Below are 51,718 nucleotides of genomic sequence, written 5' to 3' on the forward strand. Positions count from 1 at the left end.
CCCTCGTCGGCGCCTTTGCGGTGTTCCATGGCCATGCTCACGGGATGGAGATCCCGTCCGGGGCCAGCGTCGTGCTCTACAGCCTCGGCTTCACCCTGGCGACCGTCCTGCTGCTTGGAGCCGGCATGATGTTCGCAACGATCACAGCCCGTCAGATGCATGTTAGCCGATTGGCCGGCGCTGCGGTTGCGGTCGCAGGCTTTGTTCTCCTGATTGGATAGAATACGCAAGTTTGGGCTCAGGCGCTGTTCTGAACCGACCCGTTGAAACGAAGGCGTGATCGCACCATCCAGGTCCTTGGCTGAAGGCGTCAGCCAAGGACCTGTCGCATGGGGCTCACGCCGCGTCAGCGCTTGCCGCCGCCACTGCCACGTCCACCATTGCCGCCGCCATTCCCGGCAGGGCCGTCCTGATCGGTGCCGTCGCCGTTGTTGGAGCGGCCCGGATTGGACGAGTCGTTGCCGTCGTCGTCGTTCCCGTGGCCATTGTTGCCGTGGCCGCCGTTTCCGCGATTGTCACGTCCGGCGCGACCGTCGTGATCGGTCCCGCCGCCATTGTTGGAGCGGTCCGGATTCGAGGAACCGTTGCCGTGGCTGCCGACGCCGACATCAGCGTTCCCGCCTGCGCCGCCGCCGACGGACGAGCCAGCCGACCCACTCGCATTGCCACTGCTACGACCAGTGCCGGGGCTGGCCGTGCCGGGAGTGCCGCTGTCTGCCACAGCCCCGCCACGGCCCGGGCTCGCGCCGGCTCCGGCAGCACCCGTGTTGCCTGCACCATTTGTGCCGCTGCCAATCGTGCCGGAAGCACCGCGATCAGAGCCGGGAATAGCGGCAGGACCGCTGCCGATGGATCCGGTTACGGCATCGGACCGGTCCCCATCCACCGGGCGGTCCAACTGGCGCATCGCTTGAGGTCGAACGGCGCAGCGACAGGTTTCCTGACCGTGTATGATATGGAGCCGGCGGTTTCGGTACAGCGAGGCATCGGCAACGGCCGGCACGCATTGCCGGCCGGCTCCGACGCTCTGGGCATCGGACGGCGTTGCCAGGACGAGGAGGAGGGTGGTGCTGGACAAAGCAAGAGCGCATGAACGCTTCATAGGGTTCACCTGCATAGAACGAGTTTCGGTGATGAGCCGCATCGCGGCGGCCCGCTTGGCTAGAAGACGCGAATCACGAAATAACGTTCCGTTCTTTCAGCAGAATGATGTTCTTTTCGAAATGGGAGGTTCGTCGACACTTGAGACGGCTGAGCTAGGCAGCAGTGCTCAATGTGCGATACGGCTTAGTTTGATCAAGCTTGAACGGGACATTCTGCTCCGTAGGCCTCAGCCATGCCGCGGATCTCGGTGAGCTTCGACCTGAAAGCCGACCAGTCGTCCGCCGCGGCAATCGGCGCCCAGTGCGCCTCGACCTCATCGATCAGCATGGTGCAGGGCGTGGGACGGGCAAAATAGGGATGGTCGAGCCGCAGTCCCGGTGCCGGGTCGAAGGTGCCGAGCGCCGTGCGTACGGGCTCGAAGGAGGTCTGTGCGTAGAAGTTCGCGGACGGGCTTGCGGCGGCCCGCTCCGCACTTGCACGACCGCCGTGCCAATCGAAGAAGGTCTGCTCGAAGGGCGCCTTGGTCTCATGGAGAAAGGTCCACAACGCCTTGGCCAAGGCTCCATCCTGCTCGAAGCCTTTCGATTGGAGCCCGAGGCGCCGCATGACGGCACCGGTGAACTCCCGGTGCAGGGCGGGCTCGAAGGCGCCCAGCGCCTGCTCGAGGCTGCTCTGCTCGGCGAGCGGAAGCAGGCATTCCGCGAGGCGGAACAGGTTCCACAGCAGCGTGTCGGGCTGGCGCCCGAAGGCATAGAGACCGGTCTCGTCGAAGTAAGCGGCCGTGAAGCCGGGTTCATAGACGGGGAGGAAACGCCACGGACCATAATCGAAGCTTTCGCCCGTGACGTTGATGTTGTCGGTGTTGAGAACGCCGTGCACGAAACCGGCCGCCATCCACTGCGCTCCCATGCGGGCCACGCGCCGGCAGACCTCTTCCAGGAACGCCGATGCACGACCGGCTTCCTCGTCGCGCCATGCTTGCGGCATATAGGTCCGGATCGTGTAGTCGAGGAGCTTGCGGAGATTGGCGGTGTCGTCCAGGTACAGCAGCCGCTGGAACGTTCCGATGCGGATATGGGAATGGCTGAGGCGCACGAGAACCGACGAGCGTGTGGGTGAAGGTTCGTCGCCGCGCTCCAGTTCCTCGCCCGTTTCCACCAAGCTGAAGGTTTTCGAGGTCTCGACGCCGAGCGCCTCTAGCATTTCGGTCGCCAGCACTTCGCGCACGCCGCCCTTCAGGGTCAGGCGGCCATCCGCATGGCGCGACCACGGGGTCTGACCGCTGCCTTTCGTGCCGAGGTCGAGGAGCCTGCCATCCTGCCCGTCGTGGAACTGTGCGAAGAGGAACCCGCGTCCGTCGCCCAGATGCGGATTGTAGGTCCGGAATTGGTGTCCGTGGTAGCGCAGGGCAAGCGGCTGTTGCAAGCTGCCGGGAAGCGGCTCGAAGCGCCCGAAATGGTCGAGCCACTCTTCGTCAGCGAGCGATCCGAGCCCGACCCGCTCGGCCCAGCGCTGGTTGCGATAGCGCAGAACATGCTGCGGGAACCGCGCCGGCTGAACGATGTCGTAGAAGTCCGGACCGAGTTCCTGATGGAGCGTCGAGGCGCGGTATGCGGCGGAGGGCGGCATGCATCGTATCCCATGAACCTGTGTTCAATCCCACGGCGCTCGAAATGTTCAGATGTTCCGAGCGAGTTCAAGCGGGTGATCCGGCGAACGGCGATCGCAGCCCTAGGACAACCGCCTGACAGGATGCCGATCATCTCAGAAATCGGCAGTACAATATTACGATCCGTTGCGCTGTCCCGCTTTCGGAAGCCCGTGCGCAAAAATAATGCACAGGTTCGCGAGGGCGAAAAGCTTCGCATTTTCCTCACGTTCCGCCTTGTTTTTCATCTGCCCAGCTGGAGCCGTTTCGACAATCTGTGCGTTTGTCTCTTGGCTCCCAACGAGAGGTCCCTTAGGATTCTTTCAACAAAGCAGACGGGAGGAAGGTTTATGGCATACAAGGATGTGCTGAGCCTTTGCGGCCGAATTGGCCTGATCGTAGCTGCGTTCGCGTTCGTCGCTGGAATTATTGCAGGTCCCCTCCTTGAGAGAGTGTGGTCGTCCCGCCTGACGGTCACCCAGAACAGCGGTGCGCCGGTCCCGGCACCACCCAAGGTCCCTGTCGAATCGCAGGCGGGGCAACCGGGCTAACAACTTTTTAGAGGTCTCTGGGCCATACCCCATCGTCGCCGGTCCCGGCGCGAATGCGGCTCCTTTTCGGATAAGGATGCGATGAGCAGCGAGACACTTTTGCGGCAGGAGATCCGTGACTCTCTCGGGTACGTCCGCAGCATGATCGATCATTATTCGGGACTCTACACGGGTGAGAATCTTACCCAGGACGTGCTCCGATTTTGCGACGAATTGGCGAGGTCTACAGCCCCGAATCCCCGTCTGAGGGAAGCGCGTCGCGTCGTTGAGGAACGGTGCCGTCAGCTGGCTCATGCGACGGACCGGTTTTCGCCGCGCGATCCGGCTTGGATTGCGGCCGTGCGGGCACAGGCCGTCGCCGCGATCGACGTGTTCCAGGATGCCGCCTTCGAGTCGCACAAGGCCCGCGCAGTCGTTCCATCATCCGGACGGCTGCTGCGCCGGAAAAGCCTCTAGCCAAGGCGCATCAGAGACGCTTGGGCTTGATGGACGCCGTCGCGGGCACATCGACGATCTGAGGCTCCAGAACGGGATCGCTCTTCGCCATGTCGAGTCCATAGACGTCGTCTCGGAAATGCACGGCGCCGTCTGCCGTCGCATAGCCGGTCAGATAGATCCAGGCGACGGGAACCGGCTTCTCGAGCCGGATGTCCTGACGGGTCGTGTTCGATATGGCCGTATTGATCGCGTCCCTTGTCCACCCGCCAGCCTGACCGTTTGTGCCGCGCAAGAGCCACTCGGCGAAATCGGCGACTTCGGCCACGCGGACGCAGCCTGAGGAATGGAAGCGGGCATCCTGCGCGAAGAGCTGCTTCTTGGGCGTGTCATGCATGTAGACGGCATGCTTGTTGGGCATGTCGATGCGGATCTGCCCGAGCGAGTTGATCGCGCCGGGATCCTGGCGGAGCGTATAGTTCACCGCATTGTCCGTCGACCAGTCGAGGGTCTTGGGGTCGACTTCCTGGCCCTTCGCATCGAGAATGCGGATCTTCATCTTCTCCAGATATCCGGGATCCTTCCGAACGTGGGGGATGATGTCCTTCTTGATCAGGGAGACCGGCACGGTCCATGTCGGATTGACGTTGACGGCCGTCACGCGGGTCTCGACGGTCGGCGAGGGACGGTCGACCTTTCCGGCGATGGCCACGTAGCGCCGGGCGACCTGTCCGCGCTCCACGGCTTCGACGGCGGCCGATGGAATGTTCACTACGACGTAGCGGTCGCCGAACGAAAACGTGGATCCCGCGAGCCTTTGTGCGGAGGCGGTCAGCTGGCGGTGCCGCACGAGCGCCGGGACGTTCAGCGCATCCAAGGTCCGTGCCCGGACCGCTCCGGATTCCGGTAGGCCGTGACGGGCCTGGAAGCGCTTCACCGCCCCGGTCAGATCGGAGTCGAAGATCGCGCCCGAACTCAGATCGGCCGGAAGATCGCCCTCCGCGGCGAGCCGCTGCCGCAGGGTCGCGACGAGCGGGCCCTTGTCGCCCGCCTTGAGAACCGTGCCCGCAGGCAGATTTGGCCACCCTCCCGCTTCGGCGATGCGCTTGTAGGTCCAAGCCGCTCGCATCGTATTGATGAACGTGCTCCCGTCCAGGGTCGGACGGGGATCCTGCGAGATCGAGATCACCGGCGTGGGCACGGTCTTCTCCGCGGGCTTGACCGGTGCCGCAGGTGCTGCTTTCGGCCGCAGATCGGTTCCTGCCACGGGAGGAGCCGGGTTGCTTTGCGATGCCTGAATTGGACCGGAAGGGTTTGGATTTTCAGCGGCCGCAAAGGCATCCGCATGGCTCCCGAAGGTGGAGCACGAGAGCAGAGCCAGTCCAAGGCAGAGACGTTTTGCATTCCCATAGGTCATGTTCCGACTATGGACAAGGATGGTTTACAAAATGCTGTCGGGGCCACTCGCCGGAGGCGTGCCTGCAACTGGGACGGCGCCTGAACGTTGTCTTCGGTCCCGAGCCCCGTCACATGAGTGCCCCATGCGTGCCAAGCCTGCCCCCTCTGAGGACATCAGGCGGATCGACCTTACCTTGCCATCTCTCCTCGGACTCCATGCCGTCCGCCTGCTCGAGCAGGTCAGGGAGGCCGGGCCGGCGGGAGCGATCTATGTCGCAGGTGGGGAGCGCTGGGCCGAGCTGTTGGTGCAGGCCATGAGGGGCCTGGCTCCCGATCTCGACATCGATCTCTTGCCGCCCTGGGATTGTCTCCCCTACGACCGCGCTTCGCCTTCGCGCGAAATCATGGGTCGGCGCATGGCCGTGCTCCGGCGCATGAGCGGATCGAGCACGAAGCCACGTCTCCTGGTGACGAGTGCGGCCGCCGCCCTTCAGCGCGTGCCGCAGCGCGGCATCGTGGATGAGGCCGCCTTCGGCCTCACGGCCGGCGAGGAGCTGTCGTCGGACGCCCTCAAGGACTATCTTCATCGCGCCGGCTACATCCTCGACGAGCGCGTGGACGAGCCGGGCGAGGCGGCTTTCCGAGGACAGGTGATCGATCTGTTCCCGGCCGACCGCTCCTCGCCGTACCGGATCGAGCACGACGGACAAAGCGTCGTGGCCATCCGCTCCTATGATCCGATTTCCCAACTCACCGAAACGGAGGTCGGCCATCTCATGATCGGGCCCGCTTCCGAACTCGTGCTGCCGCAGACAGAGGGGAGCGATCCATCCGTCGAGCGTTTCGACGGGATCGAGCATCTCCTGCCGGAATATTGCCCGCATCTGGAGACGGTCTTCGACTACTGGCCGGATGCGACCGTCATCGTGGACGGAAAGGCCGAGGAGAGGCGACCGCTCGTGATGGAGCAGGTCGCCGATGCTTACGACAATCGGACGAGCATGCGTGGACAGGGAGGCGCCAAAGGATCGGCTGTCTCGCCTGAACGACTTTTTGTCCAGGACGACGAATGGGCGGACCTGCTGTCGCGGCGACGGGTCACGTACATTCATGCCGCATCCGAGGACGATACGCGGCGGGTCGCGGTGCCGAACTTCGCGATCGCGTCGCGGCCCTCCAAGGATCTGGCCGACTTCATGCGTGCGCAGATGGATGCCGGTCGCAAGATCATTCTTGCTGCGGCCGCACGTTCGGATCTTGGCCGGATCAAGCGCCGTGTTCAATCCATCGGACGTGCCGAGGCTGCCGAGAGTTGGGACGATGTCGTCGACGGACCTCCCGCGGGATGGTTCGCCCTGCAGGTCGAGATCAGGAAGGGCTTCATCGATGAGCGCGACGACATCGTGCTGATCACGGCCGGCGATATCCTGGGCAGCCGCATCAGCAGCGGGATCGAGAGAGACGCCAGCACCACGGCTTCGAGCCTCATGGACAACGGTTTTCAGATCGGCGACGCCGTCATCCACATCGATCATGGCATGGGAGTGCTCGAGGGGATGGAAACCATTCCGGCCGGCGATGCCGGCATGAGCGACGCCGTCAGACTGAAATACGCGGCCGACACGACGCTCCTGATGCCGGCAAAGGAGATGGATCGCATCTGGCGCTATGGCACAATGGCGGATTCGATCTCCCTGGACAAGCTGAACAGCGATGCATGGTCGCGCAGACGCGAGACGATCGAAGCGGAGATTAAGGAAACGGCCGAACGGATCATGGGGCTGGTCGACGCCCGCAAGGGTATGAAACTGGAGCCGCTCGTGCCACCAAGCCGTGATTATGAACGGTTTGTCGCCCGCTTTCCATTCTCAGAGACAGCCGATCAGGTCCGCGCTATCGAGGAAGTTCTCGAAGATCTGTCATCGGGTCGGCCGATGGACCGCCTGGTCTGCGGTGATGTCGGTTTCGGCAAGACAGAGGTCGCCCTGCGCGCCGCCGCGGCCGTTGCGCTCGCCGGTAAGCAGGTCGCCGTTGTCGCGCCCACGACCGTGCTTGCACGCCAGCATGTGCGCAGCTTCCAAAAGCGCTTTGCCGGCCTGGGGATCGAGGTCGCCCATCTCTCCCGCCTCGTGGCACCGGCCGAGGCCCGGGCTGTGAAGAAGGGATTGGCGGATGGATCGATCCGCGTCGTCATCGGCACTCATGCGCTTGCTGCGAAAGGTGTCACTTTCAAGGACCTCGGCCTTGTGATCATCGACGAGGAGCAGCGTTTCGGCGCAGCCCAGAAGGCGAAACTCAGAACGCTCGCGGCAGACGGGCACGTACTCACCCTGACGGCCACGCCGATACCCCGGACGTTGCAATCCGCCTTGGTCGGCTTGCAGGAACTGAGCATCATCGCGACACCTCCCGCGCGTCGGCAACCGATCCGCACATTCCTCACCCCGTTCGATCCCGCTAGCGTCCGGGAAGCCCTCATGCGCGAGCGCCGCCGCCGTGGCCAGAGCTTCGTCGTCTGCTCCCGGGTCGAGGACATCGATCCGATGTGCGAGCGGCTGACGAAGCTCGTTCCCGAACTGCAGATCATGGTTGCCCATGGACAGATGAATCCGTCTGAGACGGATGACGTGATGGTCAGGTTCGCCGATGGCGAGGGCGACGTCCTTCTCGCCACCAACATCATCGAAAGCGGCCTGGATGTTCCCCGCGCCAATACGATGCTGGTGTGGCGCGCGGACCGCTTCGGCCTGGCGCAGCTCCATCAGCTCCGCGGTCGCGTCGGGCGAGGGCGCATCAGGGGCGTGGCCTATCTGCTGACCGAGCCTGGTGAGGATCTTCCGAAAGCGACGGAGAAGCGATTGCGGACCCTGACTGCCCTCGATCGCCTCGGGGCGGGATTCGCCATCAGCGCGCAGGATCTCGACCAGCGCGGAGCCGGAGCGCTTCTCGGCGAGGAGCAGTCGGGTCACGTCAAGCTCATCGGCACCGATCTCTACCAGCACATGCTCAAACACGCTCTGCGCGGCGAGACCTTGAACGACGACTGGACGCCTGAATTGAACATCGGAATGACCGGCACGGTTCCCGACGAATACGTGAACGATCCCGAGATGAGGATCAGTCTCTATGCACGTCTTGCGCGTCTCGACTCATCGGATACGATCGACGAGATCGAAGCGGAGATCGAGGACAGGTTCGGTCCCATCCCCGATCCGGTCGAGAGCCTCCTGAGGCTGGCGAACATCCGGCAGCTCTGCCGGCGCATGGGGATCGCCCGCATCGATGCGGGACCTCAGGCGATTGCATTGACGTTTCGGCCCGGCTCGTCGCAGAAGCCTTCCCTGCAGAGAGCGATCGACGAGTCTCGAGGGACGCTGCACTGGAGCAAGGAACGCCTCATCTTGTCGGCGTCGAGCGAGTATACGGACGAGCGTCACAAGCGGATTCTGGATCTCCTCGACACCATTGAAGAATGAATGATCTTCTGCAATCCCGGAACGCCGAGACGGCGATGCCGTGAACGGATCCGGCCCGGCCGACTTTATAATGAAGACAGTCTCGAACGTGAGGAAGCTATGACGTCCGAAGAAATCAGCGAGCTCAATGCTGCACGCGAAAACCTCGTGAAGCGGCGCAGGGAGATGGCGCGTCAGATCTCCGAGGCGCCGCTGCCCTCCATCGAGATGGCCGAGGAACTCACGAAAATCCTCGTCGCCATCGAGGCTCTGGATCGGGCGCTCAACGAGGCGGGCCACCCCTACATGAGCCAGGGTGTGGTCGAGCAGTTGAGGGCGGACACATAGCGTCTAAAGCTTCACCCTTCCAACGACGTCGAATCCGGCGCCGGGCTTCGGCCTGAGGACGAGCATTTCTCCCTCGCCGGGAAAGATCCCGGTGAGGGCTGTGATGTTGACCTGATGCGTGACGAGCACCAGGACGCCATTGGAGCGCCATTCCTGGACGGTGCGACGCACGGCCCGAGTCCTTGCCGGCTCTTGGTCCTGTCCCGCGAAAAACGAATCCAGCGGCTGGAAAGGCTCCGCCAGGGTACCGAAAGCCAGGCGGGCGGTATCGAGCGCTCGGCACCAGCGGCTCGAGAGAACCCGCTCGACAGGAACCTGCTGTGACCGGAACGCCGCACCGATCGCCTGTGCCTGGGCGCGCCCCTCTGCCGAGAGATTGCGCTGGGTCGTGCAATCCTCAAGCCGGAAGTTGGGCGGGTCACCGGTTCCCGGCGCGCGAGCGTGTCGAAAGAGCGCGATAGTGCCGCCTTGCCGCAGTGCCTGCCAGACGTCCTCCGACGCCCGAAGCGCCTGCGGCCAAGCCATCGCGAGAAGAAAAAGAAATGCCAGCGCGACAGGCATGCGTCACCAGCCGATCCGTGTCAGCCTCACTGAGAAACGCAACGTCGGACGTCGGTGCGGGTTCCTGTTTCCACCGGCAGGTCGATCAAGCGTCGGTTGCAAGCTCCAGGAGCAGATCCACGAGCGGGTCGCCTGGGTTGGCGAGCCCGGCGATGACGTCGAAATGGTTTGCGCCCGGCACCTCGTGATAATGGGTCGCAACGCCCGCTTTACTCCAGCGATCCACGATGGCGCGGGACTGGCGCAGGAACTCGCCGCTTTCTGCCCCGCCGACCACCGCGATGAGACGGCCGCCCGCGGGCGGGTCCCATTCCAATGGGCTCAGGCGGTGCGCTTCCTCGACACTCAGCCCGAGCGCCCTGTTGATCGACGTCGGGACCAACGGCGGCAGGTCGAACAGACCGGAAATGGGCATCGCGGCCCGGACCGGGAACCGGAGCCCGCCGGAGCGCGCCATGAGGCACGCCGTCAGGTGCCCTCCGGCGGAATGGCCGCTGACGACGAGAGGGCGCCCTGTGCGCCGCATGACGAAATCGGCCGCGGCCTCGATCTCGGACACGATCTCGGCGAGGCTTGCGGCTGGCGCGAGGGTGTAGCTCGGGATCGCGACCGTCAGCCCGCGTTCGTTGGCTCCGCGCGCCAGGTGGCTCGATGTGGTTCTGTCGAGCGCCTGCCAGTAGCCGCCATGAATGTACAGAACGACCGGCCCTCCCGCGTCCCCGCCCGGTGGGTGGAAGAAGTCGAGACGGTGGCGAGCCCCGGGGCCGTAGGCGAGATCGAGCTCGCAATGGGCGCTGTCGCGATAGGCCGCCGAATCCCGCTGCCAGCCGGCGATGTGGACGGGGTGCTCGGGAACGCGCGCCCGGTTGTTGTACTCGGCTTCGAGGTCGAGATCGTCGGCCGCCATGAATGGGTCCTCAAACGTGGAGATACCGGTCCTTGAGGCTCGGATCGGTCATGAGCTCATCGCTCGTTCCGGTCCAGACCGAGCGGCCCTTCTCGATGATCACGTGGCGGTCGGCGAAGCTCGCCAGGGCGCCGATGTTCTTGTCGATCACCAGGATCGACTGGCGTTCGCCCTTGAGGCGCTTGAGGCACGTCCAGATCTCGGCGCGGATCAAAGGCGCGAGCCCTTCGGTGGCTTCGTCGAGAATGAGCAGCTTGGGGTTCGTCATGAGCGCTCGGCCGACGGCCAGCATCTGCTGCTCGCCGCCGGAGAGCTGCGTGCCCAGATTGCTCCGGCGCTCCTTCAGGCGCGGGAAGAGATCATACACCGCATCGAGGGTCCATCGCCGCTCACCGCGCCGGGCTGACGCGGTTGCAACGAGGTTCTCCTCCACCGTGAGTGTCGGAAAGATCTGCCGACCCTCCGGCACAAGGCCGATGCCGGTCTTCGCGATGCGATAGGGCGCGAGGCCCGTTACCGCAGCGCCGTCGAAGTGCACCTCGCCGCCCCGGGGGCGGAGCAGGCCCATGATGGACCGGATGGTGGTGGTCTTGCCCATGCCGTTGCGGCCGAGAAGCGTCACCACCTCGCCGGCCTTCACCTCGAGAGAAATGTCGAAGAGCACCTGCGCGGCGCCGTAGGACGCCTGAAGCTGTCGGACGGAGAGCATCAGACCATCTCCTCCTCACCGAGATAGGCCGCTCGAACCTCAGGATTCGCCCTGATCCGCTCCGGCGTGTCGGTGGCGATCACACGGCCGTAGACGAGCACGGAGACGCGGTCGGCCAGGGAGAAGACCGCATCCATGTCGTGCTCGATCAGCACGATGGTGAGGCGGCTCTTCAGGCGGCGCAGGGTCTCGACCACGCGCTGGGATTCATCATGGCCCGTACCGGCGAGCGGCTCGTCGAGGAGCAGCAGCCTCGGCTCGGTGGCGAGCCCGATGGCGAGTTCAAGCTGGCGCTTCTCGCCATGGGACAACAGGCCCGCGGGAATGTGAGCGCGAGCGGCCAGCCCGACCTGAGCGAGACAATCCATGGCAGGTTCGTTCAAGGCCTTCTCCTGCGACGCGTTGCCGAAGAAGCGGAAGCTTGATCCGACGCGCGCCTGAACGGCCAACGCCACATTCTCGAGAGCGGAGAAGCCCGGCAGGATCGACGTGATCTGGAATGAGCGCGCGAGCCCGCGCCCGACCCGCTGCGGCATCGAAAGACCCGTTACGTCCTCGCCGGCGAACAGAACGGATCCGGAATCGGATGACAACGTTCCCGTAATTTGATGGATCAGCGTCGTCTTGCCCGCGCCGTTGGGCCCGATGATGGCATGCAGCTCGCCGGGCTGAACGGAGAGGCTGACGTCGTCCGTGACGACGAGAGCGCCATAGGCTTTGCGAAGGTGGCGCATTTCGAGCAGGGGATCAGCCATGGCGAGGCCTCCGCAGCAGGCCCATGATCCCGCCTCTGGCGAACAGCACGATCAGGATGAGAAGGGGACCGAAGACCATCTTCCAGTTCTCGGCGAGATGAGCGCGCGCCTCTTCGCTCAGGAAGAAGCTGAGACCATGCAGGAGTTCCGGCAGGAATTCCTCCAGCAGCAGGAACGCGGCCGCACCGACGATGGCGCCATGCAGGGAGCCGAGACCGCCGAGCACGACCATGAAGATCAGTTCGCCGGAGCGCTGCCACGTCATGAAGGCGGGGCTGACGAACTCCGCCTGGTTCGCCAAGAGGCAGCCGGCGAGCCCCGCCAGCATGCCGCTGATCACATAGGCCATGAGCTGAAACCGGAAGGGCTGAAAGCCGATCGCTTCCATGCGCACGGCATTCTCCCGCGTGCCGCGCAGGACGCGGCCGAACCGCGACGCGACGACCGAGCGCGAGAACGCATAGGCGCCGAGAAGGCAGAGCAGGCACACCCAGTAGAAGGCGAAATCGCTCTCCAAGATGCTCGACCCGGCCAAGAGGCTGCGTGACGACAGGGTCATGCCGTCGTCGCCGCCGTAAGCTGCCAGCGACGTGGCGAGGAAGTACAGCATCTGCCCGAAGGCCAGGGTGATCATGATGAAATAGACACCCTTGGTCCTCAGCGAAATCGCCCCTGTGACCAGGGCGAAGAGCGCGGAGGCCGCAAGCGCGACGGGAACCTGCACGAGGGCATCCTCAATGCCGTGGCTGGCGAGGATCCCGACCGCATAGCCGCCGATGCCGAGGAAGGCCGCGTGGCCGAAGCTCACGAGCGCCCCGTACCCGAGGATGAGGTCGAGCGCCATGGCGGCGATGCCGAAGATCATCACGCGCGTGAGCAGAGACAGGACATAGCCCTCTGCCCCGGACGCCATGGCCAGCAGCGGCGCGGCCGCGAAGGCGGCAAAGAGCAGGATGGGAACGATCTCGAGCCGTGGCCTGAGGGACGGCATGGGAGCGGCGTGCGTTTCGGCGAGTTCGGTCATGGACGCACCCTAGCGCTTCACGGGAAACAGGCCGGACGGGCGGAAGAACAGCACCGCAGCCATGAAGATGTAGATCAGCATCGGGGCGATGGCCCGGCCGGTCTGGCTTGCGGCCGCGGGATCGAGCACGAGGCGCAGCAGGTTCGGGGCGAAGCTGCGCCCGACCGTATCCACCAGGCCGATCAGGAGGGCTGCGAGGAACGCACCGCGGATCGACCCGATTCCGCCGATCACGATGACCACGAAGGCGAGGATCAGAATGTTGTCGCCCATGCCAGGCTCGACCGACAGGATCGGCGCCACCATCGCGCCGGCAAAGCCCGCCAGCATGGCGCCGAAGCCGAACACGATCATGAACAGCCGCTGGATGTTGATGCCCAGCGCCGACACCATGGCGGCATTGCTGGCGCCGGCGCGCACGAGCATGCCGACCCGCGTGTGGTTGACGAGGGCGTAGAGCAGGGCCGCGACCACGAGGCCTGCTGCGATGATCGCGAGGCGATAGACAGGATAGAGAAGGCCGCTCGCGATCTCGATGGAGCCGGACAAGAGTTCGGGAACGGGGACGCTCAGGGGGGCTGCGCCCCAGACGAACTTCACGCCCTGGTTCAGGAACAGGATCACCCCGAAGGTCGCGAGCACCTGGTCGAGATGATCGCGATCGTAGAGATGCCTGAAGACCAGCACTTCGAGCAGAAGGCCGAAGGCTAGCGCGGAGGGCAGGGCGAGGAGCAGCGCCCAGCCGAAGCTCCCGGTCCAGGCGCTAAACGCCGCCACCAGATAGGCGCCGACCATGTACTGCACGCCATGGGCGAGATTGATAAAGTCCATCACGCCGAACACCAGGGTCAGTCCGGCCGCGATGAGAAAGAGGATGAGGCCGAATTGGAGGCCGTTCAGAGCCTGGACGAAGAGAAGTGTTGCGTTCATCGGCACGTCACCGGCTAGTGGCCTGCATCGACCAAGCTCCGATCGGGCGCTTCCATGCGGAAGCACCGGGATAGTTTGCGTCAAAGACCAACGAGCGATCCGCTCCGCGAGGACGGACCGCTCGCTGTTGCGATGCGTGTCAGTTCGTGGCGGCACATTCCTTGGCATAGGCGTCGGTGTAGTCGTCGAACACCTTCTCGACGATCTCCGTCTCCAGCTTGCCGTCGGAACGCTTCGCGGCCTTGACGAGATAGAAGTCCTGGATCGGGAAGCCGTTCGCGCCGAACTTGAAGTCACCGCGCAGGGACTTGAACTCCGCCTTCTTGATGGCGGCGCGCAGCGCCTCCTTGTCGTCGGTCTTGCCGCCGGTCGCCTTGAGGGCGGAGTCGATCAGCAGGGCCGCGTCGTAGGAATGCATGGCGTAGGAGGCCGGCACCGTGTTGTAGGCGGCCTCGAAGGCTGCGACGAACTTCTTGTTCTCCGGGGTGTCCATGTTCGGAGCCCAGTTCGAGCCGCTCAGCATGCCGATGGCGGCATCCTGCTGCGCCGGCAGGTTGGTCTCGTCCACGGTGAAGGCGGAGAGGAACGGGATGCGGTCGGCAAGACCAGCCGCACGGTACTGCTTGACCAGGTTCACGCCCATGCCGCCCGGCATGAAGGTGAAGATCGCGTCCGGCTGCATGGAGGCGATCTTGGCAAGCTCTGACTGGAAGTCGAGGGTGTTCAGCGGGGTGTAGGATTCCTCGACGATCTCGCCCTTGTAGTGGCGCTTGAACCCGGCGAGCGCGTCCTTGCCGGCTTGGTAGTTCGGCGCGAGCAGGTAGACCTTCTTGTAGCCGCGGTCCTGTGCGACCTTGCCGAGAACCTCGTGGTTCTGGTCGTTCTGGTACGACGTGGCGAAGAAGTACGGGCTGCAGCTCTTGCCGGCGAGGTTCGAGGGGCCGGCATTCACGCTAATGTAGAAGGTCTTGGCGTCGACGATGGGCTTCTGCGTCGCGACCGCCACGTTGGAGAAGATCGGTCCGACCACGAAATCGACCTTGTCGCGCTCCAGAAGGCCCTTCACCTTGGTCACCGCCACGTCGGGCTTCAATTCGTCGTCGACGACGATCACCTCGACATCGCGACCGCCGAGCTTGCCGCCGAGGTCCTTCACCGCGAGCTGGAAGCCGTCGCGGGCGTGCTGGCCGAGCACGGCCGAAGGGCCGGACAGGGTCAGCAGCAGGCCGACCTTCAGCTTCTCCTGCGCCATGGCCGGCACCGCCGCCAATCCGACGGCGGCTGCGAGGCCAAGGGTTTTGATCGTCACGTTCATCATTGTCTCCCGAGTGGCTGTTCCCTGCGCACATTTGCTGTGCTGCGTGATTGTTTCCGGCGGGACGCGAGGCGTCTCGACGGACAAGGCGGCGCTACTCTGCCGCAAATCGTTTCTGCCGAACACTCCCTTTGTCGGAGCTCTTCCCCCGGCATCCCCAGTCTTTGCCCAATCTTTGGGATTGCCAAGGATTGTTTTAAGATTAAAATATTTCTCCGGTTCTTCAAGCGGATTATTTCGCACACGAAGGCAGGCGGAATGACGAGCGCGTGATTGGCCGCGGACGGGCAGCGACACGGGGTTCGCCATGCAGCGCGATCCCCCGGCGTGCCGCCTGGGCCTGGCCAAGCTGAACGCGCCGCGTCCTCCCGGCTCACAATAAGACAGAGGAGCGGACGATGGCCGACACGGCGCATGTGGATACCTTCGCGAGGGACAATCTTCCGCCTCGGGACCAGTGGCCGGAATTCCGGTTCTCCCGGCCGGAGCTCCAATATCCCGAGCGCCTGAACTGCGCCGTCGCGTTTCTCGATCGGTGGGTCGAGGAGGGCCGGGGGGACGAACCCTGTCTGATCTGCCCGACCGAGACCCTGACCTACCGGGCACTGCAGGAGCGAGTGAACCGCATCTGCAACGTCCTGGTCCACCGGCTCGGCTTCGTGGCCGGCAACCGCGTCCTGCTGCGGTCCGCCAACAATCCGATGATGGTGGCCGCCTATATGGCGGTCCTGAAGGCCGGCGGCATCGTGGTGGCCACCATGCCGCTCCTGCGCGCCAAGGAAATCGCTTATCCGCTGAAAAAGGCGAAGATCACCATCGCATTCTGCGACCATCGGCTGGCGGACGAGATGGAGCGAGCCCGGACGCTGGCCCCGGATCTGCAGCACGTGGTGTACTGGGGCTCGGGACAATCCGACAGTCTCGAAGCCCTGATGGCGGAGGTGTCGCCGGAATTCGAAGCGGTCGATACGGCGGCGGACGACGTCTGCCTGATCGGGTTCACCTCCGGCACGACGGGCGAGCCCAAGGGCACCATGCATTTCCACCGGGACATGCTGGCGATCTGCGACGGCTATGCTGGGAACGTTCTGCGGCCGGAGGCGAGCGACCGCTTCATCGGCTCACCGCCGCTTGCCTTCACCTTCGGGCTCGGCGGGATCGTGCTGTTCCCCATGCGGGTCGGCGCCTCCACCGTGCTGCTGGAGAAGGCGGGTCCCGACGATCTTCTGCCCGCCATCATGCAGTACCGGGCGACCATCTGCTTCACGGCGCCGACCGCGTATCGCGCCATGCTGTCGAAGCTCGAGGGCTACGACATCTCGTCCCTGCGCAAATGCGTCTCGGCCGGCGAGCCGCTGCCGAAGGGCACGTTCGAGGCTTGGAAGGCCGCCACGAACATCCGGCTCATGGACGGGATCGGCGCGACGGAAATGCTGCACATCTTCATCGCCGCCACCGAGGACGAGATCCGCCCCGGCGCGACCGGCAAGCCGGTCCCGGGCTACGAGGCGAAGGTGATCGACGAAGAAGGGCGCGACCTGCCGCCCGGCAGCATCGGCCGTCTGGCGGTGCGCGGGCCGACCGGGTGCCGCTATCTCGCCGACGATCGGCAGGGCAAATACGTGCTGGACGGCTGGAACGTCACCGGTGACACCTACCTCATGGATGAGGATGGGTACTTCTGGTACCAGGCCCGCTCCGACGACATGATCATCTCGGCCGGCTACAACATCGCCGGCCCGGAGGTCGAGGCCGCGCTCCTCACCCATCCGGCCGTGGCGGAATGCGGCGTGGTGGGAGCGCCCGACGACGGGCGCGGCACTGTGGTCAAGGCCTATGTGGTTCTGCGCCCCGGCCAGACGCCCGGGCCCGATCTGACGAAGGTGCTCCAGGATCACGTGAAGGCCGAGATCGCGCCCTACAAGTACCCGCGACTCATCGAGTTCGTGGACGCCCTCCCGCGCACCCAGACCGGCAAGCTGCAGCGCTTCGCCCTGCGCCAGATCGCCCAGGAGGCCGACAAACACCAGGCGGCGATGAGCGCCTGACTGTCCCGCTTGCAGGATCCGGCGGAGGATCGGCGGCGGCAGGTTGATCCGCAATTATTTTAAGCTTAAAACAATAAGCGCAATCGTTGGGTAGGATTCTCATGAAGACGGCGATCATCGGCGGTGGCCCGGCGGGGCTCTATTTCGCGATCCTGCTGAAGAAGCTTCGGCCGGATTCCGACATCACGGTGTATGAGCGCAACCGCGCCGACGAGACGTTCGGCTTCGGAGTCGTGTTCTCCGACGCGACCCTGGACAATTTCGAGAAGTACGACCTACCCAGCTACCGGCGGATCGTGCGGGAATTCGCCTATTGGGACGACATCGCCATCCATTTCCGCGGCACCGTGCACCGGATCGGCGGCAACGGCTTCTGCGGCTGCTCGCGCCGCACGCTGCTCCTGATCCTGCAGGATCGCGCGGAGGAGCTCGGCGTGGACCTGCGCTACGAGGCCGACGTGGACGACGAGAGCCTGTTCGCCGACGCGGACCTCGTGGTCGTGGCGGACGGCATCAACAGCCGCTTCCGCGAGCGCTATGCGGGCCACTTCCAGCCGGAGGTGGACCTGCGGCCCAACAAGTTCACCTGGATGGGCTCGACGAAGCCGCTCGACGCCTTCACGTTCATCTTCCAGGAAACGGAGTGGGGGCCGTTCATCGCCCATGCTTACCAATATGAGGCGAATCGCTCGACCTGGGTGTTCGAGACCGATCCGGAGACTTTCGAGCGGGCCGGGCTGAAGGACAGGAGCGAGGCCGAGTCGGCCGCGCTCATGGAGAAGATCTTCGGCTGGTTCCTGGGCGGGCACCGCATTCTCACCAACCGGTCGATCTGGCGCAACTTCCCGATGATCCGCAGCAAGCGCTGGGTGATGGGCAACAAGGTGCTGCTCGGCGATGCCAAGGCGTCGGCGCATTTCTCGATCGGGTCGGGCACGAAGCTCGCCATGGAGGATGCGATCGCGCTCTACGAGGCCTTCCGCCGCGAGCCCGGCGTCGAGGGTGCGCTGTCCCTCTACGAGACCGGGCGTCGCGAGGAGGTCGAGAAGACGCAGCACGCGGCCGACGTGTCCCTGGTCTGGTTCGAGCACGTGGCGCGCTTCTGGGATTTCGACCCGGTGCAGTTCGCGTTCGGGGTGATGACCCGCGCCAAGGCGATCACCTACGACAACCTGCGCCTGCGCGCACCCGACTTCGTGGCGGCGGTCGACCGGACCTTCGCCAAGCAGGTGCGGCAGCAGGGCTTCGAGGTCTCGGTGGAGAGGCCGAACACCCCCATGTTCCAGCCCTTCCGCCTGCGCGAGATGATCGTTCCGAACCGGGTCGTGGTCTCGCCGATGGATATGTATTCGGCCAAGGACGGCGTGCCGGGGGATTTCCACCTCGTGCATTACGGCGCGCGCGCCACCGGCGGCGCGGGACTGGTCTTCACGGAAATGACCTGCGTGTCCCCGGAGGCGCGCATCACGCTCGGATGCACCGGCTTGTGGAACGACGAGCAGGAGGCCGCCTGGAAGCGGATCGTCGATTTCATTCACGCCAATTCCGGTGCGAAGTTCTGCCTCCAGCTCGGCCATTCCGGCCGCAAGGGTGCCACCAAGCTCATGTGGGAGGGCATCGACCGGCCGCTTGAGGAGGGCGCCTGGGACATCTGCTCGGCGTCTCCGATTCCCTATTTCGAGGACAGCAAGGTGCCGCGTGAGGCAACCCGCGCCGACATGGACCTCATCACGTCGCAGTTCGTCGAGGCCGCAAGGCGCGGCGAACGGGCCGGGTTCGACATGCTCGAGCTGCACTGCGCCCACGGCTACCTGCTGGCGAGCTTCCTGTCGCCGCTCACGAACCGGCGCACGGACGATTATGGCGGCTCTCTCGAGAACCGGCTGCGGTTTCCGCTCGAGGTGTTCGACGCCATGCGCGAGGTCTGGCCCGCGCACAAGCCCATGTCGGTGCGCATCTCGGCGACCGACTGGGCCGAGGGCGGCATCACGGGCGACGATGCGGTCGGGATCGCCCGTGCCTTCGCGGAGCACGGCGTTGATCTCGTCGACGTCTCGACGGGACAGACCGTCCGCCAGGCGCGGCCGATCTACGGGCGCATGTTCCAGACGCCGTTCTCCGATCAGGTGCGCAACGAGGCACGGGTCGCCACCATGTGCGTCGGCAACATCACGGCGGCCGATCAGGTGAACACGATCCTGGCCGCCGGCCGCGCGGATCTCGTCGCTCTCGGCCGGCCGCATCTCGTCGATCCGTTCTTCACCATGAAGGCCGCGGCCTGGTACGGCGCCAAGGACATCCATTGCCCACCGCAATATCTCGCCGGCAAGGACCAGATCTTCCGCAACTCCGTTCGCGACCGTCAGGATCTGGAAGAGCTCAAGGTGAAAGCGAAGCCCAAGACCCGGGCGGAGCTGAAGATGGAGGCCGGCGAGAAGCCTCTCGCGGCGGAGTGAGATGATCATGACTCCTCTCAAGGGGCGGCATGCCCTGGTGACCGGTGGCGGCCGCGGGATCGGCCGCGCCATCGCGGCATCGCTCGTGAAGGCCGGTGCGACGGTCACCGTCGTCGGAAGGTCTGCCGCGTCGCTCGAACAGGCGGCCGCGCTGGGCGACGCTCATGCGGCGACCGTGGCCGACGTGACGGATCTGCAGGCGGTTCAGCGCGCCGTGCAGGCCGCGGTCGACCGTCATGGTCCGGTCGATCTCATGATTGCCAATGCGGGTTCGGCCGCGTCCGCGCCGTTCCTGAAATCGGACCCCGACATGTTCCGGCGGATGCTTGACGTGAACCTGCTCGGCGTCACCACCATGGCGCAGGCTGTCCTCGGCTCTATGACGGAGCGCGGCTTCGGGCGCATCGTCGCGGTGGCGTCCACCGCGGGCCTCAAGGGCTATCCCTATGTGAGCGCCTATTGCGCCGCCAAGCACGCGGTCATCGGCTTCGTGCGTGCGCTTGCGCTCGAGACCGCGAAGACCGGCGTCACCGTCAATGCGGTCTGCCCGGGATTTACCGACACCGATCTGGTGGCCGAGAGCCTCGACCGGATCATGGCGAAAACCAACAGGACCCGCGACGAGGCGCTCGCCGAATTCGTGAAGCACAATCCGCAGGGTCGACTGATCGATCCCGCGGAGATCGCCGATGCGGTCGTCTGGCTGTGCGGCGAGAGCGCGCGCTCCGTGACCGGACAGGCGATCGTGGTGGCCGGGGGAGAACTGTGACGATGGACGACCAGGCCATTCCTCTCGACGCCGAGACCAAGGCCGTCGAGCAGCCCGAGGATCACCGGGAGGAGCTGCGCCTGTGGCTGCGGCTTCTCACCTGCTCAACCCTGATCGAGGGCGAGGTGCGCCGCCGCCTGCGCGAGCGCTTCGACGTCACGCTCCCCCGCTTCGACCTGATGGCGCAGCTCGACAAGGCTCCGGACGGCATGATGCTGTCCGATCTCTCGAAGCGCATGATGGTGTCGAACGGCAACCTCACGGGCCTCGTCGATCGGCTCGTGGCGTCGGGCCATGTGGTCCGGACCGTATCGCCGACGGACCGGCGCGCCATGGTGATCAGTCTGACCGACGAAGGCCGCGCCGAGTTCCGGACCATGGCGGGCGAGCATGAACATTGGATCGCCGACCTTTTCGGCGATCTCAACGCCAAGGATCGTACGGATCTCATGCGGCTTCTCGCGAAGACCAAGCTGTCCGCCCGGCGTGCCATCATGGGAGACGATCAGTGACCCGGTTTGCCAATTCCGTCACCCTGCCGCTCGCGTCCTACGAGCCGCGTCATTTCCTCCTGACCGTCGACGGTCCTGTGGCGAACGTCACCCTGAACCGTCCGGACCGAAAAAATCCGCTCACCTTCGAGAGCTACCGCGAGCTGACCGATTTCTTCCACGCCTGCGCCAAGGACGAGGACGTCAAGGCCGTGGTCATCAGCGGAGCCGGCGGCAATTTCTCGTCCGGCGGCGACGTGTTCGAGATCATCGGTCCGCTCGTCGAGATGGACACCAAGGGCCTCACCGCCTTCACGCGCATGACGGGCGAACTGGTCAAGGCCATGCGCGCCGCGCCGCAGCCGATCGTGGCGGCGGTCGAGGGTATCTGCGCGGGAGCCGGCGCCATCATCGCCATGGCGTCCGACATCCGCCTCGCGGCGCCCGGCGCCAAGGTGGCGTTCCTGTTCAACAAGGTCGGACTCGCCGGCTGCGACATGGGCGCCTGCGCGATTCTCCCGCGCATCATCGGCCAGGGCCGCGCGTCCGAACTCCTCTACACGGGACGGTTCATGAGCGCCGAGGAGGGCGAGCGCTGGGGCTTCTTCAGCCGCCTCGTCGCGGCCGCCGATCTTCCCACGGAAGCAGGCATCCTCGCGGGCGCGATCGGCACCGGACCGACCTATGCCACCACCATGACCAAGCGCATGCTCGCCATGGAATGGGCCATGTCGGTGGAGGAGGCCATCGAGGCGGAGGCCGTCGCGCAGGCCCTGTGCATGACGACGGAGGATTTCGCCCGCGCCTACCGCGCTTTCGCGGCGAAAGAGAAACCGGTCTTCAAGGGAGATTGACGTGATCGATGCGAGCTTTCTCTCCTGGCCGTTCTTCGAGGGCCGGCACCGGGAATTCGCCGCCGGGCTTAACGCCTGGGCGGCCCGGGAGGTCCGACCTCTCGTCGATCACCACGACGTGGATGCCTCCTGCCGCCGCCTCGTGCGGCGCCTCGGCGAAGGCGGATGGCTGAGGGCGGTGGTGCCGCAGGCTCATGGCGGCCTCTTCCCGTCCTTCGACGTACGCACCCTGTGCCTTGCGCGGGAAACGCTGGCCGCGCACGAGGGCCTGGCGGATTTCGCCTTCGCCATGCAGGGCCTCGGCACGGGGCCGATCACCTTGTTCGGTTCGGATGCGCTCAAGGACCGTTACCTGCCGCCGGTCGCGCGGGGCGAGGCCATCGCGGCCTTCGCGCTCTCGGAGCCCGAGGCGGGGTCGGACGTGGCGGCCATGAGCACCACGGCGACACCGGATGGATCGGACCACGTGCGGATCGACGGAGTGAAGACCTGGATCTCGAACGGGGGGATCGCGGATCATTACGTGGTCTTCGCGCGCTCGGGCGAAGCGCCCGGCGCAAAGGGCCTGTCCGCCTACGTGGTCGATGCGCAGACGCCCGGGTTGAGCATCGAGAACCGCATCGACGTGATCGCGCCGCATCCTCTCGCGACCCTGCGCTTCGAAGGCTGCCGGGTTCCGGTGGCAAACCGGATCGGCGGTCCCGGCGAAGGCTTCAAGGTCGCCATGGCGACCCTCGACGTGTTCCGCTCCACGGTCGGAGCCGCCGCGCTTGGGCTCGCCCGCCGCGCGCTCGCCGAGGCACTGCAGCACGCCGCCTCGCGCAAACTCTTCGGTGCGCCGCTCGGTGATCTGCAGATGACCCAGGGCGCACTGGCCGACATGGCGACCGGCGTGGACGGCGCGGCGCTTCTCGTCTATCGGGCGGCCTGGACCAAGGATCAGGGTGCGTCCCGGGTCACGCGCGAGGCGGCGATGGCCAAGATGTACGCGACGGAAGCGGCGCAGAGCGTCATCGACAAGGCGGTTCAGATCTTCGGCGGCCTTGGCGTCACCAAGGGCGTCAAGGTCGAGGAGCTTTACCGCGAAATCCGCGCATTGCGCATCTACGAGGGCGCCACCGAGGTTCAGAAAGTCGTGATCGCACGAGAGCTTCTGAAGATGCTGGAGAGCCAACGCTCCGGTGAGCTCGGTTCCGTCGCCAATCGTCAAGGGGGGAAACCACAATGACAGCCGCACTGGAAGGCGCTCCCATGCTGGGCATCGATGATGGGCCGGAGGTTCTCAACCCGAAGCACTGGCGCACACCCAAGGGCTACGCCAACGGCATGGCGGCCGAGGGCCGAGTCGTGGTGACGGGCGGCATCGTGGGCTGGGACGAGAGCGAGACCTTCGCCGACGGTTTCGTCGCCCAGGCTCGCCAGATCTTCGAGAACATCCGTGCCATCCTGGCCGAGGGAGGGGCCGAGCCCCGGCACCTCGTGCGCCTGACCTGGTACGTGGTCGATATCGACGAGTATCTCGTCAATCTCCGCGAGCTGGGCCGCGCCTACCGGGATGTGTTCGGCGCGCATTATCCGGCCATGGCTCTGGTTCAGGTCGTGCGGCTCGTGGAAAAGGCCGCCCGGCTCGAGGTCGAAGCGACGGCGATCGTTCCGAGCAAGCGATAGCAGGTGGCGGATCTGGGATTCATCGAGGAGGAGGCGTAGCCTTACCCGGTCATGGCCGGCCTTGTGCCGGCCATCCCGATCGGAATGGCGCGCGCTTCAGACAAGCGGGATCACCGGCACAAGGCCGGTGGTGACAGGAAGACTACAGCTCGATCTCGACGATTTCCGCCGTGGTCTGCCCGATGGGCACCACGTCGCCGATCTCCTTGCCCATGAGCGCCTGCGCCAGCGGTGACACGTAGGACAGGCTGCCCTTGGCCGGGTCGGCCTCGTCCTCGCCGACGATCCGGTAGGTCTGGCGCCGTCCGTCCTCCCGTTCGAAGGTGACGCGGGCGCCGAAGCGCACATGAGCCGTGTCGGTCGGAGGCGGCACCACCTCGGAGGAGGCGCGCCGCGCCGACCAATAGCGCAGGTCGCGGTTGAGACGGGCCACTTCGGCCTTGTCGTCGGCCAACTGGGCCTGGGCAAGGCGCTTGTGCAGGGACTCGATTTCCGAATCCATCTGGGCCAGCCCCGAGGGCGTCACCAGATGATGCGGGCTGATCATCCGGTCCGGAAGGTCCTCGAAGGCTTCTCCACCCTCGGTTTCACGAACAAAGGCGCGGCTCATTACGTCTCCTCCGCTCTTTGGGAGAAAACGGTTCGGGGCTCGCGAAGGTTTCCGGATCTAACCTTTATTGCCCGGCTTGCCGCAGCCGTCCGACGATGCCGCCCGGGAACGCGTAGACGCTGATCACGAACAGGGCCCCGAGCCACAGGAGCCAGCGATCCGGATGGACGAGGCTCGGCAGGAGCGGAAGACCCGCCAGGGCGGAGCTGCCGGCGGCCATCAGCACCTGCAGGTAGCTCTGCGCCAGGACGAACAGGGCGGCGCCGATCACTGCCCCGTAGAGGGTGCCCATGCCGCCGATCACCACCATGAGCAGGATGTCGATCATGATCGAGAACGACAGGGTGGTGTCGGGTCCGTTATAACGCAGCCACAGGGCCATCAGCGCGCCGGCGATCGTCGCCGCGAGGGCCGAGATCACCGAGGCGGCCGTGCGGTAGGCGACGACCCGGTACCCCAGGGCCTCGGCCCGGAACTCGTTCTCACGGATCGCCTGCAGCACCCGTCCGAAGGGCGAGTTCACGATGCGCAGGAGGACGAGGAACACGGCGAGCGAGACGAAGAAGACGAGGTAATAGGCGAGGAGCCGCCCGTTGACGGCGGTGCCGAAGAGGGGCTCCGACAGGAGCCGGAAGGCGGGGCGCAGGGCCGCGGGCAGCTGGAACGACAAGCCGTCCTCGCCGCCGGTCACATCCGACAGTTGCGACGCCAGCACGGCCGCCGCCGAGGCCACCGCCAGGGTGATCATCGAGAAGAAGATGGCGCGCACCCTCAGCGACAGGAGGCCGATCGCGACGGCGAGCGTCGCGGACAGCGCGAGCGCCGCGACCAGGCCGATGGCAGCCGATCCCCAGGTCGGGGCCAGGCGCTCGAGCGCGATCGCGATGCCGTAGCCGCCGATGCCGAAGAACATGGTGTGGGCGAAGGACACGATGCCGGAATAGCCGAGGAGAAGGTCGTAGCTCGCGACCAGCACGACGAACACGCAGATCTTCGCGGCGGTGCCCAGCGGCTGGCTGCCGGAGAACAGGAACGGGGTCGCGGCGAGGAGCAGCAGGATCGCCAGCAGGATCGCGCTCAGCACCTTGGAGCGCGGCAGGTCCGAGGATAGGATCGCGTTCAGGAAGCCGCCGCGCGGGCGGGTCTCGTCGAAGGGAAGCGCGAGGGCGGAGGCGGGAGACGTGCTCATCGGCGGGCCACCGGAAACAGGCCCTGCGGACGCCAGATCAGCACCAGGGCCATGACGAGGATGTTGGAGATCAGGGCGAGCTTGGGCTCGATGAAGCCGACGTAATTGGCTACCAGGGCGACCAGGATCGAGCCGACGAAGCAGCCGCCCACGGAACCGAGTCCGCCGATGATGATGACGATGAAGACCAGCACCATCACCTCCATGCCCATGCCGGCGGTGAGGGTCTGGCGGTAAAAGGCCCACATGACGCCGCCGAGGCCTGCCAGCGCCGACCCGGCGACGAAGACGCTGACGAAGAGGCGGCGGATCCGGTAGCCGAGCGCCTCGACCATCTCGGGGTTCTCGACGCCGGCCCGGATCAGCAGGCCGAGGCGGGTGCGGTTGAGCAGGAGCTGCATCGCGATGAAGACCAGGAGCCCGATGGCGACCGCCACGACGCGGTAGCGCTCCATGACGATGTCGCCGAACACGAAGGCGCCGCGCAGGGATTGCGGCAGCGGGATCGGGATCGGCGAGGCGCCCCAGATGGCATGGATCAGCTGCTCGGCGACGATCAGCCCGCCCATGGTGACGAGGATCTGCTTCAGGTGGCTGCCATAGACGGGACGCACGATGACGCGCTCGAACACCGCCCCGACCACGCCCGTCACCGCCATGGCGACGAGGATGCAGAGCAGAAGGAGCGCGAGATTGAGCCCGACGGAATCCGCCGTCGCCCAGCCGGCGAGCGGCCCGAGCACGAGGAGCGTCGCGTAGGCGCCGAGCGAGATGAACACGCCGTGTCCGAAATTGATGATGTCCATCAGGCCGAACACGAGGGTGAGGCCCGAGGCCATGAGGAAGATCATCATGCCCATGGCGAGCCCCGCCACGGTGAGCGTCACCCAGGTCGAGGGGCTGCCGACGAAGGGCAGCGCCAGGAGAGCGAGGGCGGGAACGAGAAGAAGCGGGAGCCAGTCTGTCCGGGCGCGCGGCAGCTCGACGGCGGTGTCGGCGGTCATGTCGCTCATTGGTGCGCATCCAGGGAAAGGCCGAGCAGGCGCTGCTGCAGGTCCGCGTCCGCGACGAGGTCGCTCATGGCGCCGGCATGCACGATGCGCCCGTCGTCCATCACGACCACATTGTCACCGAGCGCCGAGGCGGCATAGAAGTTCTGCTCCACCAGCAGGATCGTCTCGCCGGACGCTTTCAGCGCCTTGAAGGCTTCGATCATGGAGCGCACCATCACGGGCGCGAGACCTTTCGTCGGCTCGTCGATGAGGAGCAGGCGGCGCGGCTCCGCGATGGCGCGCGCGATGGCGAGCATCTGCTTCTGGCCCCCGGAGAGGTTGCCGGCCGGCAGGTTCCAGAAGCGCTTGAGGGCGGGGAAGAGGCCGAGGATCCAGTCGAGCCTGCTCCTGTCGACCGGCCCGTTGCGGGCCGCGAGCACAATGTTCTCGCGCACGGTCAGATCCGTGAAGATGCCCATGGCCTCGGGCACGTAGGCGATGCCCGAGCGCGCGATATCCGGCGTGGCGGCTTTCGTGATGTCGCGGCCGTCGAAGCGGATGCTGCCCGACGAGGCCTGCCACAGGCCCATTATGGTGCGCAGCGTCGTGGTCTTGCCCGCGCCGTTGCGGCCGAGCAGCATGGTCAACCCGCCGGCCGGGACGACGAAGTCGACACCGTGCAGGATGTGGTAGGGGCCGATATGCGTGTGCACGTCGGCGAGCTGGAGAAGGGGCTCAGCCACGGGCGGCCTCCACGCCGAGATAGGCCTCCTGCACCACCGGCGAGGCGATGACCGCGGCGGGCTCGCCGTCGGCCACGAGCGTTCCGTTGTGCAGCACGATGATCCGATCGGAGAGCGAGCGCACCACATCCATCTTGTGCTCCACGAGAAGCACCGTGGCGTCGCCGCGCTCCTTGATGTCGTGGATGAGTTCGAGCACGGTCGGCACCTCGTCGACGCTCATGCCGGCGGTCGGCTCGTCGAACATGAAGACCTTCGGCTCCATGGCGATCAGGAGCGCCACCTCGAGCTTGCGCTGGTCGCCATGCGACAGGGCCTTCGGGGCCACGTGCCGCCTGTCTGCGAGCCGCACCCGTTCCAGAATGCTCTCCGCCTTCTCGATGAGATCGCGGCGCGCGTTCCACACCCTGAACATCGACCAGCCCGCGTCCGCCCGGCTCTGCACCGCGAGGCGGACATTCTCGAGCGCCGTGAGCTGCGGAAACAGGTTGGTGAGCTGAAACGCGCGACCCAGGCCGCGCCGCGTGCGCGCCGAGGCGGGCAGCCGCGTGATGTCCTCGCCCGCGACGACGACCTGTCCGGACGTGGCGCGGAGCTGCCCGGAGATCAGGTTGAAGTAGGTCGTCTTGCCGGCGCCGTTGGGGCCGACGATCGCCGTGAGCGTGCCCGGCGTGAACCGGCACGACACGTCGTTGACCGCTACATGGCCGCCGAAGCGAACGGTCAGCCCGCGCGTTTCGAGCGCGGGCGTCGCTGTCGTGGATGGTATCACGTCGGCTCAGCGCTTGTTGCGAACCGGGATCGGCATCTTGTCGGCCGGGATGACGCCGACGAGGTCGAGCAGGTCGTTCGCGTCCTTGCCGTCGGCCTTGACCTTGAAATGGTACATGTCCTGCAGGGCCTGATGGTCCTCCTTGCGGAAGGTCATCGGTCCCTTGGGCGTCTCGAAGGTCATGCCCTCCATGGCGGCGATCAGCTTTTCCGGATCGGTGCCGCCCGCCTTCTGGATCGCCGTGACGGCCGCGGACGCGGCCGCGAAGCCGCCCGCGGTGAAGAAGTCCGGCGGCGCGTTGAAGCGCTTCTGGTGCTCCGTCACGAGCCAGTCGTTCATGGCGTTCTTCGGGAAGGCATAATAATAGTACACGGCGCCTTCCATGCCGGGATAGTTCTTGTAGATCTGCATGGCCGGCAGGATATTGCCGCCGGGCGCGATCTCGATGCCGAAGCGCTCGGGCTTCAGGTCGGCGATCTTGGGCAAGGGATGCTGGCCGGCCCAGATGATGTTGATGATCTTCTTGCCGGGCTTGTCCTTGAGCGCGTCGAAGATGCGCTGGGCGGAGGCCGTGAAGTCCGTTGCGTTCTGCGGCGCATATTCCTCGAACACCACCTTGGCGTTCGGCCGGATCTGTGCGAGCGCGTTCTTGAGCGCCGCGACCCCGTCTTTGCCGAAGGCGTAATCCTGCGCGAGCGTCGCGATCGAGACGTCGCCGCTCGCCGGGACGGCGGCCGCGGCCCCGTAAGCATCCTGGGTCGAGTTGCGCGCGGTGCGGAAGATGAAGCGGTTCCACTTCTCACCCGTGATCGCATCGGCCACGGCTGGCTCCACGATCAGCACCTTGCCGTTCTCCTCGGCCACCGGCAGCATCGCGAGCGCCGCGGCCGACGACGTGGTGCCGACCGCGAGGTCGACGTTGTCGTCGTTGTAGGCCTGTTCGAGCAGGGTCTTGGCGAGATCGGCCTTGAGCTGGTCGTCCTTCACGATGACGCTGATCTTGCGGCCGTTCACCGCCATCGTGCCTTTCGTGAGATATTCGAGACCCATCATGAAGCCGGCTTCGGTCTGCTTGGCATAGGCCTCGAGCGGCCCGGTCTTGCCCGCGATGAGGGCGATCTTGATGTCCTGGGCGAAGGCCGCGGATGCAAAGAGAATGCCAGCCGCAGCGGCGGCAAGTGTAAGCTTCAGGCGCATCGAACTCCCCGTGTTTTATAGGTTCATTGACGGCTTCGCAGTGCAGCATGTCAAGTTCGACTCTCGGACCATCCCTTTGAGAAACGGATGGCCCGAGCGTGGATATCACGCCTCCGGCAGCACCGGCGTCTCGATGTCCTTCGCCACGCGGCCGCGCCGCGCGGCCTCGCGTTCGAGCAGGATCAGGGCAAGACCCGCGCCGCAGATGACGGCGGCGCCGACCAGGGTCCAGAATCCCACGACGTCGCCGAAGAACAGGTAGCCCAGCACGATGGCCCACACGATGAGGGTGTATTGGTACGGTGCGACCACGGAGGCCGGCGCGATCTTGAGCGAACGGTTCACGCAGACATGAGCCGCCATGGACACGATGCCGAGCAGGAACAGACCCGCCAGCTCGACGGGCCCGGGCGTCACCCAGGCGAGGGGCGCGGTGACAAGGCCGAAGATGAGCGCACCGAGAATCTGGCCGAACACGAGCGTCGCGTCGTCGGTCTCGCGCAGCTTGCGGGTCGTGATCATCAGGAGCGAATAGAAGAGGCTTCCGGCGAGCGCGATGAGGGCCGGCAGCGACAGCGTGGCGGGCGACGGACGCAGGGCGATCAGCACGCCCACGAAGCCGACCCCGATGGCGAGGATGCGCGGCTTGTCGATCCTCTCGCCGAGCCAGAACGCCGCGAAGGCCGCCACATAAATCGGCCCGGCCAGATAATAGGTCATCACGTCGGCGAGCGGCAGATAGGTGACGGCCCAGTAGAAGCAGGCGACCTCGAGGGTCGAGAGGGTGATCCGCACCGCGTGCAGCCCAGGCCTCGGCGGGATGGCGAAGGGAACCTTCTGCCGGCGCATGACGGGCAGCAGGACCGCCAGGGCCGCGACGCTGCGCAGGAGCAGGACCTGGCCGACCGAATAGGTGGCGACGAGCCATTTCCCCATGACGTCGTTCATGGCGAACATGAACACGCCCAGCAGCATCAGGCCGATGCCGACGAGGATGCCCGAGCGGATTTTTGGGGCGGAAGACGAACCGGTATGCCTCATGGGGCGGATCAATGCGGGAAAAGCGGCTTGATTCCAAGGCTTTTGATCGCCGATTCTGGATGAACCCCGGGGAGACCTCCATGAACGATACGGCACCGAAAGATCCAGGCGGCGAGGCACGCGTCCGGGCGAGCTTTGCGGCTCAAGGCCTGATGGAAACCCTGGGCGCATCCCTGGTCAGCGTCTCGCCGGGCCTGGTGGAGATCGCCTTGCCGGCATCCCGGGCGGTGTCTCAGCAGCACGGCTTCGTCCACGCGGGAGCCATCGCGAGCATCGCGGATTCCGCTGCCGGCTATGCGGCCCTGACCCTGATGCCGCCCGGCGCGGGCGTCCTGACGGCCGAGTTCAAGATCAACCTCCTGGCGCCCGGGATCGGCGAGCGCATCGTCGCGCGGGGCCGGGTCGTCAAGGCGGGCCGGACGCTCACCCTGGCCCAGACCGACGTGTTCGCGGTCCGAGACGGGACGGAAAAGCAGATCGCCCTGCTCACCGCCACCCTCATGACGGTCGCGGGGCGCGACCGCGTGAGCGATTAGCCGGGAGCCACGCCCGGGTCGTCATCACCGGCCTTGTGCCGGGGATCCCGACCCGTAAGGCACACCGCTCATCCGATCGGGATGGCCGGCACAAGACCGGCCATGACGTTGCGGGCGCTAGCGTCGAGCGCAAACCGATGACAGGGGCCAACCTCCCGCCACCCTTGAATCATTCCGCCCAGGCGGCAAACTTCGTCTCATATATCCGCGAACACGGAGCCATCGCCGTGACCGAATCCGATCTTTCCAATGCTTACCGGGCCTACATCGCCTGCCTGAACGAGCGGGACTGGCCAGGGCTGGAGCGGTTCGTCCATGACGATGTCGTTTATAACGGCCGGCGGATCGGGCTCGACGGCTATCGCGCGATGCTGGAGAGGGACGTCCGCGACATCCCCGACCTTCATTTCGTCATCGACCTGCTGGTGTCGGATTCGCCGCGCATCGCAAGCCGCCTGCGCTTCGACTGCACCCCGAAGGGGGAGTTTCTCGGCGTTCCCGTCGATGGTAGGCGCGTCACCTTCGCGGAAAACGTCTTCTACGAGTTCCGGGAGGGCAGGATCGTGCAGGTCTGGTCGGTGATCGACAAGGCGGCCGTCGAGGCCCAGATTCAGGGCGCCCGCTGATCTCGCCGAACCCGGAGCTAGAACGTCCGGGCCCCGTTCACCGGCAGCATGATCGCGTAGAGCGACGTGGTGGCGCAGATGTAGAGCCGGTTGCGTTTCGGTCCGCCGAACACCAGGTTGGCGACCCCTTCCGGCACCAGGATCTTGCCGATCAGCGTGCCGTCGGGGTCGTAGCAATGGACCCCGTCGCCGGCGCTGGTCCAGATCCGCCCGGCCTCGTCGAGCCGGAAGCCGTCGAACAGGCCCGCCGTACAGGTGGCGAAGACCTTCCCGTTCGTCAAATTGCCGTCGGCATCGACGTCGAAGACCCGGATATGGCGCGGGCCGTCCTTGACATGGGTCGCGCCCGTATCGGCCACGTAGAGGCGCGTCTCGTCGGGCGAGAAGGCGATCCCGTTCGGGCGGACGAAATCGTCGGCCACGACACGCAGGTCGCCGGAATGCGGATCGACCCGGTAGACGTGGCAGGCGCCGATCTCGCTGTCCGCCTTGTGGCCCTCATAGTCGGAATCGATGCCGTAGGCCGGATCCGTGAACCAGATCGAGCCGTCGGATTTCACCACTACGTCGTTGGGAGAGTTGAGGCGCCTGCCTTCATGGTGGCTCGCCAGCACCGTGATGGAACCGTCGTGCTCCGTGCGGGTCACCCGCCGGTGGCCGTGCTCGCAGGTGACGAGGCGGCCCTGACGGTCCACACTGTTGCCGTTGGAATAGCCTGCCGGATGGCGGAAGACGCTGACCGAGCCCGAGGTCTCGTCGAAGCGCATCATCCGGTCGTTGGGGATGTCGCTCCAGACCAGATAGCGGCCCGCCGGGAAATAGGCCGGGCCCTCCGCCCAGCGGCAGCCCTCGTAGAGCTTCTCCAGACGCGCCGATCCCTTGAACAGGTGCTGGAAGCGATCGTCGAGGACGACGGCGACGTCTCTGAACATGGCGAATGGCATTTCCTGTCAGTGAGCCATCAGGACGGGAATCGTCGTGTTGCTCAGGATATGGCTGGTGGCGCCGCCGAAGAACATCTGCCTCAGACGGCTCTGGGTATAGGCGCCCTTCACGAGCAGGTCGCAGCCCAGAGCGCCGGCTTCGGACAGGATGGTCTCGCCGGGCCTGTTCGAAGGATCCGCCGCCGTGACGGCTTCCGCGGGCAGATCGTGCATCCTCAGATGCCGGGCGAGCTCCGATCCCGACGGGCCGGGAACGCCCCAATCCTCGAGTTCGAGCACGACGATGCGCCGGGCCTTCTTGAGCAGGGGCATCGATCCCAGCACGGCGCGGGCGGTTTCCGTGCTCCGGTTCCAGGCAATCACGGCGGTCTCTGCGAAGGTCTTGGGCGGGTTGGGAGGCGCGATGAGAACGGGGCGGCCCGTCTCGAACAGGGCCGCCTCCACGGTGGACAGGCGGGTCTGGCCGTTCGAGCCGTCCGGCCGGCCCACCACGACGAGATCGAACACGCGGCCATAGGCGCCCAGGAAGGCGTCCTCCATCAGGCCGTCCTGCCGCCAACCCGAGCTCAGGCCCGGCAGGCCCGCGGAGGCGCGCGCGATCTGCTGCGTCGTCATGAAAGCCTCAAACCGCTCGCGGCAGGCGCGGGCCATTTCCAGGCGGTTCTCCGGCGTGATCGGGGAGGGCACGCCGATGGCGATGTCCACCGGCAGGACGACCGGGTAATCGGGGGTGATGGCGATCCCCTCGATATAGCTGTCGAACAGGCGGCCGAGATGCAGGGCCGCCTGCAGCTGCGGCTCGACGATGCCGTGGTCTTCGATCGGAACGAGAATGCTCTTCATAAGGATTATTGTCGCGCTTAAACCCAGCCTCGGCAAGACCATCCGAAAGTTCAGCACGGGCTGTGGATGGAAATCGGTTTGACATCCGATCGTCGTCGGATCCAGCTTGAATGGCCCGGCACAATCAAGGAGCCTTCCATGCGTAAGATCGCGCCCCTCGCGGCAGCCGCTCTCCTCACGTTCTCCACCTCGTTCGCAGCGCTCGCGTTCGACCCGGGCAACACGGGCCGCATCAAGACGCTCGTGGATACAGGGATGCAATATTACTGGTCGGGCGGGGACGTGAAGAAGGCCGAGGCGGAGGTCTTCAAGGGCATCACCCTGCACGGCCGCTACGACGTGGTGGAGAAGGCCTTCGCGGAGGCCTCCACCCTGGCGCCGGAGCGCCTCGATTTCCGATTCGCCGTCGCGTCGTCCCAGATCCTGCAGAAGAACCTGGCCGGCGCCCGCGCGACCTATGAGGACATCCTGGCCAAGGATCCGGCCTCCTTCGAGGCCCAGGCCTGGCTCGCGGCGCTCGCCCGCATCGAGGGCAAGGCCGACGAGGCCGCCCTGACGGATCAGGCGCTGGCGGCACTCGATCGGGCGCGATCGGACGCCTACCGCCAGCGCTTCGCCCGCGCGGAGGCCATCATGGCCGAGCGCCCTAACATGGACGTGCCGACGATTTCGGGCCGCGTGATGATCGTGGCCCTCGGCTATGCGCTGGCCAAGGACGGCACGGCGGAGAAGCCGCTCCTCGACCGTCTCGACGTGGCCCTGAAGGCCGCGAACGCGAATCCCACGGCCCGGATCATGGTCACCGGCGGCCAGCCTCAGGCGGGCGTCACCGAGGGCGACGTCATGACCAAGTGGCTGGTGGAAAGGGGCGTCGACCGGGACCGCATCCTGATCGAGGACAAGTCCAAGGACACGGTCGGCAACGTGCTCAACGTCGCCAATCTCCTGAAGCGCCACACGGCCGACGCGGTGATCCTGGTGACGAGTTCCAGCCACATGCGCCGGGCCCGCACGCTTCTGGAGGACGCCTTCCGGCAATACGGCATCGACGCGCCGATCCTGCCTGTCGTCGCTCTCGATGCGCCGTCCCTCGAGGAGGCGGCCAAGGTCTCGAAGGATGAGCGCATGGTGATCTACCGCGATCTCATGCGCGTTTCGGGCCTGTGGGCCTATCCGGGCATCCAGCAGTAGAGCCGAGGTGCCCTTCGACGAGTGGAGCATCGGATCAAATCCCAAGAGTGGATTCCACTTTTGGGTCCGATACTCTAGAAAACCTTGAAGTCGCCCGGCTTCCAGGAGACTTCCGGGTATTGCGGATCCATTTCTTCAAGGGTTGCCTTGACGATGGTCGCGATGGCCGCGTTGCGGACCCATTTGCGGTCGGCCGGGATGATGTGCCAGGGCGCCCACGGGGTCGAGCAGCGGTTGAGCATGATCTCGTAAGCCTCCTGGTAGTCGTCCCAATGCTCCCGGTCCTCCAAGTCGCCCGGGTTGAACTTCCAGTGCTTCGTCGGGTCGTCGAGCCGCTCCTGCAACCGTTCCTTCTGCTCATCCTTCGAGATGTGCAGCATGAATTTGAGGATGGTCGTGCCATTCTCCGCGAGCATCTTCTCGAACGCGTTGATCTGCTCGTAGCGCTGTTCGATCACATCCTCCGGCGCCAGCTTGCGCACCTTGCCAACGAGCACGTCCTCGTAATGGGAGCGGTTGAAGATTCCGATGGTGCCACGCCGCGGGCAGGCGCCATGCACACGCCAGAGAAAGTCGTGCTCCAGTTCGAGCCGCGAGGGCGGACCGAAGGCATGGACCGAGACGCCCAGGGGCCCGGTCGCGTTGAACACGCCGCGGATCGTGCCGTCCTTGCCCGACGTGTCCGTGCCTTGAAGGATGACGAGCAGGGCGCGGGAGCCCTCCGCATAGAGTCGGTCCTGTAGGATGTCGATGTCCTTCGCGAGAGCAGCCGTCGCGGCCTTCGTCTCGTCGCTGTCCTCGAAGATCGTCTTGTCCCGCGGGTCGCGGTCCTTCAGCCGGGCCTTCTCGCCGGGCTCGACCCGAAGCGTCTTCCGCAAGTCCTGTTCCTGATCCGCCATCCCCGATCCTCCACGTGTTGAGGACGATAGGGCGGAACCGCGTGAAAGGAAGGTTGGGATCGCGGCCGGCGCGCTCTTTACGGGCTTTGCGGCAGGACGTACCAGAGACCTGCCAGTCAAATTGGAAGGGGCTGCCACGATGCTTTCACTCTACTACTATCCCGGCAATGCCAGCCTGCTGCCGCACATGATGCTCCGGGAAATCGGCGCCGAGTTCGAGCTGCGCCTCGTGGATCGCGGGCAGGACGCCCAGAAGAGCCCGGATTATCTCAAGCTCAACCCGAGCGGGCGCATCCCGGTTCTCATCGATGGCGACCTTGTGCTGTTCGAGACCGCCGCCATCGTGCTGCATCTCGCCGACAGGTTTCCCGAGTCGGGCCTTGCTCCCGCGCTCGGAACCGCGGAACGGTCCGAGTTCTACAAGTGGATCATCCACCTCACGAACACGCCGCAGACGGAGTTTCGCGCCTGGTTCTATCCGCACGAGCACGTGACCGACGAGGCCGCCGCGCCGACCGTCAAGGACGCGGCGCGCGAGCGCCTGGACCGCATGTTCGACGTGATTTCCGCGCAGCTCGGAGACAAGACGTGGCTTCTCGGCGAGCGCTTCTCCGCCGCCGACCTCTTCCTGTTCATGCTGATCCGCTGGGGACGCGGCATGCCGCGTCCGCCGCGCAGCATCCCGAACCTGAACGCGCTGGCCGAGCGCGTGCTGGCCCGACCTGCCGTTCAGAAAGCGCTCGAGGCGGAGGGGCTCAAGGCTCCGATTTTCTGACGCTACTTCTTCGGCGGGGCGCGCTTCGACCGTGCGCGCTCCGGCAGTACCTGATCGGCCTTGCCCATGTCGGCCCAGGGATCCCGCTTGAGCGCTTTGAGACGATTGCTCAGGTTTTCGACCGTGAACCCGTTGGGCTTGAGATCCGACGACAGCTCCTCCCAGGTCACCGGCGTGGCGACCGGAGCGCCGGGCCGCGAGCGGGTGGAGTAGGGCGCGACCGCCGAGGCCTCGCGATTGTTGCGCAGATAATCGATGAAGATGCGTCCCTCGCGCTCCTGCTTGGCGGACGTGGTCGTGTAGCGGTCCGGCTCGTCGGCCGCCATGGCTTCGGCGATGTCCCGCGTGAACGCGAGAGCATCCTTCCACGGCGCCCGCGGCTTGAGCGGCACGACCACGTGAAGGCCCTTGCCGCCGGTCGTCTTGACGAAGCTTTCGAGCCCCAGCGCCTTCAGGCGCTCGCGGACGGCGCGCGCTCCCGCGATCACCGCGGGCCAGTCCACGCCTTCACCGGGATCGAAATCGAAGACGAGGCGGTCGGGCCGTTCCAGATCGGCCAGGGTCGCGCCCCACACGTGCATCTCCAGCACGCCCGATTGCACGAGAGCCACGACGCCCCGGATGTCGCGGACCGTCAGAATCTCCTGCTTGGTCGTCCCGTCCTCCACCGTGTCCGAATGAATGAAGGGACTCATGCCGGCCCAGGAGTGACGCTGGATGAAGCACTTCTTCTCCGCCCCTCCCGGGCACCGGATGAGCGTCAGCGGTCGGTCGACCAGATGCGGCAGCAGCCAATCGGAGATGCCGGCATAGAAGGCCGCCAGTTCCTGCTTCGTCACTCCCTGGTCTTCCCACAACACGCGGTCGGGATGGGTGAGGGTCACGCCCGCCACTTCGATCGAACGGTCGGATGGCTTGGCTTTCGCAGAGGATCGCTTCGTGGTCTTTTCAGCATTCGGCGATACCGCCTTTGTCGCCGGTGCTTTTCTCGTCGTGGAACGCTTGGCCGGGCGGTCGGGCGCGATCTGCTCCAGCGAGCGGCCCGATTTCACCGACAGCGGCTTCTCGTCGAGGACATCCGGATCATCCTCGGTCCGTGCATAGGCGTCCTCGGCTTTGATCAGCAGCCAGGATTCCTGTCGTTCGCGTGGGCGTTTGGCCATGCGGACGAGGTGCCACGTCCCGTGCAGCTTCTCTCCCTCGAGGCGGAAGGTGAGGCGGCCCTTGTGGTAGCCCTCGTGCGGATCGCCGTCCGGCTCCCAGGTCCCGCGATCCCACAGCAGGACGGTGCCGCCGCCGTACTGGCCCTCCGGGATGGTGCCCTCGAAGTCGCCGTAATCGAGCGGGTGATCCTCCACATGGACCGCAAGGCGCTTCTCGCCCGTGACCAGGCTCGGTCCCTTGGCCACAGCCCAGCTCTTCAGGACGCCGTCGAGCTCCAGGCGGAAATCGTAGTGCAGACGGGAGGCGTCGTGCTTCTGGACGACGAAGGACGCCCCCCGGCGCCGGGAGGCCTTGCCCGCCGGCTCGGAGGTCCTGGTGAAGTCGCGCTTGGCGCGATAGGCTGCGAGCTTTGCCATGGCGCGGAGTCAAATCCGCGCCCGGCGATCTGGTTCCCGCTTTCAGTGGTCCACGCGAGGTGACACCCTGCCCGTCATGGCCGGGCTTGTCCCGGCCATCCCGATTGGAAAAGCGCCGCGCTTCAGGCAATCGGGATCACCGGCACAAGGCCGGCGATCCCGTGCGGAGACAAAGGCTCGCCTCTCAAGAGGCCAGGGGACGGGCAGCCGCTTCGGCCTTGTCGCGCTCCGTCAGGAAGGCCGCCGCGATTAGGTCGCGGGTATAGTCCTCGTGCGGCCTGTCGAAGATCTCCTCCGCGGTGCCGCGCTCCACCACCTTGCCGCTCTTCATCACCATGATCTCGTCCGAGAGCGCGCGCACGACCGCGAGGTCGTGGCTGATGAAGATATAGGCGAGGCCGTGGGCCTTCTGCAGATTGCGCAGCAGATCGACGATCTCCTTCTGGACCGAGCGGTCGAGCGCGGAGGTCGGCTCGTCGAGCACCACGAGCTTCGGGTGCAGGATCATGGCGCGCGCGATGGCGATGCGCTGGCGCTGCCCGCCAGAGAACTCGTGCGGGAATCGGTTGCGCCAGGCCGGGTCGAGCTGCACCTCCTCGAACGCCTGGGCGGCCCGTCGGTCGCGCTCCTTGCGGGAGATGCTGGGCTCGTGGACGAGGAGGCCCTCGGTCACGATCTCCCCCGCCGTCATGCGTGGCGAGAGGGAGCCGAACGGATCCTGGAAGACAAGCTGCAGATGGCGCCGAAGGGGCCTCATGCCGCCCCGGTCGAGGGGCATGAGGTTCCGGTCCTCGAAGCGCACGAGGCCGGAGGCCGGCTGCAGGCGCAGGATGGCGCGGCCGAGTGTCGACTTGCCCGAGCCGGATTCGCCCACCACGCCCACCGTCTCGCCGGCGCGCACCCGCAGGCTCACGTCGTCGACGGCCTTGAGGACGTGAGTGGCCTTGCCGAAGAAGCTCTTCTCCAGCGTGAACTGAACCCCGATGTTGCGCGCATCGAGCACCAGCGGCGCCGTGGACGCGACCGGCTCCTTGCGGCCGGTCGGCTCGGCGTCGATGAGCATCTGCGTATAGGGGTGCTTGGGGGCGGCGAAGATCGCCTCGGTATCGCCGCTCTCCACCACCTCGCCGCGCTTCATCACGTAGGTGCGGTCGGCGAAGCGGCGCACCACGCCGAGATCGTGGGTGATGAACACGATCGACATGCCGAGCCGCTTCTGCAGATCCGCCAGGAGTTCCAGGATGCGGGCCTGCACGGTCACGTCGAGGGCGGTGGTCGGCTCGTCGGCGATCAGCACGTCCGGGTTGTTGGCGAGCGCCATGGCGATCATCACGCGCTGGCGCTGGCCGCCGGACATCTCGTGCGGGTAGGCGTCGATGCGCCGGGCCGGGTCCGGAATGCGCACGAGCTCCAGGAGCTCGATGGCGCGCTTGCGGGCCTGCGCCTTGCTCAGGCCCCCATGGGTGGTGAGCGGGAGGCTCAGCTGATCGCCGATCCGGTAGAGCGGATCGAGGGAGGTCATCGGCTCCTGGAAGATCATGGTGAGCTTGGAACCCCGATAGGCGTTGAGCCTGTCGGGGGAGAGGCCCACCAACTCGTCTCCGCGATACTTCACCGAGCCTTCGGCCCAGCCGTTCGAGGCGAGCAGCCCCATCACGGACATCATGGTCTGGCTCTTGCCCGAGCCGGATTCGCCCACGATGGCGACGGTCTCGCCCGGGTTGATGTCGAGGTCGATACCCTTCACCGCATGGAGGATGCCGTCGCCGGTGCGGAAACGGACGTGAAGGTTGCGGACGGAAACAACGGGTTCAACCATGTCAGCGATCCTTCGGGTCGAGAGCATCGCGCAGGCCGTCGCCGATGAAGTTCAGGCAGAAGAGGATCGCGACGAGCGTGACGGAGGGATAGATGAGCATCCAGGTGGCGCCCTGGATGTTCTTGGCGCCTTCCGAGATCAGAACGCCCAGGCTGGTGTTCGGCTCCTGGACGCCGAGGCCGAGGAAGGACAGGAAGCTCTCCAGCAGGATGACCTTCGGGACGAGCAACGTCATGTAGACGACCACGGGCCCCAGCGTGTTGGGGATCACGTGGCGGCGGATGATGCCCTTCGTCTCGACGCCCAGGGCCTCGGCAGCCTGGACGTATTCCTGCCGTTTGATGGACAGCGTCTGCCCGCGGACGATGCGGGCCATGTCGAGCCACTCGACGGCGCCGACCGCGATGAACATCAGCACGAAGTTGCGGCCGAAGAACACGACCAGCATGATCACGAAGAAGATGAAAGGCAGCGAGTAGAGGATGTCGACGACGCGCATCATCACGAGGTCAACGCGCCCGCCGAGATAGCCCGACGTGGCGCCGTAGATCACCCCGATCAGGATCGCCACGAAGGTGGCGAGCAGGCCGATGGCGAGCGAGACCTGACCCGCCTTCATGGTGCGGGTGAGAAGGTCGCGCCCGTTGGTGTCGGTGCCGAAGAAGAAGTACTGGCGCTTCAGCGGCACGTCGACGACGAGACGCTGGCCCTCCTGCTGCTTCTCGACGACGCGCGCCGGCCCGAACAGGTCCGAGCGTTCGAAATAGGCGAGAAGCCGCTCGTCGATCGGCCGGCTGCTGGAGCTCACGAGCGTCATGTGGACAACATCGTTGTCGATGGTGATGTTCTCGGCCCTGGCGCGAACACGGGCGCCGATGCGCTCGATGTTCGGCTCGATCTGGTCGGCCTTGGGATAGGCCTCCAGGCTCGCCGGCACCTTCACGTAATCCGGATAGACCCGGTCGAAGGGATGGCCCGTGAAGAACGGCCCGAAGATGCAGGCGAGCGCGATCAGGCTCAGCACGATGATGCTGGTGAGCGCCGCGCGGTTGCGGATGAGACGCCCCCGGGCCTCGGCCCAGAGGGAGCGTCCAGTGATGGGGCCCGTCATGGTCTCGACGGGAAGAACGGCGCCTTCGGCCATGGGAGATCTCACTCGTAGCGAATGCGCGGATCGATAAGGGCGTAGAGGATATCGACCACGAGATTGAAGAGCAGAACGAACACGGCCACGACGACGACCGTGCCCATGACGAGGGTGTAGTCGCGGTTGAGCGCGCCTTCGACGAAGTAGCGTCCGATCCCCGGCAGCCCGAAGATGGTCTCGACCACCACGGAGCCGGTGAGCAGAGCGGCTGCGGCGGGGCCGAGATAGGACACCACGGGCAGGGCGGCTCCGCGCAGGGCGTGGGCCACGATCACCCGGGTGGGCAGGCCCAGCGACCGCAAGGTGCGGATGTGATTGGAACGCAGGTTCTCGATCATGGCCGCGCGGGTCATGCGCGCGACGACCGCGATCTGCGGCAGAGACAGCACGAGGACCGGCAGGACGAGGTTGCGGATGTTGCCATTGGCCCAACCGGCCACCGGAAGCCACGCGAGCGCCAGGCCGAACACGATCTGAAGGATCGGCGCCACCACGAAGTTCGGGATGGTGAGGCCGAGTGCGCCCATGCCGGTGACCAGATAGTCGACGGTGCTGTTCTGGCGCAGAGCCGCGATGGACCCGAGGGTGCCGCCGACGATGACCGCGAAGGAAAGGGCGAGCGCGCCCAGGGTCATCGAGATGGGCAGGCCGCGCGCGAAAAGCTCACCCACGGAGAAATCGCGCAGGATGAACGAGGGGCCGAAATCGCCCCGCACCACCGCGCCGAGGTAGAGCAGGTACTGCTCGAAGAGCGGCTTGTCGAGCTGATAGATCCGGTTGAGGTTCTCCATCACCTTGGCCTCCAGAGGCCGCTCCAGATCGAACGGCCCGCCGGGGGCGAGCCGGATCAGGAAGAACGAGATGGTGACGATGATGAAAAGGGTAGGGATGGCCGACAAGAAGCGGCGAAAGATGAAGGAGAGCACGGGAAGCTCCTCCTGCTGCTACAGCATAACAATAAAAGAATAGGGCGGCCTGACGAGCAGACCGCCCCCCTTATCAGATTTATTTTTACTGCGTCTTCGACAGGAACCGCGTCGGGTAGACGCCCCGGGTGTTCTGCACGAAGCCCTTGATCTTCGGCGAGATCAGGTTGCTCTTGCCGTAGTACATAATCGGGATCCAGGGCATGTCCTTCATGAGGATCGCCTCGGCCTGCTTGAGCATGTCGGCACGCTTCTTCAGATCCAGTTCCTTGGCGGCGTTGTCGAGCAGCTTGTCGAACTCCGGATTGTTGTACTTGCCGTAGTTGAAGCCCTTGTTGTCGCTCTTGAGCAGGAACAGGAAGTTGTTCGGATCCGAGTAGTCGGCGATCCAGCCGTAGCGGGCGATGTCGAAGTCGCCGCCGTCACGCAGGTGGGCGAAGTGGGTCTTGCCGTCCGTGTTGATGAAGGAGGTCTCGATGCCGGCCTGCTTCCACTGCTCCGAGATCGCGATGACCGTGTTCCGGTTGTTGTCCGTGGTGTTGTAACGGATCTCGACCTTCAGCGGCTTGCCCGGACCGAAGCCAGCTTCCGTCAGGAGCTTCTTGGCGGCGTCCTCGCGGTCGATCGGAGACTGGTCCTTGTAGGACATGTAGGCCGGATCGCCGTAATTGCCCACGCCCGGAGGCATGAACGAGTAGCCCGGCTGCATGGTCTGGCCCCAGATCTGCTCGGCGATGAACTCGCGGTCGACCAGCATGGAGAGAGCCTGACGCACCTTCACGTCGTTGAACGGAGCCTTGGAGGAGTTCACCACCATGTACCAGGTGCCGAGATACGGGCCGAGGCGGACCTGATCCTTGAAGCGCTCCTTGAGCGACTTCATCTGGTCGGCGGGAACGTCGTCCGTCGTGTCGAGCTCGCCGGCCTCATAACGGCGCACCATGGCGGCGAAGTCCGGCGTCGGGAAGTAGTTGACCGTATCGATCTGGACGTCCTTGGCGCCGTAGTAGTTCTCGTTCTTGGCGAGCTTGATGTGGGAGTTCGGCACGAACTCGACCAGCTTGTAGGCGCCGTTCGTCACCATGTTGCCCGGCTTCACGAAGTCCTTGCCGAACTTCTCGACCGAGCCCTTGTGCACGGGCAGGCTGGTCTGGTGGGTCAAAAGCTCGATGAAATAGGGGGTCGGCGACTCGAGGGTGATCTCGACGGTCTTGGCGTCGACCGCCTTCACGCCCAGTTCCTCGGGCTTGCCCTGGCCCTTGTTGATCTTCTCGGCATTCTTGATGGGATAGAGGATGTTGGCGTATTTCGCGCCGGTCGCCGGATCCATGATGCGGCGGTAGGAATAGACGAAATCCTCTGCTGTCACCGGATCGCCGTTCGACCACTTCAGGCCGTTGCGGAGCGTAAAGCGATAGGTCTTGCCGTCGTCGGTGACTTCCCACTTCTCGGCTTGGCCGGGGATGGCTTCGCCCTTGGCGCTGTAGGTCACGAGGCCCTCGAGCATGTCGCGCAGGATGTGGGATTCCTGGACGGTCGAGGTCTTGTGGGTGTCGAGCGTTTCCGGCTCGCCCGAATTGGCGCGGTTGTAGACGACTTCAGCCGACGCGGCGCCCATGAGGGCGGCCGTGGCGACGGCGGCAAGAGCCGTGCGTTTGATCCATGATGACATCGGACGCGTTCCCTTTCTGATTTTATTTCAGGGTTCTGGATTGTCTCGGTCAGAGCCTTTAGGGCAGTAACCTTGCCCTATTTGTTGATCAATCAACTGTTTATGTCCAGTACTATCCCAAAACGCCTATAAAAACCAGACATATCAACAACTTGACGTTTGGTAAGAGGCTCAGGCGCCGGTGTCGAACACCAGTCCGGCAGCCTTGATCCCGCCCGCTGCGGCGATCTCGTCGTTGTCCGAGGTGTCGCCGGAGACCCCCACCGAACCCAGGGTTTGCCCCTGTCCGTCCTTGATCAGGACGCCGCCCGGAACGGGCACGAGCTGCCCGCCGACCGCATGGGTGGCCGAGGCGACGAAATAGGGGCGGTCGGTCGCCATCTTGTGGAGGGCGCGCGAGCCCACCCCCAGGGCCAGGGCGCCATAGGCCTTGCCCATGGCGATCTCGGCCCGCTTGAGGCTCGTGCCGTCCTCGGACAGGAGGGCCTTGAGGGCGCCGCGGGCGTCGTAGACGACAACGGACAGCGGCTTGAAGGATTTTTCCCGCGCGGTCTTGAGGGTTTCGGTGGCGATTTTCTGGGCCGTCTCGAGGGTGAGTTCGGTCACGGGATCCTCCATGGGTTGTCGTTGTCGTTACAGGATTGTGCTTCAGCGCGTGGCGGTGTCCCTGGCGGCGAGCCAGGCTGCCACGGCCTTCCGCTCGTCCAGGGTCATCTCGGTCACGTTGTTGGGCGGCATGGCGTGGGTCAGCACGCTCTGGACCCGGATGATCTCCGCGTGCCGGGCGATCTCCTCCGGCGTATCGAGGCGCACGCCCTTCGGGGCGATCCTGATCCCGTCCCAGACCGGCTCGGCCGCGTGGCACATGGAGCAGCGCGACTGGATCGTGAGCACAGCCTCGTCGAAGGCGGCCGTGACGGTCGCGGGTGTCGCATCCGCGGGAGCGGCCGCCAGGTTGGCGTTCCCGGGCTTGCCGATGATCGACAGCCAGATCGCCGCCCAGACGCAGAGAGCCGCCACCGCCCAGGTCCACCACGGCGAGCCCTTGCCCGCATGCTGCGAGTTGAAGAAATGCCGGATGACCGCTCCGGCGATCACGATCAGCCCGATGATGGCGACCGCGTAGCGCGACGACCAGGCGAGCGGGTAGTGGTTCGACAGCATCAGGAAGATGACGGGCAGCGTCAGATAGTTGTTGTGCGTCGAACGCAGCTTGGCTTCCTTGCCGAGCTTCGGGTCGGGCGTGCCGCCGGCGAGCAGGGTCGCAACCACCTTCTTCTGGTTCGGGATGATGATGAAGAAGACGCTCGCGGACATCCAGGTGGCGATCATCGCGCCCGTGTGGAGAAACGCGGCGCGGCCGTTGAACACCTGCGTGAAGGCGAAGGCCGCCGCCAGGATGTAGGCGAAGAGCGCGACGCCCAGGACGACGCCGTTCTTGCCGAGGGGCGAGCGGCAGAGCCCCTCGTAGACGAACCAGCTCAGGGCGATGCCGCCGATCCCGATGGCCGGCGCCTGCCAGGCCTCGAGGGCGCGAATGGCCGGGTCGATGGTGTAGAGATCCGCGTGCAGATAATACACCCACACGATGAGGAAGAAGCCGCTGATCCAGGTGGAATAGCTCTCCCATTTGAACCAGGTCAGTTCCCTGGGCAGTTCGGGCGGCGCAACGAGATATTTGCGCATGTTGTAGAACCCGCCGCCATGGACCTGCCATGCCTCGCCGCCGACGCCCTCAGGCAGCCCATCGCGCTTCTTGAGGCTGAGGTCCAGATGGATGAAATAGAAGGACGAGCCGATCCAGGCGATGGCCGTGATGACATGGACCCAGCGGATGAGCTGGCTGATCCATTCGGAGATTTGCGGGTCGATCATGCAGCCACTTGGTCAGAGAAGGACGTCACAGCCTAGGGCCCGGCCTCCCTCGGCGGAAGGCCCATTCGGCCGGTTTTTCAACAGGATCCCTGTCGCGGAAGCCCAAGACTTGTGCAACTAGACTTATGGATGCGCTTGACGGCGGACCATGGCGTCGAAAGAGTCCACACCCCGAAGGACACCAGACCTGTCGCGAGGTTTCATGGGACGCCTGTCCACACACGTTCTGGATACCGCCAACGGCAAGCCCGCCAGGGGCGTCGCCATCGAGCTCTTCGCCCTCGAAGGGGCTCAACGCCGCTCGGTCGTTCGCACGACCACCAATGCGGATGGGCGCACGGATGCGCCGTTGCTGATCGGCGAGGCATTTCGCACCGGGACCTATGAGATCGTTTTCGCCATCGGGGCGTATTTCAAAGCCCTGGGCACCGCCACGGCCGATCCGCCGTTCCTGGACGTCGTGCCGATCCGCTTCACCATCGCGGAGCCCGACGGGCATTATCACGTCCCGTTGCTCGTCTCGCCCTGGAGCTATTCCACCTATCGAGGAAGCTGACCTTGCCTGACACCTCCTATCCGCGCGACCTCGTCGGCTACGGCCGAAACCCGCCCCATCCCGGCTGGCCCAACGGAGCCCGGATCTGCGTCCAGTTCGTGATCAACTACGAGGAGGGCGGAGAGAACAGCATCCTGCACGGCGACCGCGCCTCCGAGGCGTTCCTGTCGGAGATCGTGGGCGCTCAACCCTGGCTCGGCCAGCGGCACCTGAGCATGGAGTCGATCTACGAATACGGCTCCCGCGCGGGCTTCTGGCGCCTGTGGCGCATGTTCACCGAACGCGGCCTTCAAGTGACCGTCTATGGGGTCGCGACGGCGCTCATGCGCAACCCCGAGGCGGTCGCCGCCATGAAGGACGCGAACTGGGAGATCGCCAGCCACGGGCTGAAATGGATCGACTACCGGGACTTCTCGGCCGAGGAGGAGCGGGCGCACCTCAAGGAGGCGATCCGCATCCACACCGAGGTGACGGGCGAGCGCCCCCTCGGCTGGTACACGGGCCGCACCTCGGAGCACACCAACCGTCTGGTGGCCGAGGAGGGCGGGTTCCTCTACAGCGCCGATTCCTACGCGGACGAGCTGCCCTACTGGGAGCAGCACGGCGACCGGTCCCAGCTGATCGTGCCCTATACGCTCGACGCCAACGACATGCGCTTCGCCACCCCGCAGGGCTTCAACGCGGGCGACCAGTTCTTCGCCTATCTGAAGGACAGCTTCGACACGCTCTATGCGGAAGGCGAAACCGCGCCGAAGATGATGTCGGTGGGCCTCCATTGCCGGCTCGTGGGCCGTCCGGGCCGGGCCGCGGCGCTCGCCCGCTTCCTGGACTACGTGGCGTCCCACGAGAAGGTCTGGGTGGCGCGGCGCGTCGACATCGCGCGCCACTGGATCCGGAATCACCGCCCGGCGGACGTGAAGCCCAGCCGCATGAGCCGGGTGGTGTTCGTCGAGCTCTTCGGCGACATCTTCGAGCATTCGCCCTGGATCGCCGAGCGCGCCTACGATGCCGGACTGACCACCGGGCAGGACACCGCGGAAGGCCTTCATGCCGCCATGGTGCAGGTCCTCTCGGCGGCGACGCACGAGCAGAAGCAGGTGCTGATCAACGCCCATCCGGACCTCGCCGGGCGCCTGAAGCTCGCCGACCTCACGGCTGATTCCCGCAGTGAACAATCCTCCGCCGGCCTCGACAGCCTGACCGCGGCGGAGCGCGATCGCTTCCTGGCGCTGAACGACGCCTACCGGCAGAAATTCGGCTTCCCCTTCATCATGGCCGTGAAGGGACGCTCGAAGGACGAGATCCTCGCCGCCTTCGAGGAGCGGCTCGATCACGAGACCGATGTCGAGTTCGACACCGCCATCGCGCAGATCGAGCTGATCGGCCTGCTCCGGCTCAAGGATCGCCTGCCGTCGCTCGCCGACGTGTTCTCGACCTTGGCCTGACCGGAACCGTTGAGATCACCGCGCGTCTTCCTCCCAGCTTGGCCATCATGAGCCGGGCAGGAGCCAATGGAGGACGACATGGGTCTGTTCAAGTTCATCAAGGAGGCCGGGGCCAAGATCTTCGGCGGCAGCGCGGCCGCGGCCACGCCGGAGAAGCTGCAGCAGGAGGTCCAGGGCCATGGGTTCGACGCGACCAAGCTCGGCATCCAGGTCGAAGGCGACAAGGTGAAGCTCTCGGGCCAGGCCACCAATCAGGAAGAGGCCGAGAAGATCATCCTGTCCCTCGGCAACACCTACGGGGTGGCCGAGGTCGACACGAGCGAGCTTCAGGTGCAGCAGCCCGCCGCAGTCTCGACCATGTACACGGTCCAGAAGGGCGACACCCTCTGGGAGATCGCCGAGAAGCATTACGGCAAAGGCAAGGGCGCGAAATACACCGAGATCGTCAAGGCGAACTCCCCGCCGGTCAAGGATCCGGACATGATCCAGCCGGGCTGGGTGCTGCGGATTCCGCCGCTCGCCTGACGGTCGGCCCGATTGCGCTCCTCCCTGCGGTGCCGGTATGAGTGTGACCCGCCGCAGGGAGGATTTGTCATGAGTGAAGCGCCCAAAGTCATCGATCTCGACCGCGAGGCCGTCAAGCAGGGCCTGCAGGAGGGCTCGTTCGTGCTCGTCGACGTGCGCGAGCCGCACGAATTCGCCGCCGGCCACATTCCCGGCGCGGTCTCTCATCCGCTCTCGTCCTTCGATCCGTCCGCGCTGCCAGAGGGCAAGCGAATCGTGTTCTCGTGCGCGGCCGGAGTCCGGTCCGTGAGGGCGATCGAATTCGCCCAGGCCGCCGGCCGCGACATCCGCGAGCACTACCGGGGCGGGTTCAAGGACTGGGCGGCCGCCGGCGAGCCTGTGGAATAGGCTCCCGGGGCGCGCACCTCACATAGATGTGTTCTAAGGTAGAGTGCTCAAGCTTGACGAGATGTGCGCTAATGCCGGCCCGCTGACGATGGTTCGTCCGGACACCGTCGATCGCGCCCATGAGGGGAAGGAACATATGAAGTCTACTATTTTCGTCGCCAGCCTTCTGGCACTCGGAGTGACGGCCGCCATTGCGCAAAGCGACGTGGTCGAGCAGCGCCAGGGTCTCATGAAGGAGATGGCTGCCCAGACCCGGCCCATCGGCGGCATGATGCGCGGCCAGGAGCCCTTCGATCTCGCCAAGGTTCAGGCCAGCCTGAAGGTGCTCGCGGAGAACCCGAAGAAGTTCGTGACCCTGTTCCCGGAGAACTCGAAGGACGCGCCCAAGTCCGAAGCGCTGCCGTCCGTCTGGGAGAACAAGGCCAAGTTCGAGTCCTACGGCACCAAGATGAGCCAGGATGCCCAGACCGCCCTGGCGTCGATCAAGGACGAGGCCTCCTTCAAGGCGGAGATGCCGAAGGTTCTGCAGAACTGTGGCACCTGCCACAACGAGTTCCGCAAGAAGAGCTCGTAGCGCCTGAGAGGCTTCAGAATGGGCGGCCGTCGGCCGCCCGTTTCGTTTGGAGAACGGAATGCGCAAGGCGATCGTGGCTCTTCTGGTTCTGGTCCTGCTCGGGGTGGCGGGCTTCTGGGGCCTGACCTCTCCGGCGGCCTACGCCCTCATCCGCGGGAACGGTCAGGTCTCTCCCGAAGCGGCGTCGGGGCCGGCCCGCCAGCCGAATCTGGAGAACGGCCGCACCCTGTTCTTCGCGGGAGGCTGCACCTCCTGCCATGCGGTGCCCAACCAGGACGACAAGCTGCGTCTCGGCGGCGGCTATGCCCTGAAGTCGCCCTTCGGCACCTTCCACGTTCCCAACATCTCGCCCCACAAGCAGGACGGCATCGGCTCCTGGACCACGGCGGATTTCGTCCGTGCCATGCGGGAGGGCATCTCGCCCGACGGCCGCCATTACTATCCGGCCTTTCCCTATACCAGCTATCAGCGCATGAGCCCAGAGGATCTCGGCGATCTCTTCGCGTTCATCATGACGCTTCAGCCGGTCGACGGGCGCGCTCCCGGTCACGAGCTGCCATTCCCCTACAATATCCGCCGCGGTCTCGGTCTGTGGAAGCTCGCCTTCCTGGACGGGCAGGCCTTCCGGCCGGATTCGGGCAAGTCCGAGAGCCTGAACCGGGGCGCCTATCTGGTGAACGGGCCGGGCCACTGCGCCGAGTGCCACAGCGAACGCAACATGGCGGGAGCCATCATCGAGGAAAGGCGCTTCGCCGGCGGTCCCGATCCCGAGGGACGGGGCATCGTTCCCAACATCACCCCGCATCCGACCGGCATCGGCGGCTGGACGCCGGACGACCTCACGACCCTGCTGACCACCGGCGAGACGCCGAATTTCGATACGGTCGGCGGGCCGATGGGCGCCGTGGTGGCCAACACGGCCCGGCTCGCCGACGGGGACCGGCGGGCCATGGCCGAATACCTGCTGTCGCTGCCGCCGAAGCAGGGGTTCAAGAAGCCGGAGTAACGGGCGGCGCGTTGGCGCTCGAACGACTCAGGCATCGCCTCACCGCATCCTCCACGTCATCACCGGCCTTGTGCCGGTGATCCCGATTTCCTGAGGCGCTGCGGTCTTCCGGTCGGGATGGCCGGGACAAGCCCGGCCATGACGTGGGAGGTTCTCGTCCTCGGCTAACTTCGCAGCCCGAGAGCCTCAATCCATCACGGCGGCCTTCAGGATGCACACCATGGTGGCCCGGCCCGGCGCGTCGCCGATGCAGCGCACCGAATGGGGACGGTCGCAGCGATAGCGCAGGCTTTCGCCGGCCTTCGCCTGCTGGGTCGCGCCCCCGACCTCGACCTCGAACTCGCCCTCCAGGACCGACAGGCATTCCACCGAGCCGCGCTGGTGGCTGTCGGAATCGAGCACGCCGCCGGGCTCGGACTGCACGTCGTACCATTGCAGCCACTCGATGGTCTTGAGCCAGCCGATGATGGCCAGGCGCATCTTGCCGTCCTCGGACACGAGGATCGGGGTGTCGGCCTTGGAGGACTTCTCGATGAAGGGCTCCTCGTCCCCGGAGGCGAGAACCCGCTCGATCGACACGTCGAGAGCCTGGCTCAGCCGCCAGATGGTGGCGAGCGTCGGGTTGGTCTCGTTGCGCTCGATCTGACTGATGATCGACTTCGCCACGCCGGATTGCTCGGCGAGTTCCGACAGGGACAGGTTGTAGGCCTTGCGCAGGCGCTGGATCGTCTTGCCCATGTTGCCGGACAGAACCTGTGCGCCCGTCTCCAGGTCCCGGCTCCGCTCTTTGCCCTCGACGCCCATGACTGCCTCTGTTCCGAAATAGAGAACGTTCGTTCCTCAAAACGGTTGTGAGGGAATCGGCGGAACGGGTCAAGCGCCGGGGGCGCATGGCCCAACCTTTTGAGGTTCAGACCCCGGGTCTCTGGGGAGCGACCTGCAGGGCCCTGGTTCGCAGGAGCCCGAGCCGGTGCTCGCGCCAGACGATGAAGAGGCCCGTGGCGGCCACGATGGCGGCGCCGATCAGCACGGTCAGAGTGGGCAGGTCCCCGAACATGAACCAGCCGAACAGGAGCGCCCAGATCATGGTGGTGTACTCGAACGGCGCAATCACCGAGGTGTCCGCATAGCGGTAGGATTGCGTGACCAGGATCTGGCCGACGCCGCCCAGGATTCCGATGAGGACGAACAGGGCGAGGTCCGTGGAATCCGGCATGCGCCAGCCCAGCGCCAGGGTGCAGAGCGACAGGCAGGACGCCATGATGAAGAAGTAGAACACGATGGCGCCGGTCTTCTCGGTCTCGGTCAGGCGCCGAACCTGGATCATGGCGCCGGCCGAGCAGAAGGCGCCCGTGAAGGCCAGCATCGCCCCGAGCGTGGGACCGGCGTTCAGATCGCCGCCGAAGGTCCCGACCTTCAGATAGGGCGACAGCATGATCAGCACGCCGACGAACCCGATGCCGACCGCCGTCCACCGATAGGCGCGCACCGTCTCCTTCAGGAGGAGCGCCGCCAGGATCACCGCGATGAGGGGCGACGCGTAGCCGATCGCGATGGCGTCATGCAGCGGCAGGTAGGAGAGGGCGGCGAAGCCGAGATACATGGCGCCCGTGCCGATGAACCCACGCTTGAAGTGACCGACCACGTTCCTCGTCCGCACTGCGTTGATGAGGTCTCCCTGCCATCCCAGCCACAACATCAGCGGGAGCAGGGCGAAGGCCGAGCGGAAGAAGACGATCTCGCCGACAGGATAGCGCGCGGCGAGCGTCTTGAGGGTCGCCGACATCATCGTGAAGACGACGGCGGAGGTGACTTTGAGGGAGATCCCCAGGAGAGGTTTCACGGGAGAGGGGGTTTTCACGGCTGGCGTCGCTTGGAAGGGTGCAGCCAACCACGGACGGGCCTCCCCGTGAACCCCCAATCGGCGCGCAAACCCCTGCGCCCGGCGCATGGGTTGAGGACAAGGGTTTCAGGACTGGACGGCCCGCGAGCGCTTGATGTGGGACCTCGCGAAGCCGATCGCCGTCAGGATCAGCCATGCCGTCTGGGTTACGAAGGACGCCAGGTTGAAGTCGAACAGCAGGGAGTAGAGGATCAGCAGCGCTCCCAGGGCATTGAGAAGCGCATAGCGGTTGTCCTCGACCTTCAGGGTGCCGAGTTGCAGCATCCCGTAGGCCGACAGGTAGGCTGCAACGCCAACCAGTCCGACGATGTCAGGTCCATTCATCCACGATCTCCGCCCGATCCAATGATAAGGCTCTACGGCAAACCGGCCCGCCTGGGAATCGGACGTTTCGCCCGAGGCAGGCCCGGGGCCGGGAGGTGGTGCCTGTCCTGGCAGGCCCGGCCGTTCTCCCCTCGTCCCGACACCCTCCGTCCGTCCTGACACCCTCTGCCTGTCGCGCCCCCCTCCTCCCGTGTC

At 65.5% G+C, this 51,718-nt stretch carries 51 protein-coding genes (1 of these 51 running past the window's edge); 21 read left to right on the forward strand and 30 right to left on the reverse strand.

Annotated elements, in window-relative coordinates; translation table 11 throughout:
* Positions 1-221, forward strand: the end of a protein-coding gene (locus KBI52_RS27330) for a HupE/UreJ family protein (RefSeq protein WP_173949572.1). The gene continues 349 nt to the left of window position 1, outside the view; 221 of the gene's 570 nt are visible here — the last part of the coding sequence; the start codon falls outside the window, past its left edge; the stop codon is at positions 219-221.
* A gap of 125 nt (positions 222-346) precedes the next feature.
* On the opposite strand, the gene KBI52_RS27335 is transcribed toward KBI52_RS27330, so the two are convergent.
* The gene (locus KBI52_RS27335) at positions 347-907 is read right to left on the reverse strand and encodes a hypothetical protein (protein WP_210812348.1); all 561 of its coding nucleotides are present in this window, start codon (positions 905-907) and stop codon (positions 347-349) included.
* A 389-nt stretch (positions 908-1,296) separates the two neighbouring features.
* The gene (locus KBI52_RS27340; protein ID WP_210812349.1) at positions 1,297-2,733 is read right to left on the reverse strand and encodes a protein adenylyltransferase SelO; all 1,437 of its coding nucleotides are present in this window, start codon (positions 2,731-2,733) and stop codon (positions 1,297-1,299) included.
* Positions 2,734-3,384: 651 nt separating this feature from the next.
* On the opposite strand from KBI52_RS27340, the gene KBI52_RS27345 reads away from it, so the two are divergent.
* Positions 3,385-3,759 (forward strand): hypothetical protein, encoded by a 375-nt coding sequence (locus KBI52_RS27345; protein WP_210812350.1) that lies wholly within the window; start codon positions 3,385-3,387, stop codon positions 3,757-3,759.
* Positions 3,760-3,769: 10 nt separating this feature from the next.
* Here the strand turns inward: KBI52_RS27345 and KBI52_RS27350 are convergent, their stop codons facing one another.
* The gene (locus KBI52_RS27350) at positions 3,770-4,939 is read right to left on the reverse strand and encodes a L,D-transpeptidase family protein (RefSeq protein ID WP_315974844.1); all 1,170 of its coding nucleotides are present in this window, start codon (positions 4,937-4,939) and stop codon (positions 3,770-3,772) included.
* A gap of 340 nt (positions 4,940-5,279) precedes the next feature.
* Between KBI52_RS27350 and mfd the strand changes: the two genes are divergently transcribed.
* Together mfd and KBI52_RS27360 are read left to right on the forward strand one after the other, a co-directional pair.
* A complete protein-coding gene (gene mfd, locus KBI52_RS27355; protein ID WP_210812352.1) occupies positions 5,280-8,612 on the forward strand; it encodes a transcription-repair coupling factor in 3,333 nt (1,110 codons plus the stop codon).
* Positions 8,613-8,711: 99 nt separating this feature from the next.
* Positions 8,712-8,939, forward strand: coding sequence for a hypothetical protein (locus KBI52_RS27360; RefSeq protein WP_173949566.1), 228 nt, complete (start codon positions 8,712-8,714; stop codon positions 8,937-8,939).
* A gap of 3 nt (positions 8,940-8,942) precedes the next feature.
* Here KBI52_RS27360 and KBI52_RS27365 read toward each other — a convergent pair whose 3' ends face one another.
* The 7 genes from KBI52_RS27365 to KBI52_RS27395 form a co-directional block, all read right to left on the reverse strand.
* On the reverse strand, positions 8,943-9,500 hold the full coding sequence (locus KBI52_RS27365) for a histidine phosphatase family protein (protein WP_173949565.1): 558 nt from the start codon (positions 9,498-9,500) through the stop codon (positions 8,943-8,945).
* Between the two features lie 85 nt (positions 9,501-9,585).
* Positions 9,586-10,407: an alpha/beta hydrolase gene (locus KBI52_RS27370; protein ID WP_210812353.1), complete on the reverse strand. Its 822-nt coding sequence runs from the start codon at positions 10,405-10,407 to the stop codon at positions 9,586-9,588.
* Between the two features lie 10 nt (positions 10,408-10,417).
* The gene (locus tag KBI52_RS27375; RefSeq protein WP_173949563.1) at positions 10,418-11,116 is read right to left on the reverse strand and encodes an ABC transporter ATP-binding protein; all 699 of its coding nucleotides are present in this window, start codon (positions 11,114-11,116) and stop codon (positions 10,418-10,420) included.
* Positions 11,116-11,871: an ABC transporter ATP-binding protein gene (locus tag KBI52_RS27380; RefSeq protein WP_210812354.1), complete on the reverse strand. Its 756-nt coding sequence runs from the start codon at positions 11,869-11,871 to the stop codon at positions 11,116-11,118. Before KBI52_RS27380 ends, KBI52_RS27375 begins: the two co-directional genes overlap by 1 nt.
* Positions 11,864-12,895: a branched-chain amino acid ABC transporter permease gene (locus KBI52_RS27385; RefSeq protein ID WP_210812355.1), complete on the reverse strand. Its 1,032-nt coding sequence runs from the start codon at positions 12,893-12,895 to the stop codon at positions 11,864-11,866. Before KBI52_RS27385 ends, KBI52_RS27380 begins: the two co-directional genes overlap by 8 nt.
* Positions 12,896-12,904: 9 nt before the next feature.
* Positions 12,905-13,825 carry a branched-chain amino acid ABC transporter permease gene (locus KBI52_RS27390; protein WP_210812356.1) on the reverse strand — a complete coding sequence of 307 codons (921 nt, stop codon included), beginning with the start codon at positions 13,823-13,825 and terminating at the stop codon, positions 12,905-12,907.
* A gap of 139 nt (positions 13,826-13,964) precedes the next feature.
* Positions 13,965-15,140: an ABC transporter substrate-binding protein gene (locus tag KBI52_RS27395; protein WP_173949559.1), complete on the reverse strand. Its 1,176-nt coding sequence runs from the start codon at positions 15,138-15,140 to the stop codon at positions 13,965-13,967.
* Positions 15,141-15,538: 398 nt separating this feature from the next.
* Here KBI52_RS27395 and KBI52_RS27400 point away from each other — a divergent pair, with 398 nt between their 5' ends.
* From KBI52_RS27400 to KBI52_RS27430, 7 genes are all read left to right on the forward strand, one after another.
* A complete protein-coding gene (locus tag KBI52_RS27400) occupies positions 15,539-17,188 on the forward strand; it encodes a benzoate-CoA ligase family protein (protein ID WP_210812357.1) in 1,650 nt (549 codons plus the stop codon).
* A gap of 101 nt (positions 17,189-17,289) precedes the next feature.
* Positions 17,290-19,644, forward strand: coding sequence for a bifunctional salicylyl-CoA 5-hydroxylase/oxidoreductase (locus KBI52_RS27405; RefSeq protein ID WP_210812358.1), 2,355 nt, complete (start codon positions 17,290-17,292; stop codon positions 19,642-19,644).
* A gap of 1 nt (position 19,645) precedes the next feature.
* Positions 19,646-20,413 (forward strand): SDR family oxidoreductase, encoded by a 768-nt coding sequence (locus tag KBI52_RS27410; RefSeq protein WP_210812359.1) that lies wholly within the window; start codon positions 19,646-19,648, stop codon positions 20,411-20,413.
* Positions 20,414-20,415: 2 nt separating this feature from the next.
* Positions 20,416-20,925 carry a MarR family winged helix-turn-helix transcriptional regulator gene (locus tag KBI52_RS27415; RefSeq protein WP_173949555.1) on the forward strand — a complete coding sequence of 170 codons (510 nt, stop codon included), beginning with the start codon at positions 20,416-20,418 and terminating at the stop codon, positions 20,923-20,925.
* Positions 20,922-21,758, forward strand: coding sequence for an enoyl-CoA hydratase family protein (locus KBI52_RS27420; protein ID WP_210812360.1), 837 nt, complete (start codon positions 20,922-20,924; stop codon positions 21,756-21,758). The genes KBI52_RS27415 and KBI52_RS27420 overlap by 4 nt, the downstream gene beginning before the upstream one ends.
* Position 21,759: 1 nt before the next feature.
* Positions 21,760-22,986, forward strand: a complete 1,227-nt coding sequence (locus KBI52_RS27425; protein WP_173949553.1) for an acyl-CoA dehydrogenase family protein — start codon at positions 21,760-21,762, stop codon at positions 22,984-22,986.
* A complete protein-coding gene (locus tag KBI52_RS27430; protein WP_173949552.1) occupies positions 22,983-23,426 on the forward strand; it encodes a RidA family protein in 444 nt (147 codons plus the stop codon). The genes KBI52_RS27425 and KBI52_RS27430 overlap by 4 nt, the downstream gene beginning before the upstream one ends.
* Before the next feature lie 142 nt (positions 23,427-23,568).
* Here KBI52_RS27430 and greA read toward each other — a convergent pair whose 3' ends face one another.
* The 7 genes from greA to KBI52_RS27465 form a co-directional block, all read right to left on the reverse strand.
* Positions 23,569-24,036: a transcription elongation factor GreA gene (gene greA, locus KBI52_RS27435; RefSeq protein ID WP_210812361.1), complete on the reverse strand. Its 468-nt coding sequence runs from the start codon at positions 24,034-24,036 to the stop codon at positions 23,569-23,571.
* Positions 24,037-24,100: 64 nt separating this feature from the next.
* Positions 24,101-25,225 (reverse strand): branched-chain amino acid ABC transporter permease, encoded by a 1,125-nt coding sequence (locus KBI52_RS27440; RefSeq protein WP_247654683.1) that lies wholly within the window; start codon positions 25,223-25,225, stop codon positions 24,101-24,103.
* Positions 25,222-26,238: a branched-chain amino acid ABC transporter permease gene (locus tag KBI52_RS27445; RefSeq protein WP_173949550.1), complete on the reverse strand. Its 1,017-nt coding sequence runs from the start codon at positions 26,236-26,238 to the stop codon at positions 25,222-25,224. Before KBI52_RS27445 ends, KBI52_RS27440 begins: the two co-directional genes overlap by 4 nt.
* Entirely contained in the window at positions 26,235-26,960 is a 726-nt protein-coding gene (locus tag KBI52_RS27450) for an ABC transporter ATP-binding protein (protein WP_210812362.1), read from the reverse strand. The genes KBI52_RS27445 and KBI52_RS27450 overlap by 4 nt, the downstream gene beginning before the upstream one ends.
* Positions 26,953-27,732 carry an ABC transporter ATP-binding protein gene (locus KBI52_RS27455; protein WP_210812363.1) on the reverse strand — a complete coding sequence of 260 codons (780 nt, stop codon included), beginning with the start codon at positions 27,730-27,732 and terminating at the stop codon, positions 26,953-26,955. Before KBI52_RS27455 ends, KBI52_RS27450 begins: the two co-directional genes overlap by 8 nt.
* Before the next feature lie 6 nt (positions 27,733-27,738).
* The gene (locus tag KBI52_RS27460; RefSeq protein WP_173949547.1) at positions 27,739-28,929 is read right to left on the reverse strand and encodes a substrate-binding domain-containing protein; all 1,191 of its coding nucleotides are present in this window, start codon (positions 28,927-28,929) and stop codon (positions 27,739-27,741) included.
* Between the two features lie 105 nt (positions 28,930-29,034).
* Positions 29,035-29,970: a DMT family transporter gene (locus KBI52_RS27465; protein WP_173949546.1), complete on the reverse strand. Its 936-nt coding sequence runs from the start codon at positions 29,968-29,970 to the stop codon at positions 29,035-29,037.
* An 80-nt stretch (positions 29,971-30,050) separates the two neighbouring features.
* Here KBI52_RS27465 and KBI52_RS27470 point away from each other — a divergent pair, with 80 nt between their 5' ends.
* A complete protein-coding gene (locus KBI52_RS27470) occupies positions 30,051-30,506 on the forward strand; it encodes a PaaI family thioesterase (RefSeq protein WP_173949545.1) in 456 nt (151 codons plus the stop codon).
* Positions 30,507-30,733: 227 nt separating this feature from the next.
* Complete coding sequence (locus tag KBI52_RS27475) at positions 30,734-31,132, forward strand: ester cyclase (protein WP_173949544.1); 399 nt, start codon at positions 30,734-30,736, stop codon at positions 31,130-31,132.
* Between the two features lie 17 nt (positions 31,133-31,149).
* Here KBI52_RS27475 and KBI52_RS27480 read toward each other — a convergent pair whose 3' ends face one another.
* Entirely contained in the window at positions 31,150-32,064 is a 915-nt protein-coding gene (locus KBI52_RS27480; RefSeq protein WP_210812364.1) for an SMP-30/gluconolactonase/LRE family protein, read from the reverse strand.
* Between the two features lie 18 nt (positions 32,065-32,082).
* A complete protein-coding gene (locus tag KBI52_RS27485) occupies positions 32,083-32,919 on the reverse strand; it encodes a universal stress protein (protein WP_210812365.1) in 837 nt (278 codons plus the stop codon).
* A 138-nt stretch (positions 32,920-33,057) separates the two neighbouring features.
* On the opposite strand from KBI52_RS27485, the gene KBI52_RS27490 reads away from it, so the two are divergent.
* Positions 33,058-34,110, forward strand: coding sequence for a YdcF family protein (locus KBI52_RS27490; protein ID WP_173949541.1), 1,053 nt, complete (start codon positions 33,058-33,060; stop codon positions 34,108-34,110).
* Between the two features lie 74 nt (positions 34,111-34,184).
* Here KBI52_RS27490 and KBI52_RS27495 read toward each other — a convergent pair whose 3' ends face one another.
* Complete coding sequence (locus tag KBI52_RS27495) at positions 34,185-35,009, reverse strand: polyphosphate kinase 2 family protein (RefSeq protein ID WP_173949540.1); 825 nt, start codon at positions 35,007-35,009, stop codon at positions 34,185-34,187.
* Positions 35,010-35,148: 139 nt separating this feature from the next.
* Here KBI52_RS27495 and KBI52_RS27500 point away from each other — a divergent pair, with 139 nt between their 5' ends.
* Entirely contained in the window at positions 35,149-35,784 is a 636-nt protein-coding gene (locus KBI52_RS27500; protein WP_210812366.1) for a glutathione S-transferase family protein, read from the forward strand.
* Positions 35,785-35,786: 2 nt separating this feature from the next.
* On the opposite strand, the gene ligD is transcribed toward KBI52_RS27500, so the two are convergent.
* The 7 genes from ligD to KBI52_RS27535 form a co-directional block, all read right to left on the reverse strand.
* On the reverse strand, positions 35,787-37,364 hold the full coding sequence (gene ligD / locus KBI52_RS27505) for a non-homologous end-joining DNA ligase (RefSeq protein ID WP_210812367.1): 1,578 nt from the start codon (positions 37,362-37,364) through the stop codon (positions 35,787-35,789).
* Positions 37,365-37,548: 184 nt separating this feature from the next.
* Positions 37,549-39,183 (reverse strand): ABC transporter ATP-binding protein, encoded by a 1,635-nt coding sequence (locus tag KBI52_RS27510; protein ID WP_210812368.1) that lies wholly within the window; start codon positions 39,181-39,183, stop codon positions 37,549-37,551.
* A 1-nt stretch (position 39,184) separates the two neighbouring features.
* The gene (locus tag KBI52_RS27515) at positions 39,185-40,327 is read right to left on the reverse strand and encodes an ABC transporter permease subunit (protein ID WP_210272353.1); all 1,143 of its coding nucleotides are present in this window, start codon (positions 40,325-40,327) and stop codon (positions 39,185-39,187) included.
* Between the two features lie 8 nt (positions 40,328-40,335).
* On the reverse strand, positions 40,336-41,256 hold the full coding sequence (gene oppB / locus KBI52_RS27520) for an oligopeptide ABC transporter permease OppB (protein WP_173949536.1): 921 nt from the start codon (positions 41,254-41,256) through the stop codon (positions 40,336-40,338).
* A gap of 85 nt (positions 41,257-41,341) precedes the next feature.
* Positions 41,342-42,928 (reverse strand): peptide ABC transporter substrate-binding protein, encoded by a 1,587-nt coding sequence (locus KBI52_RS27525; protein WP_210812369.1) that lies wholly within the window; start codon positions 42,926-42,928, stop codon positions 41,342-41,344.
* 171 nt (positions 42,929-43,099) lie between these two features.
* Entirely contained in the window at positions 43,100-43,534 is a 435-nt protein-coding gene (locus KBI52_RS27530; protein WP_173949534.1) for a heme-binding protein, read from the reverse strand.
* A 42-nt stretch (positions 43,535-43,576) separates the two neighbouring features.
* Positions 43,577-44,803 carry a urate hydroxylase PuuD gene (locus KBI52_RS27535; RefSeq protein WP_210812370.1) on the reverse strand — a complete coding sequence of 409 codons (1,227 nt, stop codon included), beginning with the start codon at positions 44,801-44,803 and terminating at the stop codon, positions 43,577-43,579.
* Between the two features lie 202 nt (positions 44,804-45,005).
* Between KBI52_RS27535 and uraH the strand changes: the two genes are divergently transcribed.
* From uraH to KBI52_RS27565, 6 genes are all read left to right on the forward strand, one after another.
* A complete protein-coding gene (gene uraH, locus KBI52_RS27540; RefSeq protein ID WP_173949532.1) occupies positions 45,006-45,359 on the forward strand; it encodes a hydroxyisourate hydrolase in 354 nt (117 codons plus the stop codon).
* Positions 45,360-45,361: 2 nt separating this feature from the next.
* Positions 45,362-46,804: an allantoinase PuuE gene (gene puuE, locus KBI52_RS27545; RefSeq protein ID WP_210812371.1), complete on the forward strand. Its 1,443-nt coding sequence runs from the start codon at positions 45,362-45,364 to the stop codon at positions 46,802-46,804.
* Between the two features lie 78 nt (positions 46,805-46,882).
* The gene (gene lysM / locus KBI52_RS27550; protein ID WP_173949530.1) at positions 46,883-47,329 is read left to right on the forward strand and encodes a peptidoglycan-binding protein LysM; all 447 of its coding nucleotides are present in this window, start codon (positions 46,883-46,885) and stop codon (positions 47,327-47,329) included.
* 69 nt (positions 47,330-47,398) lie between these two features.
* Positions 47,399-47,716 carry a rhodanese-like domain-containing protein gene (locus KBI52_RS27555; protein ID WP_210812372.1) on the forward strand — a complete coding sequence of 106 codons (318 nt, stop codon included), beginning with the start codon at positions 47,399-47,401 and terminating at the stop codon, positions 47,714-47,716.
* Positions 47,717-47,852: 136 nt separating this feature from the next.
* Entirely contained in the window at positions 47,853-48,290 is a 438-nt protein-coding gene (locus KBI52_RS27560; RefSeq protein WP_210812373.1) for a cytochrome c, read from the forward strand.
* A 58-nt stretch (positions 48,291-48,348) separates the two neighbouring features.
* Entirely contained in the window at positions 48,349-49,296 is a 948-nt protein-coding gene (locus KBI52_RS27565; protein WP_210812374.1) for a cytochrome c, read from the forward strand.
* A 186-nt stretch (positions 49,297-49,482) separates the two neighbouring features.
* On the opposite strand, the gene KBI52_RS27570 is transcribed toward KBI52_RS27565, so the two are convergent.
* The 3 genes from KBI52_RS27570 to KBI52_RS27580 all read right to left on the reverse strand — a co-directional run bounded on the left by KBI52_RS27570 (position 49,483) and on the right by KBI52_RS27580 (position 51,523).
* Complete coding sequence (locus KBI52_RS27570; RefSeq protein ID WP_210812375.1) at positions 49,483-50,100, reverse strand: helix-turn-helix domain-containing protein; 618 nt, start codon at positions 50,098-50,100, stop codon at positions 49,483-49,485.
* 106 nt (positions 50,101-50,206) lie between these two features.
* Positions 50,207-51,157: a DMT family transporter gene (locus tag KBI52_RS27575; RefSeq protein ID WP_371823221.1), complete on the reverse strand. Its 951-nt coding sequence runs from the start codon at positions 51,155-51,157 to the stop codon at positions 50,207-50,209.
* Between the two features lie 108 nt (positions 51,158-51,265).
* On the reverse strand, positions 51,266-51,523 hold the full coding sequence (locus tag KBI52_RS27580; RefSeq protein ID WP_210812376.1) for a cyclic nucleotide-binding protein: 258 nt from the start codon (positions 51,521-51,523) through the stop codon (positions 51,266-51,268).
* Positions 51,524-51,718 lie beyond the last annotated feature (195 nt).

It is taken from the genome of Microvirga sp. HBU67558 (assembly GCF_018069605.1).
Classification (GTDB): domain Bacteria; phylum Pseudomonadota; class Alphaproteobacteria; order Rhizobiales; family Beijerinckiaceae; genus Microvirga; species Microvirga terrae.

What these genes read in the sequence shown, in the direction of transcription:
- uraH (WP_173949532.1), top strand. Translation starts at nt 45,006, where the DNA reads ATGGGACGCCTGTCCACACACGTTCTGGATACCGCCAACGGCAAGCCC.
- KBI52_RS27560 (WP_210812373.1), top strand. Translation starts at nt 47,853, where the DNA reads ATGAAGTCTACTATTTTCGTCGCCAGCCTTCTGGCACTCGGAGTGACG.
- KBI52_RS27485 (WP_210812365.1), bottom strand. Translation starts at nt 32,919, where the DNA reads ATGAAGAGCATTCTCGTTCCGATCGAAGACCACGGCATCGTCGAGCCG.
- KBI52_RS27410 (WP_210812359.1), top strand. Translation starts at nt 19,646, where the DNA reads ATGATCATGACTCCTCTCAAGGGGCGGCATGCCCTGGTGACCGGTGGC.
- KBI52_RS27335 (WP_210812348.1), bottom strand. Translation starts at nt 907, where the DNA reads ATGCGCCAGTTGGACCGCCCGGTGGATGGGGACCGGTCCGATGCCGTA.
- KBI52_RS27370 (WP_210812353.1), bottom strand. Translation starts at nt 10,407, where the DNA reads ATGGCGGCCGACGATCTCGACCTCGAAGCCGAGTACAACAACCGGGCG.
- KBI52_RS27340 (WP_210812349.1), bottom strand. Translation starts at nt 2,733, where the DNA reads ATGCCGCCCTCCGCCGCATACCGCGCCTCGACGCTCCATCAGGAACTC.
- KBI52_RS27400 (WP_210812357.1), top strand. Translation starts at nt 15,539, where the DNA reads ATGGCCGACACGGCGCATGTGGATACCTTCGCGAGGGACAATCTTCCG.
- KBI52_RS27360 (WP_173949566.1), top strand. Translation starts at nt 8,712, where the DNA reads ATGACGTCCGAAGAAATCAGCGAGCTCAATGCTGCACGCGAAAACCTC.
- KBI52_RS27380 (WP_210812354.1), bottom strand. Translation starts at nt 11,871, where the DNA reads ATGGCTGATCCCCTGCTCGAAATGCGCCACCTTCGCAAAGCCTATGGC.
- KBI52_RS27490 (WP_173949541.1), top strand. Translation starts at nt 33,058, where the DNA reads ATGCGTAAGATCGCGCCCCTCGCGGCAGCCGCTCTCCTCACGTTCTCC.
- KBI52_RS27500 (WP_210812366.1), top strand. Translation starts at nt 35,149, where the DNA reads ATGCTTTCACTCTACTACTATCCCGGCAATGCCAGCCTGCTGCCGCAC.
- KBI52_RS27565 (WP_210812374.1), top strand. Translation starts at nt 48,349, where the DNA reads ATGCGCAAGGCGATCGTGGCTCTTCTGGTTCTGGTCCTGCTCGGGGTG.
- KBI52_RS27525 (WP_210812369.1), bottom strand. Translation starts at nt 42,928, where the DNA reads ATGTCATCATGGATCAAACGCACGGCTCTTGCCGCCGTCGCCACGGCC.
- KBI52_RS27470 (WP_173949545.1), top strand. Translation starts at nt 30,051, where the DNA reads ATGAACGATACGGCACCGAAAGATCCAGGCGGCGAGGCACGCGTCCGG.
- KBI52_RS27555 (WP_210812372.1), top strand. Translation starts at nt 47,399, where the DNA reads ATGAGTGAAGCGCCCAAAGTCATCGATCTCGACCGCGAGGCCGTCAAG.
- KBI52_RS27460 (WP_173949547.1), bottom strand. Translation starts at nt 28,929, where the DNA reads ATGCGCCTGAAGCTTACACTTGCCGCCGCTGCGGCTGGCATTCTCTTT.
- KBI52_RS27345 (WP_210812350.1), top strand. Translation starts at nt 3,385, where the DNA reads ATGAGCAGCGAGACACTTTTGCGGCAGGAGATCCGTGACTCTCTCGGG.
- lysM (WP_173949530.1), top strand. Translation starts at nt 46,883, where the DNA reads ATGGGTCTGTTCAAGTTCATCAAGGAGGCCGGGGCCAAGATCTTCGGC.
- KBI52_RS27390 (WP_210812356.1), bottom strand. Translation starts at nt 13,825, where the DNA reads ATGAACGCAACACTTCTCTTCGTCCAGGCTCTGAACGGCCTCCAATTC.
- KBI52_RS27430 (WP_173949552.1), top strand. Translation starts at nt 22,983, where the DNA reads ATGACAGCCGCACTGGAAGGCGCTCCCATGCTGGGCATCGATGATGGG.
- KBI52_RS27510 (WP_210812368.1), bottom strand. Translation starts at nt 39,183, where the DNA reads ATGGTTGAACCCGTTGTTTCCGTCCGCAACCTTCACGTCCGTTTCCGC.
- KBI52_RS27495 (WP_173949540.1), bottom strand. Translation starts at nt 35,009, where the DNA reads ATGGCGGATCAGGAACAGGACTTGCGGAAGACGCTTCGGGTCGAGCCC.
- KBI52_RS27385 (WP_210812355.1), bottom strand. Translation starts at nt 12,895, where the DNA reads ATGACCGAACTCGCCGAAACGCACGCCGCTCCCATGCCGTCCCTCAGG.
- KBI52_RS27465 (WP_173949546.1), bottom strand. Translation starts at nt 29,970, where the DNA reads ATGAGGCATACCGGTTCGTCTTCCGCCCCAAAAATCCGCTCGGGCATC.
- KBI52_RS27440 (WP_247654683.1), bottom strand. Translation starts at nt 25,225, where the DNA reads ATGAGCACGTCTCCCGCCTCCGCCCTCGCGCTTCCCTTCGACGAGACC.
- greA (WP_210812361.1), bottom strand. Translation starts at nt 24,036, where the DNA reads ATGAGCCGCGCCTTTGTTCGTGAAACCGAGGGTGGAGAAGCCTTCGAG.
- KBI52_RS27405 (WP_210812358.1), top strand. Translation starts at nt 17,290, where the DNA reads ATGAAGACGGCGATCATCGGCGGTGGCCCGGCGGGGCTCTATTTCGCG.
- mfd (WP_210812352.1), top strand. Translation starts at nt 5,280, where the DNA reads ATGCGTGCCAAGCCTGCCCCCTCTGAGGACATCAGGCGGATCGACCTT.
- KBI52_RS27415 (WP_173949555.1), top strand. Translation starts at nt 20,416, where the DNA reads ATGGACGACCAGGCCATTCCTCTCGACGCCGAGACCAAGGCCGTCGAG.
- ligD (WP_210812367.1), bottom strand. Translation starts at nt 37,364, where the DNA reads ATGGCAAAGCTCGCAGCCTATCGCGCCAAGCGCGACTTCACCAGGACC.
- KBI52_RS27375 (WP_173949563.1), bottom strand. Translation starts at nt 11,116, where the DNA reads ATGCTCTCCGTCCGACAGCTTCAGGCGTCCTACGGCGCCGCGCAGGTG.
- KBI52_RS27570 (WP_210812375.1), bottom strand. Translation starts at nt 50,100, where the DNA reads ATGGGCGTCGAGGGCAAAGAGCGGAGCCGGGACCTGGAGACGGGCGCA.
- KBI52_RS27365 (WP_173949565.1), bottom strand. Translation starts at nt 9,500, where the DNA reads ATGCCTGTCGCGCTGGCATTTCTTTTTCTTCTCGCGATGGCTTGGCCG.
- KBI52_RS27395 (WP_173949559.1), bottom strand. Translation starts at nt 15,140, where the DNA reads ATGAACGTGACGATCAAAACCCTTGGCCTCGCAGCCGCCGTCGGATTG.
- KBI52_RS27515 (WP_210272353.1), bottom strand. Translation starts at nt 40,327, where the DNA reads ATGGCCGAAGGCGCCGTTCTTCCCGTCGAGACCATGACGGGCCCCATC.
- KBI52_RS27480 (WP_210812364.1), bottom strand. Translation starts at nt 32,064, where the DNA reads ATGTTCAGAGACGTCGCCGTCGTCCTCGACGATCGCTTCCAGCACCTG.
- KBI52_RS27535 (WP_210812370.1), bottom strand. Translation starts at nt 44,803, where the DNA reads ATGATCGACCCGCAAATCTCCGAATGGATCAGCCAGCTCATCCGCTGG.
- KBI52_RS27580 (WP_210812376.1), bottom strand. Translation starts at nt 51,523, where the DNA reads ATGAATGGACCTGACATCGTCGGACTGGTTGGCGTTGCAGCCTACCTG.
- KBI52_RS27445 (WP_173949550.1), bottom strand. Translation starts at nt 26,238, where the DNA reads ATGAGCGACATGACCGCCGACACCGCCGTCGAGCTGCCGCGCGCCCGG.